Annotated in this window: 51 protein-coding genes and 1 pseudogene; 38 read left to right on the top strand and 14 right to left on the bottom strand. The window is 47.1% G+C overall.

What is annotated here, in order from left to right:
• Positions 1-712: 712 nt before the first annotated feature.
• Together ACFQZE_RS23385 and ACFQZE_RS23380 are read right to left on the bottom strand one after the other, a co-directional pair.
• On the bottom strand, positions 713-985 hold the full coding sequence (locus ACFQZE_RS23385) for an LptM family lipoprotein (RefSeq protein WP_379361674.1): 273 nt from the start codon (positions 983-985) through the stop codon (positions 713-715).
• Between the two features lie 323 nt (positions 986-1308).
• Entirely contained in the window at positions 1309-2343 is a 1035-nt protein-coding gene (locus ACFQZE_RS23380) for a M23 family metallopeptidase (RefSeq protein ID WP_379361672.1), read from the bottom strand.
• A 221-nt stretch (positions 2344-2564) separates the two neighbouring features.
• On the opposite strand from ACFQZE_RS23380, the gene ACFQZE_RS23375 reads away from it, so the two are divergent.
• The 5 genes and pseudogenes from ACFQZE_RS23375 to ACFQZE_RS23355 all read left to right on the top strand — a co-directional run bounded on the left by ACFQZE_RS23375 (position 2565) and on the right by ACFQZE_RS23355 (position 7172).
• Positions 2565-3290, top strand: a complete 726-nt coding sequence (locus tag ACFQZE_RS23375) for a response regulator transcription factor (RefSeq protein ID WP_379361670.1) — start codon at positions 2565-2567, stop codon at positions 3288-3290.
• Positions 3280-5031, top strand: a complete 1752-nt coding sequence (locus tag ACFQZE_RS23370) for a sensor histidine kinase (RefSeq protein ID WP_379361668.1) — start codon at positions 3280-3282, stop codon at positions 5029-5031. Before ACFQZE_RS23375 ends, ACFQZE_RS23370 begins: the two co-directional genes overlap by 11 nt.
• Positions 5032-5341: 310 nt before the next feature.
• Entirely contained in the window at positions 5342-6556 is a 1215-nt protein-coding gene (locus ACFQZE_RS23365; protein ID WP_379361666.1) for an MFS transporter, read from the top strand.
• A 139-nt stretch (positions 6557-6695) separates the two neighbouring features.
• Positions 6696-6878, top strand: a pseudogene (locus tag ACFQZE_RS23360) (YiaA/YiaB family inner membrane protein); the annotation flags it as partial.
• A gap of 57 nt (positions 6879-6935) precedes the next feature.
• Complete coding sequence (locus ACFQZE_RS23355; protein ID WP_379361723.1) at positions 6936-7172, top strand: YiaA/YiaB family inner membrane protein; 237 nt, start codon at positions 6936-6938, stop codon at positions 7170-7172.
• 50 nt (positions 7173-7222) lie between these two features.
• Here ACFQZE_RS23355 and ACFQZE_RS23350 read toward each other — a convergent pair whose 3' ends face one another.
• The gene (locus tag ACFQZE_RS23350; protein WP_379361664.1) at positions 7223-7516 is read right to left on the bottom strand and encodes a Dabb family protein; all 294 of its coding nucleotides are present in this window, start codon (positions 7514-7516) and stop codon (positions 7223-7225) included.
• Between the two features lie 157 nt (positions 7517-7673).
• Between ACFQZE_RS23350 and ACFQZE_RS23345 the strand changes: the two genes are divergently transcribed.
• The 8 genes from ACFQZE_RS23345 to ACFQZE_RS23310 all read left to right on the top strand — a co-directional run bounded on the left by ACFQZE_RS23345 (position 7674) and on the right by ACFQZE_RS23310 (position 13283).
• Complete coding sequence (locus tag ACFQZE_RS23345; protein WP_379361662.1) at positions 7674-8264, top strand: TetR/AcrR family transcriptional regulator; 591 nt, start codon at positions 7674-7676, stop codon at positions 8262-8264.
• Positions 8265-8401: 137 nt separating this feature from the next.
• Positions 8402-8752, top strand: a complete 351-nt coding sequence (locus tag ACFQZE_RS23340; protein ID WP_379361660.1) for a DMT family transporter — start codon at positions 8402-8404, stop codon at positions 8750-8752.
• Positions 8752-9066 carry a DMT family transporter gene (locus ACFQZE_RS23335; RefSeq protein ID WP_379361658.1) on the top strand — a complete coding sequence of 105 codons (315 nt, stop codon included), beginning with the start codon at positions 8752-8754 and terminating at the stop codon, positions 9064-9066. The genes ACFQZE_RS23340 and ACFQZE_RS23335 overlap by 1 nt, the downstream gene beginning before the upstream one ends.
• A 137-nt stretch (positions 9067-9203) precedes the next feature.
• On the top strand, positions 9204-10580 hold the full coding sequence (locus tag ACFQZE_RS23330) for an FAD-binding oxidoreductase (RefSeq protein WP_379361656.1): 1377 nt from the start codon (positions 9204-9206) through the stop codon (positions 10578-10580).
• Between the two features lie 150 nt (positions 10581-10730).
• On the top strand, positions 10731-11234 hold the full coding sequence (locus ACFQZE_RS23325; protein WP_379361654.1) for a DinB family protein: 504 nt from the start codon (positions 10731-10733) through the stop codon (positions 11232-11234).
• 343 nt (positions 11235-11577) lie between these two features.
• On the top strand, positions 11578-12063 hold the full coding sequence (locus ACFQZE_RS23320; protein ID WP_379361652.1) for a cysteine hydrolase family protein: 486 nt from the start codon (positions 11578-11580) through the stop codon (positions 12061-12063).
• Positions 12064-12162: 99 nt separating this feature from the next.
• The gene (locus ACFQZE_RS23315) at positions 12163-12582 is read left to right on the top strand and encodes an Rrf2 family transcriptional regulator (protein ID WP_379361650.1); all 420 of its coding nucleotides are present in this window, start codon (positions 12163-12165) and stop codon (positions 12580-12582) included.
• 116 nt (positions 12583-12698) lie between these two features.
• Positions 12699-13283, top strand: coding sequence for an NAD(P)H-dependent oxidoreductase (locus ACFQZE_RS23310; RefSeq protein WP_379361647.1), 585 nt, complete (start codon positions 12699-12701; stop codon positions 13281-13283).
• 92 nt (positions 13284-13375) lie between these two features.
• Here ACFQZE_RS23310 and ACFQZE_RS23305 read toward each other — a convergent pair whose 3' ends face one another.
• Positions 13376-13783, bottom strand: coding sequence for a hypothetical protein (locus tag ACFQZE_RS23305; protein ID WP_379361645.1), 408 nt, complete (start codon positions 13781-13783; stop codon positions 13376-13378).
• Between the two features lie 25 nt (positions 13784-13808).
• Positions 13809-14324 (bottom strand): hypothetical protein, encoded by a 516-nt coding sequence (locus ACFQZE_RS23300; protein ID WP_379361643.1) that lies wholly within the window; start codon positions 14322-14324, stop codon positions 13809-13811.
• A gap of 203 nt (positions 14325-14527) precedes the next feature.
• Between ACFQZE_RS23300 and ACFQZE_RS23295 the strand changes: the two genes are divergently transcribed.
• The 3 genes from ACFQZE_RS23295 (at position 14528) to ACFQZE_RS23285 (ending at position 17649) form a co-directional block, all read left to right on the top strand.
• Positions 14528-15217, top strand: a complete 690-nt coding sequence (locus tag ACFQZE_RS23295) for a response regulator (protein ID WP_379361641.1) — start codon at positions 14528-14530, stop codon at positions 15215-15217.
• Complete coding sequence (locus ACFQZE_RS23290; RefSeq protein WP_379361639.1) at positions 15214-16542, top strand: sensor histidine kinase; 1329 nt, start codon at positions 15214-15216, stop codon at positions 16540-16542. Before ACFQZE_RS23295 ends, ACFQZE_RS23290 begins: the two co-directional genes overlap by 4 nt.
• Positions 16543-17199: 657 nt before the next feature.
• Entirely contained in the window at positions 17200-17649 is a 450-nt protein-coding gene (locus ACFQZE_RS23285; protein WP_379361637.1) for a hypothetical protein, read from the top strand.
• A 153-nt stretch (positions 17650-17802) separates the two neighbouring features.
• On the opposite strand, the gene ACFQZE_RS23280 is transcribed toward ACFQZE_RS23285, so the two are convergent.
• Positions 17803-18558, bottom strand: a complete 756-nt coding sequence (locus ACFQZE_RS23280) for an SDR family NAD(P)-dependent oxidoreductase (RefSeq protein WP_379361635.1) — start codon at positions 18556-18558, stop codon at positions 17803-17805.
• A gap of 147 nt (positions 18559-18705) precedes the next feature.
• On the opposite strand from ACFQZE_RS23280, the gene ACFQZE_RS23275 reads away from it, so the two are divergent.
• From ACFQZE_RS23275 to ACFQZE_RS23245, 7 genes are all read left to right on the top strand, one after another.
• Positions 18706-19983: a helix-turn-helix domain-containing protein gene (locus tag ACFQZE_RS23275; protein WP_379361634.1), complete on the top strand. Its 1278-nt coding sequence runs from the start codon at positions 18706-18708 to the stop codon at positions 19981-19983.
• 66 nt (positions 19984-20049) lie between these two features.
• Positions 20050-20475 (top strand): MarR family winged helix-turn-helix transcriptional regulator, encoded by a 426-nt coding sequence (locus tag ACFQZE_RS23270; protein ID WP_379361633.1) that lies wholly within the window; start codon positions 20050-20052, stop codon positions 20473-20475.
• A gap of 159 nt (positions 20476-20634) precedes the next feature.
• Positions 20635-21411, top strand: a complete 777-nt coding sequence (locus tag ACFQZE_RS23265) for an SDR family NAD(P)-dependent oxidoreductase (protein WP_379361631.1) — start codon at positions 20635-20637, stop codon at positions 21409-21411.
• Positions 21412-21429: 18 nt separating this feature from the next.
• Positions 21430-21849: a hypothetical protein gene (locus ACFQZE_RS23260; RefSeq protein WP_379361629.1), complete on the top strand. Its 420-nt coding sequence runs from the start codon at positions 21430-21432 to the stop codon at positions 21847-21849.
• 202 nt (positions 21850-22051) lie between these two features.
• Positions 22052-23233, top strand: a complete 1182-nt coding sequence (locus ACFQZE_RS23255; RefSeq protein ID WP_379361627.1) for a serine hydrolase domain-containing protein — start codon at positions 22052-22054, stop codon at positions 23231-23233.
• A 64-nt stretch (positions 23234-23297) separates the two neighbouring features.
• Entirely contained in the window at positions 23298-23798 is a 501-nt protein-coding gene (locus ACFQZE_RS23250) for a LytTR family DNA-binding domain-containing protein (RefSeq protein WP_379361625.1), read from the top strand.
• Between the two features lie 11 nt (positions 23799-23809).
• Positions 23810-24235 carry a hypothetical protein gene (locus ACFQZE_RS23245; RefSeq protein ID WP_379361623.1) on the top strand — a complete coding sequence of 142 codons (426 nt, stop codon included), beginning with the start codon at positions 23810-23812 and terminating at the stop codon, positions 24233-24235.
• A gap of 80 nt (positions 24236-24315) precedes the next feature.
• On the opposite strand, the gene ACFQZE_RS23240 is transcribed toward ACFQZE_RS23245, so the two are convergent.
• On the bottom strand, positions 24316-24858 hold the full coding sequence (locus ACFQZE_RS23240) for a hypothetical protein (protein ID WP_379361621.1): 543 nt from the start codon (positions 24856-24858) through the stop codon (positions 24316-24318).
• A gap of 329 nt (positions 24859-25187) precedes the next feature.
• Here ACFQZE_RS23240 and ACFQZE_RS23235 point away from each other — a divergent pair, with 329 nt between their 5' ends.
• A complete protein-coding gene (locus ACFQZE_RS23235; RefSeq protein ID WP_379361619.1) occupies positions 25188-25739 on the top strand; it encodes a GNAT family N-acetyltransferase in 552 nt (183 codons plus the stop codon).
• A 159-nt stretch (positions 25740-25898) separates the two neighbouring features.
• On the opposite strand, the gene ACFQZE_RS23230 is transcribed toward ACFQZE_RS23235, so the two are convergent.
• Positions 25899-26297: a hypothetical protein gene (locus ACFQZE_RS23230; protein ID WP_379361617.1), complete on the bottom strand. Its 399-nt coding sequence runs from the start codon at positions 26295-26297 to the stop codon at positions 25899-25901.
• 241 nt (positions 26298-26538) lie between these two features.
• On the opposite strand from ACFQZE_RS23230, the gene ACFQZE_RS23225 reads away from it, so the two are divergent.
• Both ACFQZE_RS23225 and ACFQZE_RS23220 read left to right on the top strand, forming a co-directional pair.
• On the top strand, positions 26539-26865 hold the full coding sequence (locus ACFQZE_RS23225) for a hypothetical protein (protein ID WP_379361615.1): 327 nt from the start codon (positions 26539-26541) through the stop codon (positions 26863-26865).
• A 40-nt stretch (positions 26866-26905) separates the two neighbouring features.
• On the top strand, positions 26906-27343 hold the full coding sequence (locus tag ACFQZE_RS23220) for a GNAT family protein (protein WP_379361613.1): 438 nt from the start codon (positions 26906-26908) through the stop codon (positions 27341-27343).
• 37 nt (positions 27344-27380) lie between these two features.
• Here ACFQZE_RS23220 and ACFQZE_RS23215 read toward each other — a convergent pair whose 3' ends face one another.
• Both ACFQZE_RS23215 and ACFQZE_RS23210 read right to left on the bottom strand, forming a co-directional pair.
• On the bottom strand, positions 27381-28121 hold the full coding sequence (locus tag ACFQZE_RS23215) for a YggS family pyridoxal phosphate-dependent enzyme (RefSeq protein ID WP_379361611.1): 741 nt from the start codon (positions 28119-28121) through the stop codon (positions 27381-27383).
• A 46-nt stretch (positions 28122-28167) separates the two neighbouring features.
• Positions 28168-28890 (bottom strand): glutamine amidotransferase-related protein, encoded by a 723-nt coding sequence (locus tag ACFQZE_RS23210; RefSeq protein ID WP_379361609.1) that lies wholly within the window; start codon positions 28888-28890, stop codon positions 28168-28170.
• Between the two features lie 170 nt (positions 28891-29060).
• Here ACFQZE_RS23210 and ACFQZE_RS23205 point away from each other — a divergent pair, with 170 nt between their 5' ends.
• The 3 genes from ACFQZE_RS23205 (at position 29061) to ACFQZE_RS23195 (ending at position 31927) form a co-directional block, all read left to right on the top strand.
• Positions 29061-29969 (top strand): LysR family transcriptional regulator, encoded by a 909-nt coding sequence (locus ACFQZE_RS23205; protein ID WP_379361607.1) that lies wholly within the window; start codon positions 29061-29063, stop codon positions 29967-29969.
• A 120-nt stretch (positions 29970-30089) separates the two neighbouring features.
• Entirely contained in the window at positions 30090-31073 is a 984-nt protein-coding gene (locus tag ACFQZE_RS23200; RefSeq protein WP_379361605.1) for a VanZ family protein, read from the top strand.
• 119 nt (positions 31074-31192) lie between these two features.
• Positions 31193-31927, top strand: coding sequence for a class I SAM-dependent methyltransferase (locus tag ACFQZE_RS23195; protein WP_379361603.1), 735 nt, complete (start codon positions 31193-31195; stop codon positions 31925-31927).
• A gap of 51 nt (positions 31928-31978) precedes the next feature.
• Here the strand turns inward: ACFQZE_RS23195 and ACFQZE_RS23190 are convergent, their stop codons facing one another.
• Positions 31979-32536, bottom strand: a complete 558-nt coding sequence (locus ACFQZE_RS23190) for a DUF4269 domain-containing protein (RefSeq protein ID WP_379361601.1) — start codon at positions 32534-32536, stop codon at positions 31979-31981.
• Between the two features lie 206 nt (positions 32537-32742).
• Between ACFQZE_RS23190 and ACFQZE_RS23185 the strand changes: the two genes are divergently transcribed.
• The 3 genes from ACFQZE_RS23185 (at position 32743) to ACFQZE_RS23175 (ending at position 35548) form a co-directional block, all read left to right on the top strand.
• Positions 32743-33192, top strand: coding sequence for a helix-turn-helix domain-containing protein (locus ACFQZE_RS23185; RefSeq protein ID WP_379361599.1), 450 nt, complete (start codon positions 32743-32745; stop codon positions 33190-33192).
• A gap of 14 nt (positions 33193-33206) precedes the next feature.
• Positions 33207-33686, top strand: coding sequence for an SRPBCC family protein (locus ACFQZE_RS23180; RefSeq protein WP_379361597.1), 480 nt, complete (start codon positions 33207-33209; stop codon positions 33684-33686).
• Positions 33687-34042: 356 nt separating this feature from the next.
• Complete coding sequence (locus ACFQZE_RS23175; RefSeq protein ID WP_379361595.1) at positions 34043-35548, top strand: malate:quinone oxidoreductase; 1506 nt, start codon at positions 34043-34045, stop codon at positions 35546-35548.
• 112 nt (positions 35549-35660) lie between these two features.
• Here ACFQZE_RS23175 and ACFQZE_RS23170 read toward each other — a convergent pair whose 3' ends face one another.
• Positions 35661-36299, bottom strand: a complete 639-nt coding sequence (locus ACFQZE_RS23170; RefSeq protein WP_379361593.1) for a GNAT family N-acetyltransferase — start codon at positions 36297-36299, stop codon at positions 35661-35663.
• Positions 36296-36865 carry a hypothetical protein gene (locus tag ACFQZE_RS23165; RefSeq protein ID WP_379361591.1) on the bottom strand — a complete coding sequence of 190 codons (570 nt, stop codon included), beginning with the start codon at positions 36863-36865 and terminating at the stop codon, positions 36296-36298. The genes ACFQZE_RS23170 and ACFQZE_RS23165 overlap by 4 nt, the downstream gene beginning before the upstream one ends.
• A 156-nt stretch (positions 36866-37021) precedes the next feature.
• Between ACFQZE_RS23165 and ACFQZE_RS23160 the strand changes: the two genes are divergently transcribed.
• The 3 genes from ACFQZE_RS23160 (at position 37022) to ACFQZE_RS23150 (ending at position 40480) form a co-directional block, all read left to right on the top strand.
• Positions 37022-37633, top strand: a complete 612-nt coding sequence (locus tag ACFQZE_RS23160; protein ID WP_379361589.1) for a TetR/AcrR family transcriptional regulator — start codon at positions 37022-37024, stop codon at positions 37631-37633.
• A 119-nt stretch (positions 37634-37752) separates the two neighbouring features.
• The gene (locus ACFQZE_RS23155) at positions 37753-39180 is read left to right on the top strand and encodes an alanine/glycine:cation symporter family protein (protein ID WP_379361587.1); all 1428 of its coding nucleotides are present in this window, start codon (positions 37753-37755) and stop codon (positions 39178-39180) included.
• Positions 39181-39307: 127 nt separating this feature from the next.
• Positions 39308-40480: an SEC-C metal-binding domain-containing protein gene (locus ACFQZE_RS23150; RefSeq protein WP_379361721.1), complete on the top strand. Its 1173-nt coding sequence runs from the start codon at positions 39308-39310 to the stop codon at positions 40478-40480.
• Positions 40481-40622: 142 nt separating this feature from the next.
• Here ACFQZE_RS23150 and ACFQZE_RS23145 read toward each other — a convergent pair whose 3' ends face one another.
• On the bottom strand, positions 40623-49937 hold the full coding sequence (locus ACFQZE_RS23145; protein ID WP_379361585.1) for a DUF7507 domain-containing protein: 9315 nt from the start codon (positions 49935-49937) through the stop codon (positions 40623-40625).
• Between the two features lie 303 nt (positions 49938-50240).
• On the opposite strand from ACFQZE_RS23145, the gene ACFQZE_RS23140 reads away from it, so the two are divergent.
• The 3 genes from ACFQZE_RS23140 (at position 50241) to ACFQZE_RS23130 (ending at position 52036) form a co-directional block, all read left to right on the top strand.
• Positions 50241-50732 (top strand): DinB family protein, encoded by a 492-nt coding sequence (locus ACFQZE_RS23140; protein ID WP_379361583.1) that lies wholly within the window; start codon positions 50241-50243, stop codon positions 50730-50732.
• Between the two features lie 82 nt (positions 50733-50814).
• Entirely contained in the window at positions 50815-51195 is a 381-nt protein-coding gene (locus tag ACFQZE_RS23135; RefSeq protein WP_379361581.1) for a MerR family transcriptional regulator, read from the top strand.
• Positions 51196-51214: 19 nt separating this feature from the next.
• Complete coding sequence (locus ACFQZE_RS23130) at positions 51215-52036, top strand: NAD(P)H-binding protein (RefSeq protein ID WP_379361579.1); 822 nt, start codon at positions 51215-51217, stop codon at positions 52034-52036.
• Positions 52037-52199: the final 163 nt, after the last annotated feature.

The raw sequence follows: 52199 nt of genomic DNA, 5'->3' as shown, positions 1-52199 counted from the left end.
CTGTGGTTTTTGGCACAACTAAATGTCCGAATGGGAGCTCTGTGAGCGCACTAGTGGTTTTTGGCACAACTAAATGTTCGAATGGGAGCTCTGTGAGCGCGCTAGTGGTTTTTGGCACAACTAAATGTTCGAATGGGAGCTTTGTGAGCGCGCTAGTGGTTTTTAGCACAACTAAATGTTCGAATGGGAGCTCTGTGAGCGCACTAGTGGTTTCTGGCACAACTAAATGTTCGAATGGGAGCTCTGTGAGCGCACTAGTGGTTTCTGGCACAACTAAATGTTCGAATGGGAGCTCTGTGAGCGCGCTAGTGGTTTTTGGCGCAACTAAATTTTCAAATGGGAGCTCTGTGAGCGCTCTAGTGATTTTTGGCACAACTAAATGTCCGAAAGGGGTGCCCGCGAGAGTTCCAGTGGTTTTTAGCACAACTAAATGTCCGAAAGAGGTGTCCGCGAGAGCTCTAGTGGGTTTTGGCACAACTAAATGTCCAAGAGGGGGCTCCGCGAGTACTCCGGTGGTTTTTGGCTCAACTAAATGTCTGAAAGGATGCTCCAAAAGGGCAGAGACGGGTGAGACAGTCCCACATTTATTGCCAAAAAGCCTTCAAACCCACCGCGACAGCGGGTTTGAAGGCTTTTTTAAGTATAAGGGGTAGAAAAATTAAAAAATGACTTTTGGTGCAGCCCCTTGATGCTCTTGAATTTGAATGATAGATTACTCATTTAATAGATAATAATCTATTCCATCGCTGTCTTTACTATTGCTACTAGTAATACTCTTAGCTACTTTATCAAAGGTTAATGTGTTGTCGTTTGTTAAAATAATATATTTTGATTCTTTTGAAGCGTTAGGCATTGTACCCGTTAATTCTAATTTATATTTATATTCTTTTCCATCGGGGTCTGTATAGCTACTATTCTTACTGCTGCATGCTGCAAGTGTAACTAATAGTATTAATACTCCTAATGTCGTTATTATTTTTTTCATATGCAAGCTCTCCTTTTATATCGTTATTTTTATAGAGGATACTTTGGTTATAATCGGAAAGCATCTTTCATTAATAAATATACGCTGTTCTAATTAGATGAGTAAATTCTTCCAAAGTTGTGGTAAATAAAATTTAATATAGAAACCCTAAACGTCTAAAAACAACTAATTTTAAGAAAGCAGCCTAAAAACGACTTAAGAACGACTTAAGAACGACTTAAGAACGACCTAAAAACGACCTAAGACCGACCGGATGGCGGACCCGGTCAGTCCTTATTTTCAAAACGGATTACCCGACAGTATTCTCATAACACCGAATCGGATTAAGGCTTTGCATTTCCGATCATCTCACCGCGAATCGGCTTCGATCCGTCTTTAAAGCTAACTGGAATCGTCGTCAGTATCTTTCCATTATCCTCTGCCGGCATCATTTGAAAATGAAGATGGGCTTCGCTCGAATTTCCGGAGTTGCCGCATTCCCCGATAAGCTCGCCAACCTTAACGGTATCGCCCTTTTTTACTTTGACGGAACCGTTTTTCAAATGGGCCATCATGCTGTATTCCCCGTTGTCGTGTTTAATGAGCACCATATTGCCCATAGGCTGTTCTGCGTTCATTTTGCCAACAGGCTCATTGTCCGGAATTCCGTCTACGGCTTCAACGACTACCCCAGACGCTGGCGCCAGCATATCCTGACCAAACGCGAAGTAGCTCTCATTTTTAGTAGGATCGCCTTCATAGGAATAGCCATCTTTGACTTTCACCAAATCGTAGGCGTAACGAATATGTTTATATTCATAGTGGTAGTTGAGCAGAGTGTTATGCCCGCCCCAAAATACAAACCATTCATCTTTAAAAGGGAACTCTATGATTGTTTTGGAATAGGCATTATCAGTTTCGGGATGTAGGGTGTGATTTAAAAGTTGAATAACTTCAATAATCCCCTTTTTGTCTACCGTTGCTGTCAATCCTTTTTTACCGGAGGAGTCAGCCCACACAAACGATTCATACCCATTTAGAGAACCGGTTGTTGTAACGTTGAAGCTATCTATGTCCGATACAAAATCATCCCCCATCGCTTTAAAATCCTCTAGTGTAATTGCTCCCCTCAGGCCCTCCCCAAATTGTGTGTAGAGCTGTTCGTATTGCTTGTCGAGCAAAGCGGCGGCTATATTTTTAGCTTCCACTTTGGATTTGTTCTCCGTTCCAGATTCTTCCTTTTGCCCGTTTGTCACCGCATTTCCTCCTTTATTCGTTGTACTGTCATTACTGCAACCCGTTATAATGACTGTCATAAAAATCACAAGACTAAGTATTTTTTTCCAATCCATTTTTTTCTTTTCTTTTACTTTGTTCATTTGCTCCATCCTCTCGTTGTTTCTTTACTTAATTCCAGTATAAGGAGTGAATCTTACGCTTTCTATAAGGCGGAGTTACCGCTAAATAAATTATTTTGTTGAAATTCGCCCAAAAAGTAAGGTTCCGGTAAGATTCCATTGTCTATTCGGTTAGATTGTCGTGCTACAATAAATTCGCCAACTAGCTGAAGTGATAACAGAGTCATATTGGAGTGATGAGGATGAAAGATGCCAAAATACTAATAGTAGACGATGAACGTGCCATAGTTGAAATTATGGAAACAGTGCTGCGCAAGGAAGGCTTTACTGAAGTCTATACTGTTTATGACGGAGAAGCGGCGCTCGTGGCCTGCGGCAAAAAAAGATATGATCTCGTTCTGCTCGACGTGATGATGCCGGGCAGAAGCGGCCTCGAAATTTGCCCGTTCATTCGGCAGACGACCGATGCGCCGATTCTCTTCCTGACCGCAAAAATGTCGGATTTCGATAAGCTGTCGGGCTTTGCCGTCGGTGGCGACGACTATATTACGAAGCCGTTTAATCCGCTTGAGGTTGTTGCGAGAATACAGGCCCAACTGCGCAGATATTTGCAAGTAAAGCCGCAAGCTCGCCAGCAAGCCGAAATCTATGACTTTGGACGGTTTCAAGTGGATGCATCGCAAGGGACTTTAACCGTTGAGGGTCATATTTCCCATTGTCCGGCGCTTGTGTTTCAACTGCTGCTGTTTTTTTGTATGAACCCTAACCGGATTTTTAGCAAAAGTGAGCTGTTTGAGCGAGTATGGGGAGAAGAACTGTACAACGAGGATAATACCGTTATGGTTCATATTCATCGTGTGAGAGAAAGAATTGAGAGAGATCCTTCTAAGCCGGAGTATTTAGTGAATGTGAGAGGAATGGGCTATAAGCTGACCGTGCCGAAGGGAGAGCGATCGCGTGATACGTAGAAGGCTTGCCACTAGATTTGCTCTTCAATTGGCGGCGGCGGGGGTATTGCTCACAATGATCGCTATTGCCATTGCCATTTGGGCGCTCGGGAAGCTGACCGATATAGAAATTCAGCGCAATTTTGCTCCGCTTGGGTTATCCCGTATTTTGTCGGATTCAAAAGTGAACGAACAAGGCTTGATTGTAGATCCAACCTTGCTTAAGCGGCTTGAGGAGGATGGAGGATGGCTGCAAAGTCTGGACTCGGAGGGGAAGGTTCTCCAGTCCTTCAATGCTCCAGAAGGTTTGCCAACCCGGTATATACCCGGCCAATTGATTGATTTTTGGATTGGGGGCGAGCCGTACCCTTACAAGCTAGGGCTCTGGATGCAAGCAAAGGATGGACACCTGTTCACCTTGCTGTACGGGACAAAAGTAACAACCGAACAGTTGCTGCAGCTCGTCATGGAGGGGAGCGAAATGGAAGGTGATACTCTTATTTTGTCTCAGCATGCGAAGGAGAAATTAAAGGAGTCGAGTGGCTGGGTGCAAGTGCTGAATAAGGAGGCGATGGAAGTCGCGTCTTGGGGCAAGCCCGATGGGGCGTTAGCATCGTATACTCTTCAAGAGCTATCCATGAGAGCTATTCAAGTAGAAGGTTACGATGGGTTTAGTATGGAAACAAAATATGACGAAAGCTCGGGATTGACCTGGGTTGTCCAATATCCGCCTGTTCGGAATGGGACTGAGCCAGCTAGTAAGTCGTTTATCCATTCGGAAATACAGGTCATGGTTATTGCGATAATCGCATTTTTGCTATCGTCGTTGATTGTGTTTATTTTGATGGCCCTCTGGTATGCGTCACGATTCGGAACGCCGATCCTACTTATTTTGAACATGATTCAAAAGCTCGGAGAAGGAAAGTATACGAATTATGCCAGTGAGAGCGGCAAAAGCAATGACATCAAAAGCAAGGAAGGCCAGTGGAAACGGAAATACCTCGTTTTTGGAGACATTATGGAGTCGGTCCAAAACCTGTCTGTCACGCTGCAAGAAGGAAGAAAAACGATGGAGCAAACGCAGCGGAACCGGGAGGAATGGATTGCCGGCGTAACGCATGATATGAAGACGCCTATCGCCTCTATTCAAGGCTATGCTCATATGCTGGAGGCGGAGCATTATAGCTGGACAAGCGAAGAGGTTCGAAGCTATGCGTCTAAAATGATAGAGAAAACAAAATATATGGACACTCTAATCAATGACCTTGCCTTAACGTATAGACTTAGGAGCGGACAAATACCGGCCACACTCTCTCAGGAGGACATCTGCGCCTTATTAGCCGAATCTGTAGATCGTGCGGCGGCGCATCCCGCCTTTGAGGGAAGAGATATTCGCTGCAAGGTGCCGTCCAGCCCAGTGCTCGCTGCTGTCTATCCGCCTTGGTTCGACCGTATCTTGCAAAACATTCTCGCCAACGGGCTTATGCATAATCCTCCCGAAACGAAAATCGAGGTGGAGTTGATTCTCCTTGAAAGCAAAGGCTGGCGCATCGATTTCAGAGATGATGGCAGGGGAATGGATCAAGCGACGATGGAGAGGCTGTTTGAACGTTATTACCGAGGGACAAGTACGGAGAGCGCGATGGAGGGCAGCGGTCTGGGCATGGCCGTTACAAAAGAGCTCGTCCTTGCGATGGGAGGCCGCATCTCCATTGACACTGAAGTTGGGCGTGGAACGGTAATTAGTCTGATTTGGGATTAGAGGATAGAAATAAGAAGAGTGAGACTCCTGATCGGATAAGAGCAATCCGATTAGGAGTCTCTTGTTTTTTTGGCATCTGACCGATGTTTTCATAGGAAGTCCATATTGATAAGACATAGACGGCTCGATTTTCAGAACCGGCGAATACGGCTCGCCTACTCATCATAATCTTTTTTAAACTGATTGCTACTGTAAAGCTTCTCTTGCTGGATTTCATCAGGTAGAGTTAAGAGGGGCATTTGATGAACGACAGTCCCATCTTGAAAGCATTCATGCACACAAAACAGTCATAAAAAAGGAGCAGCGAGAAGTGGCTACATTATTTTTGTTGATCATCTATTTGTCTTTTATCAGCTTAGGTTTGCCTGATTCTTTGCTGGGAGCCGCTTGGCCGGTGATGCGGCCTGAACTTCAAGCGCCGTTCAGCGCGGCAGGAACATTGTCGATCATTATTGCCGCAGGCACCATTGTGTCGAGTTTGGCGAGCGGTACTGTTTTACGTCTGTTAGGGACGGGAAAAGTGACCCTTATAAGCTGTATCATGACAGCGGCGTCGCTTTTGGGTTTCTATTATGCACCGTCTTTCATCTGGCTTATGGTATTGGCGCTGCCGCTTGGACTTGGCGCAGGCACAGTTGATGCAGGGCTGAATCAATATGTGGCTATTCATTATAAAGCTCATCATATGAGCTGGCTGCACTGCTTTTGGGGAGTGGGCGCCACTTTGGGGCCTGTCATTATGTCCGGATTCATGAGTGGTCAAGGCTCTTGGCGGAGCGGTTATTTGGCCGTTGCGCTCATCCAGTTTGCGCTAGTTGTCATTCTGTTCGCAACATTGCCATTATGGAAGCGAATGGAGAAACGTCATAGCGAGGCATTGACAGAGCCAAGGCTCGAAGCCAAGCTTGAAGAAAAGCCGCTCCCGGAGCAAGGGCAGGGAGGCAAACTATTGTCCATGAAGGGCGTAAAGCTTACTTTGATGACCTTCCTCTTCTATTGCGGCGCGGAAGCGACTGTAGGCTTATGGGGGAGCAGCTTTTTGGTCAAAGTGGATGGATTGTCCGCTGCGACTGCCGCGCAATGGGTTTCTATTTATTATGGCGGCATTACGATTGGTCGGTTCATTACAGGGTTTGTGACACTTCGGTTCAGCAATGCTGTTCTTATTCGGACTGGGCTGCTCGTATCACTGGCTGGCGCTCTTCTTCTGCTCCTGCCGCTGCCCGCCCCCGGCTCGTTAATTGGTTTTATGCTAATCGGTCTTGGCCTTGCGCCGATCTATCCATGTATGCTGCAAGAGACGCCTGCGCGCTTTGGCAAGATGCAAACCGAAAGGCTGATGGGGTATCAGATGGCGGTCGCCTATACCGGAGCTACACTTCTGCCGCCGATGCTTGGCTGGATTGCTTCCGGCGCCAGCATGGCTGTTATGCCTTATTTTGTGACGGCGTATGTTGTGCTCATGCTTTTTGGCTCTGAAAAAGTTAACAGAATCATGAAACAGAAAGCGAAAACAATTGCATAAGCTTTGATTCCATTCATATCCTTTCTATGACGATAAAAAATTCCAAAAATCCAAATTTAGGGTAGAAATTTGTCGATCTTTCGCTGTATAGTGAAGAGGGCAACGACTATTTTATTTTAGATCGGGAGAGGAATGTCATATGAATCAAAGATACCGCAAAAGAAACACGGCTGCTTTTACGATGGCTTCTTATTTTGCATTGGCGGCAGGGCTTTTTCTCTTCTGTTTAGGCGTGTACAACGCGGATTGGGAATTGAATGTGAAAGGGTATTATTTGCTTTGCATGGTGTTGATTACGCTTAGCTGTATCGTGGTTCAGAAAGTCGTCCGGGACAATACGGAGGACAGAGACATACGCCTCGACAATCCCAAACATCGGATGCGGAACACGGGAGCTTTTACGGCGATGGCTATTGCGGGCTTGATTATCGGGTACGGGATGTTTGTTATTGGGCTCATTAACGCTCCGTTTGAATTGAATGTGAAGGGATATTACATAGCCGTCATTCTGTTAATTTCCTACAGCGCGATTGGCGTCCAGAAAGTAACGAGAGACAACGTGGAAGACAATGAGATTATTGCCGAGCAAGAATCGAGACGGAACGTGCAGGTGTAAAATGAAACAACGGCCCAAGTCCAGAAACTCATTGGACCGAGGCCGTTTTTTTAAACGTTAATATCGACACCGATGCTGTCCAGACGGCCAACTTCGCGAATGTAAGAGACGACAGCTTGATGATCCTCGTTCACCGTATAAGCGTCCAAAGCCGCTTGATTTTGGAATCTAACCATAAGTACGACTTGAAACTCTTTGCTTTTTTCGGCTATGTTAAGACCCGCCTGAATTTCGTCAATGCCAGGAACGGAGCTTTCTAATGCCTTGAAGCGGTTCACGACTTCTTGAAGTTGATCTTGAGTAGTCGTTTCAGCAAATTTTAAAAGTACGGTACGTTGAATCATAGTTTACCTCCGGCGATGAAATTTGCGATTCTTTTCCATCTTACCGCCAGTGGAAGCGGATGGCAATGAATAGGAGAGATTGATTGACTTTATTATGAAAATGAAATAAAATGAATGACAGTCAGTCATGATTCACGGGAGAAAGAGAGGAAACGGCATGGCAAACCTTTCTGATGGTAAATATAAAAAGATTTTAGAAGCCGCAATTGAGGTTATCCCCGAAAAAGGTCTCGAAAAAACGTCGGTCTCAGATATTGTAAAAAAAGCGGGCGTTGCGCAAGGAACGTTTTATTTATATTTCCCCTCCAAAAACGCTTTAATTCCGGCCATCGCCGATCATTTTCTCAACACGACCTTAGCGGCTACCAAAGAAAAAACGCAAGGGGAAAACAGCTTTTGGACGATCCTCACCATTATGATTAATGAAACGTTTATTCTGACCGATTCCAATAAGGATATTCTTGTCCTTTGTTATTCTGGTCTTGCCTTCGAACATTCGATGGAAAAATGGGAGGCCATCTATTCGCCTTATTATGAATGGCTTGAAGATGTGCTTACAAAAGCGGCTCAGAACCAAGAAATTATTAGCGACATTAATGTGAAATGGACCGCCAAGCTGCTAATCAACCTCATTGAAAACGCAGCAGAACGTTTTTATATTGGCCGTGAACAGGATGTAAATCTCGATATTTTTAAGGCGGAAGTTTTTCAATTTATAAAAAGATCGTTATTTACAGAAAAAAACTGACAGGGGGGACGCATATTTTTTTTGATGATTAATGACTGACAGTCATTCATAACTAAAGGGGCTGAATATTGCAACTTAAGCAGCAAAAAATAAGAAGACAATTTGACAACCACGAAATACAAAAGGAGTTAGGAATTATGAATAAAGGATGGACTTATGTTCTGTTAACCTGTTTGTTTGAACTGTTTTGGGTTTATGGATTTAGTGTGGCAGCGGCACCTTGGCACTGGGGCATTATATTAGTCATTATTATGACCGATTTTTATTTTCTGTCCAAAGCGTGTGAAACATTGCCTACGGGCACTGTCTATGCCATTTTTGCGGCGGCGGGTACGGTGGGTACAGCTTTGATGGACATTTTTATATTTGGCGGTGAGTTTAACGTTGCAAAAGGCATCTTTATGGGCCTTCTCGTGGTCGGCGTCATTACGCTCAAGATGGCAGACAACAAAAGCGATGCTGAACCAAGGAAAGGAGCTGCTTCATAATGGGTTGGTTATTTGTATTTTTGGCGGCGACATGCGAACTGTTTGGCGTTATTGGCCTAAAAAAGTTTAGTCAGCAAAAAACGTTTAAGAACACGGCACTTTTTTTCGGAGGATTCGGGGCCTCGTTTGCCTTTCTCTATTCCGCGCTCAACTATCTTCAGCTTAGTGTCGCTTATGCGGTATGGGTTGGGGTGGGCACGGCCGGTGCGGTTCTGGTCAATATGATTTTTTTCAACGAATCCAAAAGCATCGGGCGTATTCTCAGTCTTATCATTATTGTGATAGGTGTAACTGGACTGAAGGCTGTATCTTAACGGTATAAAATAATGCTGAAGCTTTCTGCTGTTAGGGGAGCTTCTTTTTATTTTCAAGGCGAATGCCGTTGCCGGGTCAAGTGTCCATACATAGGAATAAGCAGATGCTTACTCTAGTGACGGGATGGTGAAAGTCAGTGGCACCAAAGAAAGCGCAGAGCCGGAGAAAGAAGGGGACTAGGTTGACCGGGAGGATCGTCGTGCCGGGAGACAAGACATACAATAGAGCCAGAATGGAGTTCAACAGGCGGTTTTCCAAGTTTCCCCGGGCTATCGTTTTTTGCAGACGAACGCAGGATGTCATTAACGCCGTTAAATGGGCGCGCGAGCGGGGGGTGCGGTTTAGAGCGCGCAGCGGGCGGCACAGCTATGAGGGATTTTCGTCCGTGAATGGCGGAATTATTATTGATGTGAGTGAGATGAACCGGGTGAAAGTAGACCGCAAAAATAAGGTGGCCTATGTGCAGACGGGAAATCCGCTTGCCCGCGTGTATAAGAAGCTTTGGGATAAACGGGTGGCGCTTCCGGCCGGAACGGCTCCCGATGTCGGCGTAGCGGGGCTTGCTTTGGGAGGCGGAATTGGTCTTCTGTCACGCAAATATGGACTTACTTTAGATAACTTGAAAGCAGTCAAAACGGTTGTCGCTTCGGGACGATATGGGGCGAAGGCGATAACCGCGAGCAAAAAAACTAATTCCGACCTGCTCTGGGCGTCAAAAGGCGGTGGAGGAGGCAACTTTGGCATTGCGACAGAGTTTACTTTTCGGGTGCACCCTATTAAGTCGGTTTCGATCTACAGCATTACGTGGAAATGGCGCGATTTGGAGAAGGTCCTTCCTGCGTGGCAGCGATGGGCTCCTTCGGTTACGAATCGCCTCACCTCCACGATTGAGGTAGCTGCGAAGCAGGTCGGAACGATCGTCTCCACGGGACAATTGCTGGGCGGCGCAAAAGAACTGCGGCAACTCATCCGCCCGTTGCTTCAAACGGGGGTTCCGGTGAAGGTCATGGTGCGGACGGTGCCATTTATAAAAGCCACGCAATTTTTTGCCGCAACCGATTTGAACTTGGAGCCTAAGTTTAAAATTACAGGAGCTTACGGATACAAGCCTTTGCCTCGCGAAGGGGTGAAAGTCATCCGAGACTTTTTGTCCAAAGCTCCGAACAAGCACTCTTCCGTATGGAGCCAAAGCTTGGGGGGCGCAGGGAGCGCGGTGAGCCGGGTATCCGCGACGGCTACAGCTTATCCGCATCGAAAGGCAGAGACGATTTATGAGCTGTCGGCGCGTTGGCGTAACAACAAGGAGCAGCAGCGGAATATCGAATGGGTGAAGGGGTTCCGCAAAGCGCTGCGTCCTTTTGTATTTGGGGATTATGTGAATTTTCCCGATTTGCAAATCAAAAACTGGCCCAAGGCTTATTACGGAGTGAACTTCGCCCGATTGAAGCGGGTAAAAAAGAAATATGACCCTCATAATGTGTTCCGGTTCGCTCAGAGCATTCCGGTGAAATAGTGAGGATTAGGCTGCTCGATAAGAGCGGCTTTTTTATTTGTTAAGCTGAACGTATTCTTGCCATTCTTGCTGTCTAATTTCTTCGAAATCGGTTGTGGTAAAATAAGGATGGAGAGATGGACGATTAATTATGGAGAGGGTTGATATTGTTTGGTGAATGTATTGAAGCAGCAATATGAATACATTAGAATAACCAGGCAAAGCTTGTTTTCTTTATTGGAAAATATTCCGTTGGATAAGCTGCACACGGCTCTGCCGGATTTCGGGTCTGGAAGCATTGTAAAAACCCATATTCATGTTGCAGATTGCTACAGGTTCTGGCTGGGTTCGTATGCTTTCAATCAGAAGCGGGCTGACTTCTCGTTCGCTACGGTAAACGAGATTGAACATGCGGATGTGAATTGGATTCGCGACAGGTTTCAACTGGCTGATGAGGCGGCATACCGGTTTTTGGAAGATTTCGACTCACGTTGGTTCGAACCTGTGTCCAATCATGTAAAATGGCAGGAGGAGCCGTGGAGCACCACTCCGCTTTGGCTATTCACCCATACGGTGACACATGAATTTCATCATAAAGGACAGATCGTATCGATGGCTAGGCAACTGGGTTACCCTCCGCCATTGGCTACAGGAAATTTAACCTTTAACATTTAGTAATAAGTGAGAGAAATTATCGGAGTATACTTTTTAGAGTAAAGCCTAAATAAAAACCGCTTCTTTGAAGAACATATGAGGATGTCACGGTAGGAAAAAGGTATGACGAAAGGGGATACGACGCGAGCTCAGACTGCGACTGTGCTTATCCCAACTTTGCAAGCACTTGGTTTGATGAAGTAGGCTTCTTTAACGGATCGATAGATTAAGTTGATGGGAAATACACATGGGTCATATCTTAGGAATGGCCCTATTTGAATTGCAAATAGGTTTCACATTTAATCAATTGTTGACTAATGTTACAATAGTAAAATATGCCGATTAGGCGGAATGGGGAGAAAAGATGAAAATTGCTTTTTTGATCATTGATTTGCAATCCGTATATGTAACAAATAAAGTGTCTCAAACTGAGATTGATCAAGCTTGCGAAGTCATTAACTATGTTTCGGATTTGCTCCGCTCTAAGGAGCATCTCGTCATTCATGTTCAAGATGTGGATGGCAGAGACGGAACGAACAGAGAGCAGTATGAGTTTATTTCAGAGGTGAATATAAGCGGGAAAGACTTGACCGTGGAGAAGGTGCATAGCAACGCATTTTGGCAAACCGATTTGGAACAAATATTACGCGGCGAAGCTGTAGATTTGGTCGTCCTATCGGGCTTTGCCGCAGAACATTGCGTACTGTTTACTTACAACGGGGCGAGAGAGCGCGGCTTCCAAACCGTTATTTTGCAGCGGGGCGTCCTTGCGGAGAATGCGGACTCATTGATCTCGATGAGTAGGGATAGAAATTTAATTTCCTATCCGGTCATAAAAGGCTTGGTATAATGCATTTGACAGACTTTTTTAATGAAAAGAAATGAAGCATTGACTTCGTTGAATGTAACTGTTATAGTTACATTCAACGAATAGGAGGAGGAAAGTCCAATGATCAGCAGCCGCTTCTCCGTTGCCATTCATATTTTGGCTCTGGTTGATGTGAACGACGGCAATGTAACCTCAGAATTTATAGCGGGCAGTGTCAATACGAATGCGGCCGTCATACGCCGAATTATGGGGATGCTGAGCAAAGCTAATCTGATTTCCTCCAGACCGGGAGTCGTAGGTATTAAGCTGCTTAAGCCGCTTCACGACATTACCTTCCTTGATGTTTATAACGCAGTCGAGCCGCCAGAGAAAAAAGAGTTGTTTGCCGTTCACCAGGAAACAAATATAAAATGTCTGGTAGGCAGAAACATTCAGTCGGCATTGGAAGTGCCGCTGCTGAAAGCGCAGAGCTACATGGAAGAGGTATTGGCCACGACAACCGTTCAGCAAATTGTAGAAGATATTAAGAGTAAAAATTAAATTTTTTTCGTATTAAATGTAATGTTATTAGTTACATTACATTATTCTAAAGAATACCGTTTGCCATTTGGCAAATGATATCTAAATAAACTATTCCATTTAGGAGGCTATTCCCTATGAACCATCTTATTGTTTATGCTCATCCGCATGAAGGAAGCTTTAATCAAGCTATTTTGGACACCACTGTTCGTGCGTTACAGTCCAATGGGCATCAAGTTGATGTACGCGATCTTTACAAACTGAAGTTTAACCCGATTTTGTCAGCTGAAGATACCGCATCTATGAGAGCTGGAAACATCCCTGCCGATATTAAAGCGGAACAGGATTTTGTTTCCCAGGCTGACTTTATTACGTTCATTTATCCCATTTGGTGGGCAGGACTTCCGGCTATTATTAAAGGGTATGCAGACCGTGTCTTTTCCTATGGTTTTGCTTATCAATTCAACGATCAAGGCGAGTTGGAGCAATTGCTTGCGGGTAAAAAAGGAGCCATCATCAATACCTTCGGGACGCCGGAACACATTTATGAAGCAACCGGGATGAACCGCTCGATCAAACAAACTTCTCAAGCTGGTATTTTCGAATTTTGCGGAATTGAGACCGTGAAGTTATTCCACTTTGGCGGAGTGACAACAGTAGCGACCGACGAAACTCGCAAAGAGATGCTGGTACAAGTGGAAGAGGCGTTTAAATCGTTTTAAGTAAATACAATAGGGTGCAAAGAAGCCTTCGGCATTATCGAACTTGCCGAAGGCTTCTTTTTCGTATTTTTTCCGGGTACACCAAGTTAATCTTATCGGCGTAGTAAATTAGCTAGCCCCCCAGCAATAAAACCCCATAACGCATTCACAACAAGAACGCTAACGATAGCAAACGGATTTTTTAAAGGACCTTGCAGCTCGCCCGTTAAAATAGGAGACAAAGTGCCGCTTAGTATAGTAGCAAACACGGCATAGCTGATGCCAGCGCCAACGAGAACGATTACCGGATATGCGGTTTTTTTCATTAGCACGATGACAATCCAAGCAACCGTAATTAGGGCAGTGATCAAAATGCTGCCGAGCTGTTGGCCGATGAGGTCCATGAGTCCAGTTATTTTTAAAATAGGCCGTAAAAGCGCCAGCGCGCCTAGTCCGCATATGAGCAGCAGGTTTTGTTTTAAAATAGCTGACAGCTTCATCTGGTTAGTGTTTTTAGTCATAGTTCATTCCACTCTTTTCATAATGTTAGGGGGTTCGTTTTTTCACGATTTTCCCAAATGGCTTAAGGTAAGTAATAAACACCATAAAGAAAAGGCAAAACACATTGAAGCTAGACGTTACGACGATCGACAGCCATTTCTGTTGAAAGCTCTCGTTTTCCAAAGCGAAATAACCTGCATGGTGAATAAAGTCCGCAAGCGAAGCTGTCCATTTGTTTAAAAAGAAAATTCCGATGAGAATTGTCGCCACGGTAAGAACCAATTTAATCGCCACCCAATAATGTTTGAACAGCCCCCATTGTGTCCAGACCGACAGCAGTACACCGGTTAACAAAGTAACTAATGCCGGGTATTTCAGCAAACTCTCGTCGATGATTTCCATGCTGAAAATGGTATAAGTAAGCTGCTCATTATGGGTGCCAAATTGCAAATGAAGAGCCAATATCAACATTCCTAAAGTTCCGCCGATCCAGGCTGAGGCGGCAATAACGTGGATGGCGACCAGCAGGCTCTTTTTTTTCTGGCTTAAGCGATAGGCCATATCCATAGTTCCTCCCTTACATAGCTGTCGAAATCGAAATCCATACAGCAGCGCTGCTAGAGTATCGTATTCGCTAACGCCACTGTATCAAACAAATGTTGTGATCTTGTGACGAGGGTATGCGGTTGTTGTGATCTTTCCTCGGATAGCAAGAGATTCGGTTATAATACGGGGAGAAGCATAGGGATAAGGAGGCTGGGCGTGTGGTGGAAACCATTTTGCTTGTGGACGACGAGGAAAAAGTGCTCGAATTTATGAGTTCATTTTTGATAAAAGAAGGGTTTGAAATCGTAACGGCCCGATCAGGCACAGAAGCGCTGATCAAGGCGGAAGAGGCGAAACCTTCGTTAGTTGTGCTGGACTGGATGATGCCTGGCATGAACGGGCTTGATGTATGCCGCGAATTGCGGGGCAAAAGCCGGATCGGCATTATTATGGTAACGGCCAAATCGGATGAAACGGACAAGATTATCGGCCTAGAAGTAGGGGCAGACGATTATTTGGTCAAACCGTTTTCGCTTCGGGAGCTGCTCGCTCGCATTCGTTCGGTGTTGCGGAGAGTTAGAGGAGCTTCCGTCGATGAAGAAGAACAACTGCTTAGAGGCGACCTCACGATATCCAGCTCGCAATACCGCGTATGGAAGCGGGGAGTGGAAATTGGCATGACGCCAACCGAATTCAAGCTATTGCTCACCCTCGCTGTTAAGCCTGGTATTGTATACAGTCGTCTTCAGCTGTTGAAAGCTGCACTGGACGACGATTTGATCAATGTGGAACGAACGGTGGATGCGCATATTAGTCGACTGCGGAAAAAAATCGAAGACGATATGTTAAATCCGATCTACATCCAGACGGTGTACGGATTTGGATATCGGTTTGGCGGCAAGCTATGAAATTTCATCTTAAGCTTTTTATAACGATGGCTTTGACGATTGTAACGATTGGCATCGTTTTTATCGCGCTTACCCGTGTAGTCGTCACCAAAGCGATTGAGTCGGTTATTCATGAGACAAGAGGCAAAGAAATGGAGATGCTTGATGAGAAGCTCTCGAACTACTATGTACAAAATAGTGGCTCGTGGAAAAGGATAGAAGAGGTTGATCTGCTGGTAGGCATCGCTCAGGACGAGCCTGCAGTTCTAATTAAGAACAGCGTTGAAGAAGTCATCACTATTCAAGGGGATGTTTTTGAAAAAATGATTACCCGCCTCGGGGTCAAGCAGGAGGTAGTCATTCAAGGTCAGCGGGCGGGGTGGATCTACTATTACGACCCGGAGGTTGCCTTTTCCAATAAACTGATGCTCGGTATTCCAATAGCCGTTACTTTTGTTTTAACGGGGAGCGGTCTGCTGCTTACCCTCATTTCTTTATTTATTGCTTACTTGCTGTCGCGTTGGCTGGCCTCGCCGCTAAAGGCTTTGCTGCCGCTTATTGAGCGGATAGGTGCGGGGGAGCTGGGGGCTCAGGCGCAAGTTCATGTTAAGGATGAATATGGAAAAATAGCCGATGCGCTCAACGGAATGTCATCCAAGCTGGAACATGCGGAGAAACAGCGACGGAATTTGACAGCGGATATCGCTCATGAGCTCCGGACACCGCTTACGATTATCGGCGGCAAGCTGGATGAGCTGCAGCATCATGGTCAGCCCGTTCCGCCGGAAACGTTGCTGCCGCTGCAGGATGAGCTTATTCGGCTAAATCGGCTCGTTGAAGATGTGGGCACTTTATCGCTGGCGGAAGCAGGCAAGTTAACTTTGCAAAAGTCTGAAACGGATATGGCGGAGCTTGCGCGCCGGATACTGCTCGTCGTAGAGCCTCTAGCGGAAGAGAAGGAGATTGCGCTTCAACTGGAGGTTTCGACCGAAAGGACATCGTTACCTGCAGACTCCAATCGAATCAAACAGGTTCTAATTAATTTGCTAACGAATGCCATTCGCTATACGCCGCATCGAGGCATGATAACAGTCCGGTTAAGAGAGGAAAGGAAACAATGGCTGACTATTGAGGTTGAAGATACGGGAATTGGCATTGCGCTCGAACATCTGCCCTATTTATTTGATCGGTTTTACCGAACCGATGAAGCCCGTACAAGAGAAAGCGGAGGTACAGGCTTAGGGCTGGCGATTGCGAAACAATTTGTTGTGGCTCATCTAGGAACGATTGAAGCGGAAAGCGAGCTGAATCAAGGAACACGTTTTATTGTTCGGCTGCCATATTGAATAAAAGACTCAGGTGAAGATGCTGGGAGGTTTACCGAATCGATGTTAAAGCTGCTATCGGGAGTACGAGCTTAATTGCCGTTCTCTAGAGAAGCAGCTTTTTTTGGCTTATTAGAGCGATTATGGAATCAGCATGCTTTCATTAAGAAGGTACTATAATTTTTGGTACTTATGTGATGCAACATTTTAAGATATGTTCTATTTATGACAAAGGCGGCGCAGACTTCAAATGCTTTTTGAACTTCTTAAGGAAGCCCCGTTGTTTCTTTTCTTCTACTCGCGTTCGCATATAACTCATAAGCAGGCGATATCGCTGCTCGTCATTGTGGCTGAGTTTATGGATTTCGTTAAGAACATTCCGATGCATCGTGTTCCCATTCCCCTCATAGCAAATGTCATTTGCTTACATTGTATCCGACAGAACTTGACAAATTCTGAACAAAATTATTTAAATTTGAAAAATGAGCAAACGGCAAGCGGCCGCAGATAATAGAAGGCATGGCACCAATCAAATTCATGCAGGATGCTGCGGAGTAAGCGAATAGCTTGGAGCAGAGTGGAGGAGGTGGTGTGGACTAATCATCAAACTAAGAAGGGTGGCTTGAACTCATGCACTGACGCTTTACCGACGCGGAACAAAAGGTTATCCCAATCTAAATGAAAAAGGTGATTGAAATGAGGAAAGCTGCGAAAAAAATGGTTTTTGTTTTGATGGCAACGATCGTATTTCTATTCTCTTTCGGTGGAGCCGCTTCAGCCTATAGTGGCTATGTGCAACAAGAAATAGATTTAGGTTATGTGGATGCCGGTTCCGCTGGCTTTGATATATCGGTATCAGGATATGTTACATTTCCTTCTGTATCTGGAGGGCAGTCTACTATTACAGCTAAGCTGCTCTATTTGCTCCCGAACGGTACATGGCTTACTCTTCAAGGGAAACAATACACAAAGGATGCTAATGGCACGCCTCAATATTTTCATTTTTATGACTTGCGAGAAACTGGATATCAGCCGACAGCCAAGCGAGGCACTTATAAATTAGTCATTTTGACGGGCACCTCCTCTGCAACTATCAGCAACTTGAATTACAATATTACGGCCTATTAGGTTTAAAATCTAGAATAAATGAAAGGGATCCATAATGGATCCCTTATGTCCAGTCTATATGCTGACACCTGACACCTCCAACAAAATCCCTTTTATTACGATCAGGGAGATATTGTTGGAGGTGTTTTATTCGTTTAACTTTGGAATATAGGCTTAAAGAGTCAATCCGCCGTCCACAAGCACCATGGAGCCTGTCATGTAGCTGGCGCGGTCGGAAGCGAGGAAAGCGACAACTTCCGCAAGCTCTTCCGGCTGTGCGTAACGGCCCATACGCATGTTCGGAATTTCTTCCGGCACGTAGCCGCCCGACATAAAGGATTCTTCTACGCTTTTGGTTAGCGCTGTTGCGACTCCGCCCGGACAAATACCGTTGACGCGAATGCCTTTTTTCACATATTCCATAGCCGCGCCTTTTGTTAAGCCGACTACCGCGTGCTTGCTGGCAGAATAAGCAGTTGCGCTATGCTCGCTTTTCACTCCGGCAGTAGAGGCAGTATTAATAATAACGCCGCTTTCTTGTTCTTCCATCACTTTTAATACATATTTCATCCCGAGAAACACGCCACGTACGTTGACGCCCATCATCCGGTCGAATTCATCTTCGCCTACATCTGCGAGCTTGGCAAACTTTTGGACAATACCAGCATTGTTGAAAAAGATATCGATTCGGCCATAAGCATCTTTCGCCGTTTTTACATAACGCTGAACATCTTCGCTGTTGGATACATCCGCCTGTACAAAAATAGCTTCGCCGCCCTGCTCCTCAATAAGCCGGACAGTCTCTTTGCCGGTGTCCTCATTGAAATCAACGACGACAATTTTAGCGCCTTGGCTTGCCATCTTTAAGCTGCTTGCACGGCCAATACCGCTTCCTCCGCCGGTTACAACTGCGATTTTATCGTTCAACATATGGGTTAGCCCCTTTCAAAAGTGTGGTGGGAACTTCAGCTACATTCTCAGTTTAATACGCTTACCATTTCATAAATTGTATTTACCCACGATTTGTAGTATTTTTTTATCAACCTTTTATCCCCGATAATACTTGCGGAGGTTGTTATGAATAAACTTTCTGAACTGACCGAATTTGGACGCTTATTGCATGATGCGCTTGGCCTGCCAATTTTTATTATAAATCCGGGTCGGACGATCGAATCGGAATTTGCGGACCGCTCGCTTCGGATGAATCCGTATTTTTCCGCGATTCGCGATCAGCTCGCAGGTTATTCTTATGCGATCTATACGGGGGATCAGCCGGTCCATTTCACCCGTTCGAGGCTGCATTATTTTTTTGTGAATGTCATCGACGACGGCCGTTTTGAAGGGACGCTTGCAGCAGGCCCGTTCGTGAGCGAGAGGCCGCAGGACGAAGGATGGAAGGAGACGGTGGACAAGCTTCATGCGGGCAATCGGCTGCAGTTTCTGGACCTATATGAAAAGGTGGCTTTGGTGTCTTCCGAGCGAGCGGTTGCGATTAGCCGAATGGTTTATTATGCGATTAGCCGCCGGACGGTCGATTTGGAGGCGGAGCTTTTGGCGGAAGAAGCGCCCATGCCGGAGACGGCACAGGAGAAGCAGCAATCGGAGACGGAGTTGTCCCGTGGGCGCCGGAGCGGGATGCTGCACGCTAATTTGTCTATGGAGCGGGTTATGCTGCATTATGTTCGTTCAGGCGAAAAAGAGCGAATACGCTCTTTCGTTATGGAATCCATCATCGGAGAGGATGAGCTGGGCATACTCGCCAAGCGGAGCCGCCTGCGCAGCGAAAAAAACCTGATGATTACGGGAATTGCTCTTGTGTGCCGTGCAGCGATAGAAGGGGGCATGCACGAGGAGGATGCGTTTACGCTCAACGACTTTTATATTCAGCAATTGGAAGAAAAGGATTCTTTGCAAGGGATCAATTCGGTCATAACGGAAGCGATGTTTGATTTCGTCGACCGGGTAGCCGACATTCGTCGCGGCCATTATTCGCCCGCCGTTCAGGATTGCTTGCATGAAATTGCGAACGGCCTGTACGGTGAAATTACGCTCGATCAGTTGGCGAAACGGGTTAATTTCAGCCCCAATTATTTATCAAGCCTGTTTAAAAAAGAAGTCGGTCTCACGATTTCCGAATATATTCAGCAAAAACGGATAGAAGAAGCGAAAAAGCTGCTCACGATGACGGGTTATCCCATTACCGACATTGCCGCCTGGCTTAGCTTTCACGACCAAAGTTATTTTAACAAAGTGTTTAAGAAGTGGACGGGGATGACGCCGAAGGCCTATCGGCAGTCGGAATGGCGTCCGGGGCGGAAGGATACGGAGATTAGCGGACAGCAGTCTGTTGACTAAATGGTAATAAATGCATATAATTAGCATGCTAGTAAAATTATGAATACGATGAACGGAGCACGCAGGATGTCACAATCGGTCCTATATCTTAAACGAACCTATATCATTATGAGAAAAGAGCTCGATGTCAGGCTGAACCGGTTCAATTTGACAACTTCGCAATTCGAGGTAATGGGTTATTTATATAAGTCCGACGGGATGGAGCAACAGAAGCTTCAGCACAATAGCGGTGTGACGTCCGCGACGTTAACTGGCATTTTGGATAAGCTTGAAGTGAGAACCTATATCTCAAGAATACCGAGCGAGTCCGATGGCAGAGCGAACAGGGTCGTGCTGACGGCGGAAGGACGCGATATTTTTGTCCAGCTGATCGATCTTATTCATGATTTTGAAAATGAAATGCTTCGCGGATTTTCTCAGCCGGAACGGGATTTGCTGGGGCAATGGCTGCAGCGAGTAGCTAAAAATCTCGGCGATACGGAATATTATTGAGTCCGTCAAGGACTGAATATGGAGTTGTTTAAAAGCACTTGATCTATCATTAATTACTAGGATGCTAATTTTTTTTGAAAGGAGGATGATATGGAGTTAGTAAGGATTTAGGGTTGTAGATTGCCATTTAGCTAGCATCCTAATTAAAGGAGTGAGGTTATGAGAATTTTAGTGACAGGCGGAACGAGCGGAATTGGATATGGGATAGCGCGGCTCGCTGCGGAACGAGGCTGGGAAGTCATATTGGTCGGACGTGACGTATTGCGGGGGGCTCGAATTGCAGAGGAGCTGGGAGGGCAATTTATTCAAGCTGATTTGTCTGTCATGTCGGAAGTGCGCAGGATCGCAGAAGGCGTAGCTCAGCCGATAGATGCTCTTGCGATGTGTGCCGGAGGAGTTTCGTTGAGCTCATCCGTTCGCTTCACTGGCGAAGGACACGAAACGGTATTTGCCACAAATTATTTAAGCAAGTTCCTCCTATCCCAATTGCTGTTGCAACAAAACAAAATCGCTCCCGGAGGCTGCATCGTAATGGTTGGAGGCAACGGCAATTATAAAAAAGCACCTACTGCATGGACTCAGCCGCAAGCAGGGCTGAAAGCCGCTTTTCAGGCTGCACTGGCCGTCGATCTTTATGCAAGCGAGTTGGCTGTCCGCAATCCCGATATTCGTGTGCATACCTGTTATCCGGGAGTAGTGCGGACAAATCTTTTGCGCAATGCGCCGCTCCCCTTTCGGATCGTAACTTGGCTGATGGGCAGCTCTGTGTCCAAAGGAAGTATGCATGTCATGCGGCTATTTTTGGAAAAGCGTACGGAAGTGCACTGGAACAAAAATTTGCCAATGCAGTTCAACCCGCCGCTGCTTGGAGGGCAAGAGCGGGAAAAACTGTTGGCTTACAGCCAGCAGATGGCTTCGCTTAAACATGAATTGTAACAGAGGGGAGAGGAAGAGATGCGATATCGGGCAGGTTGGCTGCAAGAGAAATTGTTACTTGCTTTAACTCATTTTGAACCGGTTGTAACTGCCGAAGATTTTAGCAATATAGCCACGGATACAAAAACAGCTTTGCGGGAGGTGACGGGACCCTTTCATCTCCTCATCGACAATCGGATCATTAAGGAGACCAGCATCGCCTCTCTAGATACGATGCTTGAGTCTTTGCCTTTGCTCCGGCATCCGCAGTTGCGCTGGATTATTGTTGTGCTGCCTGCGGCCATTAAAGAAAATGCGGCGGGCATGGACATTCAGCGACAGGGATTAATCCGATTAAAGCATGTGGACCGTTTGTCCGCGGCATTTTCTTTTCTTGCCAGTGAGGACAGCCGCTTGAAAGGGAAGCTCGATTATGCTGCTTTCTTCGAGAATAGTTAACGATAATGATAAAAAGGCGGTGCAGAGATCGTTACTCTGGCACCGTCTTTTTATGCCTACTAAAGAGAACGTACCAAAAGATAAAGCTTCAAAAAGCCATCTTAACGTCGAATTTTGGCCGCTTAACCCAAAAGCGTTTCAAAATGTGATGTCTCCGATTAGATTAATGGATGAAAAGAACATAAGACGAGAGGTGGCTCATATGAAAGCGGCAATTGGAATCTCGGTTGGTGTATTTATTTTAGTTGTAATCGGAGTCGGTTTATTGGCGTATCTAAATAGGCCGATAACCAAAGAGGCAGTAAATAAAAAAATTGAAAAACGCTTAACAAAAATCTTAGAGAAAAACGATTCGTTATCTAGCGTATTATTAACGATTCATTCTGGGGAGTCAGGTTATTTCGCACAATTTGCGGCAGGCACCAAAAATCATCTATCGAATCAGCCAGCTAAGGTCGACAGCCAATATCATTCCGCCAGCGTCGGTAAAACGATGTGTGCGGCACTGGTTGGGATGTTAGTGGACGAAGGCAAAATCGGTTATGACGATAAAATTAATACGTGGCTTGAGGACGATATTTTAAAAGGATTATTTGTGCTAGGCGGTAAAGATTACAGCGACGGGGTCACCGTACAACAATTGCTAAACCATACGTCAGGGGTGGGCGACTATTTTGAAGGCCCGGTTAAAAACGGGCAGACGATGCTGGAGCTGATTACATCCAATCCTGATCTTTCATTTACTCCACAATCGTTACTTGCGTTTACTAGAGAAAATCAGGAGGCTGTTGGACGGCCGGGGCAACAATTTTATTATTCGGATACGGGATATATTTTGTTAGGGCTTATTTTGGAGGCGATAGAGGGCAAGCGTTATTCGGACATCCTTGAAGAGAAGCTGTTTGAGCCGCTTGGCATGCAAGACAGCTATCTGATGTTTTATAACGATAGCCAGGCTGATATATTGGGGGTCTATGTAAACGGCGTCGACTTCAGCGACAAAAAAGCGTTGTCGGTTGACTGGGCGGGCGGCGGTGTGGTGACCACTATGAACGATATTCTGACGTTTATGAGAGCTTTAGAAGCTGGGAAGATATTGTCGGATGAAGCTTATAAACAAATGACCGACTTTACGCAGCGCTATGATAAAGGCATTTATTACGGAATGGGCATGATGTATTTTGATTTTAGCGAAATTTCCTTCCTATTGGGCTCGATGACAGATGTTTATGGCGCAACGGGAGCTACAGGGACATACGCACTATATGATAAAAAGAAGGACACCTTTTATATCGCCAATTTTGGGTCGCTTGGCTTTGCGGAAGAAGGGATAAAACAATTAGTTCAAATCAAAATGATTTATGATAGGATGAAAGTGGAATAAATATTTTCTGTCATGAGGAGACATGATGGTTCAATTATTGTGTTCAATAAAAGTTTATGAAAAATTGAAACAAGAATTATCCAAATACCAAATTGAAATTAATCAAGACAGCGATTTGGCGCTGGTGGAAAAAGGGTACGACCTTCCAGGGGATAAGCTTTGTATCGTATTCGATGCCATCGATTACATGGATGTGGTCAAGCTGTTGGTCTCCGGCGTTCGGGAAGACATGCATTTCGTGAATACTCTTACAGGCTTAAACAATAATAAATTTGTGGTCATCGAACCGAAGGATATTTTATATATAGAAGCCGGTTCTGATGGCATGATGGCTTATACCCGGTCAAATCGGTATAGCGTCAAAGAAACGTTGCAATATTATGAGAACATATGGAGCGCAAAAGGATTTATTAGAATCAATAAATCACAGCTCGTGAACTTGCTGCACGTCAAAGAGATCATTCCTTGGTTCAACTCCAGGTATGTGCTCAGAATGGACAACAGCGTCGAACTTGAAGTTTCCAAAATGTTCTCAAAAAAGCTTAGAAACACTCTTAAAATATAGGAGATCCATTTATGGAGAAAATTAATTTAGAAAGTGTTGTAAAGTCCTTTTTTCTAGGTCTCCTTATCGGTGTTGTTTTACAGGTTTATGATGAAGCAGATGTACAGTTATCGTACAAAGTATTATCGGTATTAGCTAGCGGAAGCATAGGCTTTATTATTGGTTTGGTTACAGAATGGCTGACATCTAAACTTCCCGTTAGCCTAGCGAAAGTGCGAACTTATTTTTTTATTAACAACTTAATTGCATTAATGGTTGCTGCATTCATTATGGCACTTCTCATCATGATTTCTGGAAGCGATATGGAAACAGAAGGGGGATTTACATCCCTATTTTTAATCGTCCTTGGGATGATCTGCTTAGCCAATCTATTTGATTATATGATGTATAGGCGCGCTCAACATAAACTGGAGTCATTTAAGTCATCGATTAAATAAAAGTTGAACAGTATGAAAGAAGGTGTCCCGCAGCTATTAATAGCTTGCGGGACACCTTTTTTTCGGAGAGGGCTGCTCCATTACTTCTTCTTTTTGGCAGTGGAAAACTGAATGATCGTGCCGCTGATTTCATTTTTTAACACAGTTCTGAACACAAAAGCGGCGACATTGTTGTAGTTGCTGTAATAGTCGGATATATCGTCGTTGAAAAATTGCACGACTTCCGCTTTGAAAATAGGATAAACGAACACGTTGTCAAAAATATCTCTAGCTTTTGTGGTCTTGTACAGTCGGTTTGTTTTAAAAGCGATCTGGTAAAGCTTTACGATTTCAAACGGTGTAAGGACGCCAATAAAAGGTAGAACCAATTGACCTTTGTACAGTACGCGCACTTCGATGTTAAAGTTTCCGATCGACAAGCTGTTAACGAGCAGCGTAGCGAGCGCCTGGGCTTTTTTCAATCCTTTGACATGCAGAGTAATGATCGTCGGGCCGTTAGGCTCCTGAAAATAAGGACCTACCTTAACTTGATGATCGTCACCAACGGAATACTTCACTTCGTTGTAATACTGCACATCGGGAGGAGAAAGTCCGACACCGCCTCCTAGAACATTTTCGCTCATAGCTCTTCACCTCCCGTCTCTGGTATAGCGCTTTGGAAGAAAGCATGTCCATCTGCACTACTATAGCTTATGAAGTTGCTAGGAAAGAGGAAGAGCTTGTACCTACTTTTGCAAAAAAAGGCTCTAAAGGCGGCATCGCTTTAAGGCTCGTTCGCTGGCACCGCAACTAGCGTATTAAATGGCTATAGTTAATTAATCGATTGACGCCGTATACAATTTCCAATACATTTAGCCTATCTGATTTTAAGGGGCGACTGAATCGAAAGAGAACCTTCGGATAAGACAATGACAAAGAGAACGATTAAAACTAACTTAGAGGTGACATTGTTATGACAACAACAGGCAATCTTTTTTACGGTTCTTCGATTAAGCTCACAGCGCCCCGAGCGGAAGATGTTAAAGCAATGGCGAGATGGGGAGAGGATTCCGACTATTTGCGCAATGTGGACACGGATATCGCACTGCCTCCGTCGGAGAAGCAATTGGAATCCGAAGGAGCTCCAAATGCAAATGAAGTCTATTTCAGACTGAGAAAAATAAGCGATGACGAACTAATCGGATTTATTTGCATTCATAGCATTGAATGGAACAATGGGGGAGGAAGGCTCGCTATCGGGATCGGGGAGGCCGGCAATCGGAATAAGGGATACGGTACAGAAGCGTTAAACCTTATTCTTCGTTACGCTTTTCACGAACTGAACTTGCACCGGGTTGGACTCGACGTGATTGAATATAATGCCAAAGGAATTCGCGCCTACGAAAAGGCGGGCTTTCAGGTTGAAGGCCGAATAAGAGAATCGGTTTGGCGGGACGGAAAACGGGTGGACCGTATCGTAATGGGGATTTTGCGATCGGAATGGGAAGACAAGCTTAACGGTTGATGATCACGAAGACAGCTATAGACCAAAAAACAGGAATGGCGATGCAGAGTTTCCTCTACATCGCCATTCCTTTGCTTTTTTTAATCATGCGGGCGATTTCATTAAGCAAGCAAACCTACTTTTGAGACAGCCCCTCACTTTATTTAAAAAGTTTCATTTTTAATAATTTACATTGGTAGTGCCGCTCCAAGATCCATAGTCCGGACTCGAAATATAATGTGACCCAGTTGCATAAGTAGCGTTCGCGTGAGGAGCGGATGCAGTCACATAAGTATTATTGGAGTCGCTGTTGTAAGCATCGACGTAGCCGGAGGTGCCTCCAGGCTGATTGTAATAGATGCGAAGGGTAACCTCATGATAAGCGTATTGGTAGTACTGATTGCCTGTAGAAGCGCTGGCGGTATCGTAGTGATTGCCGTTAGTGGCAGTGATGGAGCCAAAAACTCTTAATTGCCCGCTCGGGCCGCCGCTGGTAAATCCGGTAATGACGGTGTTGGCTAGCGCGCTTGAGGCAAACAGTGAGGATAAAACAAGAAGAGACAATAGTTTCTTTTTCATAATTTCATCCTTTCCCATAAGGTGATATGAGCTTGTCCCTATCTTACTTTGAAAATGAAATATTTGGAAGTTTCTATAGAACGATTTTTATGGCCTGCCCAATCGAAAATTCGGAATATATGTCGAGGAAGATCGAGCGTTTCCTTCACCAATTGTTCAAAGTATCTGGCTCTAGCGGGGCATGACTATTCTTTTATTTCCATTTAAAATAAAGGATAGGATGAGGAAAGGACGATTGCTTATGACTAAACGAACAAAATGGTGGTTGAGCGGCGGGATCATTATTTTCATTATCCTTGTCGTATCGGTACCATTGCCCACTCAGCCGCCGGGAGATACAAGAATGATTCTTGACCATACTCTGCTGGTATACGCGGCCCCGCCTTGTTTTAATGAAGCAGACTTGACTAACAATTTGGCAGAAACGACATGGGATCTTGCGAAGCAAAAAGGTTACGAACCGGAATCCGCTTGTACCGCTGAGAAAATGAAGCCAGTTTCACGCACACTGTGGAACATAGGGATGAATTGGCTCGGCTTGTCGGCGTCCCCTTGGGCGTGGCAATAACCGCGACGCTTAAGGATGCTCATGGAGGAGACTAACCGTTATGGAGGAGAAGGAGAGAGGGATTCATTTTCGAAGACTGACGTTAGACGACATGAATCTTATGTACAAATGGCTTACGACCGATGCAGAGGTGAAAGGATCGTGGGGCTATGCGCATCAAGGAACCTTTGAGGAAACGGTCAGCGAGTTTGTGGGATGCGTCAACGGAGACGATCCGACGGAGCCCTATTTGATCTTAAATGGCGATACCCCGATCGGTTACATTCAAACGTTCAGATGGAGCGACTATCCGGGCTATGAGCAATATGTAGATTTGAACGGTGAAGGATATTCCCGGCGAACCCGGGCCAGTCTGTTTCCTGAGGATCGACAGGGAAGAGGCTCTGCGCAAGCGAGAGGAAGCGTGACTTTGTTAGCCAACTCGAAGTTAACTTGCGGTTCTACATTGAATAAAAAAGGGCTGCTCTATCGGTCGTAAAATACGGCGACGAGAGGGCCCTATTGGCTTCTGATTTCTACTCCACAATCTTTTTTTCATTCCAATAGTATTCATCCGGCAAATAGCGAGGGCCAAAGATGTTTGTCCCCACTCGTATGAGGGTGGCACCTTCTTCAATAGCGATTTGAAAATCGCCGGACATTCCCATGGAGAGAATGTCGATCTGCACGTTTGGAATGGAGGACTCCCGTAGTTGCTCCTGAATTTGGCGCAGCAAGCGGAAACAGTTTCTGGTTTCCTCGTTCGACGCATTCAGTTTGCCGATGGTCATTAAGCCCTTTATGCGGAGTGTTTCAAATTGCGATAACTGCTCTACGAGCGTCAGCGCCTGTTCCGGCGGGATGCCGAACTTGCTTTCCTCGTAAGAGGTGTTCACTTGTACCAAAATATCCATTGTTCTGTTTTCTTTCATTAGCTGATCATGCAGCGCCTGTCCAAGCTTTAAACGATCTACCGAATGGATCATCGTCACATGTTTAACGACGTCTTTTACTTTATTCGTTTGCAGATGGCCGATAAAATGCCAATCGACTCCGCCGTGCTGCTGCATAAGCGGAAATTTGTCCCGCAATTCCTGGGCCTTGTTTTCGCCAAATAAAGTTTCGCCTGCTTGAATGGCCATTTCCAGCTTTTCTAGCGGGACTGTTTTTGTCGCCAGCAGTAAGGTTACGTCTTCGCTTTTGCGTCCCGCCGCCGCGCATGCCAGCTTCATTTGCTGTCTGACTGCTTCCAAATTGGTTTGTACTTGATTTTTCATACGTAACTCCTCTCCGCAAAACCCCGATCACGACTAGCTTATCTCTTTATTTATGGTTCAGATATTGGTTTACAAGCTTGTCTAAAAATAAAAACAAATGATTGTTCATCGTTTGATAATTTTGATCTTTGAGCTGAGCCGAAGTTTGCACAAACCTGCGGTCTCTATGCTGTTCCAATTCCGCCGCTGACGCTGCAAGGAGAAGCTGGACAGACTGGGGAGTAAACTCCAGATGGCACTGAAACCCGTACACCAGACTGCCGTATTCTACGATTTGTCGCGGACAGGCTTCATTATGAGCAATGATTTTGCTGTCCTTTGTTAGTCCAGGCATGTCATGGTGCCAATGGCCCGTACTGATCGTTTCGCCAAAGTGTGCGAATAAGGGATGCTCACTGCCCGCTTGGGTAAAAGAAATAGGGAAGCAGCCCAATTCGATTTCCGGGCTATGCTCCTGACGGGCACCCAAAGCGGCCCCGATGAGCTGCGCTCCGAGGCAAACGCCTACGACGGCTTTTCCTGCTCTTATACAGGAGCGTATCAATTCCATTTCTGCCGCCGCGTCAAAATGGGCGCATTCCTCTCTTGTTGTATCTGGACTTTGCGGGCCGCCCATCACAATCAAAAGGTCAATTTCACTTTGGGACAAGGGGAGCTTCTCTCCGGTATAAACTCTTGAATAGCCGGTACGATAACCTCGCTCTTCAGCCCACAACTGAAAGGCGCCAGGGGCTTCAAACTGTTCGTGGATGACAAAGTGAACGTTCATTTTCTCACGTCCTCATCTTTATTTCTCCCTATAATAGCGATCGCGTCGCAGCAGTTCAATTTCATATTTTGACTGATCATGATAGGTTTTTCCTATGGATAGGTTGAAATGATAAGTCAGGACTATTATGATGCTAAAAAGGAGAAGGGGATATAGGGAGAGGATTTGCTATGGAACTGAAGCAGTTGCAATATTTTATGGCGGTATGCGAGGATCTTCACTTTACGCGGGCGGCAGAGAAACTAGGCATTGCCCAGCCGTCGCTTAGCCAGCAAATCCGGTTGCTGGAGCATGAAGTCGGAACGCCTCTGTTCCACCGAATCGGGAAAAAAATTGTGATGACGGAAGCCGGAACTCTGCTGCGAAATCATGGATATAACGTCTTTCATGAGCTGAAACAGGCGCGTACGGCTATAAATGATTTGCAGGGACTGAAAAGAGGGGCGCTAAAAATCGGCGCATTATTAACGGTCGTGAATTATTTGCTTCCGCAGGCGGTCATTGATTTTCATCGCAGCTATCCCGGTATCGAGCTGTCTGTGCTTGGTCTTAGAACCGGAGATATTTATGACGGGTTATTGCGTAACGAGCTCGATTTAGGCATTGTCATGCTTCCAATAGAGCATAACGATCTGGACGCTGTTCCGCTGTACAACGGCAAGATGGCTTTGGCGGCTCCAGCCGACCATCCCATCACCAGCCACCCTCATGTCACATTGGAAATTTTGCGGCGGATGCCGTCCGTGTTGTTGCCGGGCAACTATTCTATGCGTCAATTAATCGATGAGAAATGCCAGACATATGGATTTACGCCTCGCCCGGTTATGGAAATGACAACGATGGAATCGATCGTGAATATGGTCGGAAAAGGAATCGGCGTTACCATTTTGCCGGAAGCTTATTTAGACTACATCGACAACAAAGCCATACGCAAAGTTCCTATTCGAGAACCTGAGATGACGATTCAAATCGGCATCGTTTACCGTAAAAACAAACATCTATGCGCGGCCAGCCATCTATTTATGGAAAGATTGATCGATACGACTAAAGATATTTATCCTTTTAATAAGGAAAAGTAAGAAAACGTTAAAGGTTATTTAAAGCTTCATCCTTTCAAAATTTTTATAATGAACAAGCGCACCAAAAGCAGCGGTCAATAAAGCGGCCTTCAGGCCCAGATCGACTGGCGCTAAGAAAGGATGAAGACAATGTTTCACGGTCGATTGCGAAAAGTGGCGATAGCAGCGCTGTTTGTATATACCTTATTCATTTTATTTTTTTTGTACGTGGGGTTTGGCAGAACGAACATCAGAGTTTACTCTTTTAGATACAATTTAACTCCTGACGGGATTAATCTTTATCTTCCAATGGGTGGAGACTTATATAGCTGGTTGTTTAACATAGGCAATTATGCGGCGTTTATTCCTTTTGGCATCATGCTTCCGCTGTTGTACCGCATTCGATTTTTCCGCTTTGCCTTGTTGTTTGTTCTCTCGATTACGATTTTGGAAACGATTCAAATGGTTACTCGATTGGGCTCTTTTGATATAAACGATATTATTTTGAATACACTTGGAGCTTTGACAGGGTATTTCGCCCAGCGTCTCGTTTCGCGAGATCGGGATCGGTTAAAAGGTTTTGTTAAAATAACGGTGATGGCAAGTGTGATGGCTTCGGCTTTTGTGTTGGCTGTCGGGGGAAGCAATCATTATTTAACTCAAACAAACGGTGAAACGGTGTCGATTCACACGTTGACATCCGCAAACGGACATGACGTTTGGGAGGGCGCCCCATCGCCTTTTGCATGGGAGCAGCAAACATTGGAGCCTCAAATCAATCGTTTTGACCGAAGGGATATAAGCTTAAACGAATTTATTTACCCATTGGACGGACAATACGTGGAACTAATGGGTAATACGTTAAGATTGGACCAATCGGCTGGCCAACCAAGCGGTGAACCGATTATCATCACTTTTAGCGAGGCGGATAAGATTATTTATCAATTAAGTTTAGAAAGTGGAAACCAAATGATGGAATCCTTTAACGTGCCTTTACTGGGGGTCAAGGAACTGACGATCAAAGTCGAAAATGATCAAGCGGGCTCTTCATCCCATCTGGCCCTTTGGGATGTTGTTCTTACGGAAGCTAATTCGGTTCAAAAAATAGCGGGCCGATTCAATTGAATATAGGCTGGTTCGAAATTGGCTTGCGCGTAGCGGCTATTGCCGATAGCGGAAGCCATTTTTATAATAAAAGAAGCGGCTGTTTAAATGCATGATGTATCCAAGGAGGCGGAGAGCAAATGAAAGAAAATAAATATGACGATTCAGCATTTTTCAATAAATACAGTCAGATGCCCAGATCCGTTGGCGGACTGGATGCGGCAGGGGAATGGACTACTTTTCGTGCACTGCTGCCCGACTTAAGCGGCAAAAAAGTGCTCGATTTGGGCTGCGGCTTTGGCTGGCACTGCCGTTACGCGCGGGAGCACGGGGCGAAGTCGGTCGTAGGAGTCGACCTGTCGGCCAATATGTTGGAGCGGGCAAGAGAGGCTACCAATGACCCTCATATTCAATACCGTCAAATGGCGATTGAGGATATCGACTTCGAAGAAGGAAAGTTTGACGTTGTAATTAGCTCGCTCGCCCTTCATTATGTAGAGGATTTCGAAGCCATCTGCCGCAAAATAGCCCGTTTCCTCGCGCCCGGCGGAGCGTTCGTGTTGTCGGTTGAGCATCCGATCTTCACAGCGCTCCCTGCTCAGGACTGGCATTACAGCCCGCAAGGCGAGAAGCAGCATTGGCCCCTTGATCAATATCACAACGAAGGGGCGCGGGAAGCTATCTTTTTAGGTGATCGGGTTGTTAAGTATCACCGCTCCGTATCCACTCATCTTAACGCGTTGATCGAAGCCGGCTTCAGCCTTGTGAAGCTATCGGAGCTTCAGCCAACCGAAGAGATGTTAAGCAGTAATCCAGCCTGGGAGGAAGAAGTACGCCGCCCGATGTTTTTGCTAATTTCCGCAGTGAAACGATAGCTTACAAAACAAAGCTCTGCGGGGGACTAAACTAGAGCGATTCGTTTCGCTTTACAGTCTTAGCTTCTTCGCAAGCTCAGCATCCGAAAGCTCTCCAAGCGTTAGCAATTCAGCGTAGGGATCACCGCTCAAATGAAAAAACATCCCAAAAGCAGGCTCGGTTTTGTAACCGAGCTTTTTTAATTTGCGAATGTCCTCGCGCGCTTGGGGGCCAGCTAAAGCCAAAAGACGCGATTCGATCAGCATGTGCAAATAGCCGTTTTGTTTCTCTACAGGGCGGCTTTGCCCAAACAGTTCAATCTCGAAACCCTCGTAATAAAACTGACAAACGGTGACAGGCCCTTGCCGAATCTGATCATTTTGGATACGAAATCCGCTATGTTTGCCGTACAGATTATTAAGCTCCTCAGCGAAACGAGAAAAATCATGCACCTCGCAAAGGATGTCCAGATCGCTTTCTGCTATATCTATATCGATTGGGATTGTGCCGACGAGCAGAGGACAATAATGGGCTAAATCAGCAAACAGATTCAGTTTGGTTAAACAACGGAATGCTTGGCGCTGCCGATCGTTCCCCTTGTCCAAATAGCCGATATCTTTCCAATTCATTTATACAACTCTCCTCAGTTTAGAATGTGAATCATTAGGGCTATCCTCATTGATCTATGGACAACATTATAAGAGAAACGTAGTGGAAAAGCTTGCGAAGCCTTATGCAACCTGAGGTTGCGGGCCCCGGCAACTAATCATATCTTTACTTTTGGCTGAAGCGCCAACCATAATCAGATACAGATAGCGGGGAGTGTGAGAAGGAAATGGTCTTTGGCGAGAAACTCAAAAATGAGCGTAAAAATAAAGGCTGGTCTCAAGAAGAGCTGGCTGAGAAGCTTTTTGTCAGCAGACAGTCGATATCCAAATGGGAGAACGGGCAAAATTATCCCAGCATTGAAACCATTATAAAGGTTAGCGATCTTTTTGGCATGACCATTGATGAATTGCTAAGGAGCGACGAGGAGTTGAAAAGTAAAGTGATTAACGACAGCAGACAGCTTGCTTATCCTAGGCTGAAGTCATTATTCGATATTTTATTTTTGCTTGGATCGATTTTGCTTGTCATCAAGCTTGGCGTTATGGCTTTGGATAAACTTACGGCATTAGAGCTTTCTTTGCCCGGCGGGTCATGGTTTTGGAACTTTTCCCCCTTATTTTTAATGATTGGCGCAGGGATCGGCTCTGGTATGGTGAAAGATAAATATAAAGAATAAGAAGGAGGAAAAAGATGCTGGCCGTTATAACGGAAACTGAAACAGGGTATGCTGCTCGTTTTGAACGTCATTTCCACCATTCTGTGGAGAAGGTGTGGGCTGTGCTAACGGACAATGCGAAGCTGAAGCAATGGTTCCCGGAATTGCATATCGACGAGCTTCGTAAAGGCGGAGTTATCAAATTCGATATGGGGGGAGGAACGTTTGAAGAGCTTGCCATCGTCGAAGTGAGCAATTATTCCATTTTGGAGTACACTTGGGGAGAAGATCGTGTTCGGTTCGAGCTTTACCCGGAATTGAACGGATGCCTTCTTTTCCTTCATGAAACCATTCATCGTATGACAGATCATACACCACGAGACCTTGCGGGCTGGCATGTCTGCTTGAACGTCATCGAAGCTTTGCTCAATGAGAGAACATTGGAGAAGCACGAACGCGAGTGGGATAAATGGTACAAGGAGTACGCGAAGCTTACAGAAAAATGGAAATCCTAAACACAAAAAATCCGCTGCTGGTCAGCGGATTTTTTGTTGCCATAACGAATGTTTCCATTTCTGTTGTAACTCAGCTTAGAGATAGGCAAATTTGTACAAAAAAAGGAGTCGAAAATGTTAAAATTTTGTGACGGATTCCGACCCATCGGCCTTCCCTGAAATTTACCGTCTATTAAATCAACTTCAACTATCATATAATAGTAAAGAGCTTCATCAGAACCGAATAGCGATACACGATAATCAGGTTATTATTGATCCGGGAAAGGTGCGAGACGACATTGCACCCTGGCATGCTTTGTAGCCTGAGCAAGAGTCCCCATCTTTTCTTCAAATATTAGCGTGTAAGGACGGTAAAAATGAGTAACGGACAAACCAAAACAGACGTTATCTTAATTGGTGCTGGCATTATGAGCGCAACTTTGGGAGCGCTTCTTAAAGAATTAGCGCCGGACTGGAACATTAAAGTGTTTGAAAGACGCGCAGTTGCAGGTGAAGAAAGCTCGAACGAATGGAACAATGCAGGTACGGGCCATGCCTCCCTGTGTGAGCTTAACTACACCAGTGAAAAGCCGGATGGAACAGTAGACATTAGCAAAGCTATAAAAGTGAATGAAGAGTATCAGGTGTCCAGACAGTTTTGGTCTTATTTAGTCGACAGCGGCCTAATCAAAGATCCTCGCGATTTTATTGCGGCGGTACCTCATATGAGTATCGTGCACGGGGAGAAGGATGCAGCCTACCTGAAAAGACGGCACGAAGCGATGTCCAGCAATCCGCTGTTTGACGGGATGGAGTTTTCCGACAACCCTGACAAGCTGAAAGAATGGATTCCGCTTATGATGAAAGACCGGGATAAGAGCAAAGCGATCGCGGCAACTCGAATTGAATCCGGGACGGATGTCAACTTTGGCGCTTTAACGCGGTTATTGTTTGATCATCTAAAGGGACAAGGTGTCGACATTCAATTTAAACGCAATATTGACGATATCAAGCGTACCAGTGACGGCAGATGGGAACTCAAAGTTCGCAATGTCGATAACGGCGGTCTTGAGCGCCATACAGCCCAGTTTGTATTTATCGGCGGCGGGGGCGGCAGCCTTCACCTGCTGCAAAAATCGGGCATTAAAGAAGGAAAAGGAATTGGCGGTTTCCCGATAAGCGGACTGTTTATGGTGTGCAAAAATCCGGAAATCGTTTCGCAGCATCGTGCAAAAGTGTACGGCAAAGCTGCGGTAGGCGCTCCGCCGATGTCTGTTCCGCATCTTGACACGAGAGTCATCGACAACAAAGAGTCGTTACTATTTGGGCCATTTGCTGGCTTTACGCCTAAGTTTTTGAAATTCGGCTCCATGTTCGATCTCATAACTTCGGTTAAGCCTCATAACCTAGTGACGATGATGGCAGCCGGTGTAAAAAACATGTCTTTGACGGCGTATTTGATCAAGGAAGTTATGCAGTCGAAAGAGCAGCGCATGGAAGCACTTAGAGAGTTTGTGCCAAATGCCAAAAGCGAAGATTGGGATTTGCTAGTCGCCGGACAGCGCGTGCAAATTATTAAAGATACGGAATCAGGCAAAGGGACTTTGCAGTTCGGAACGGAGGTCATTAGTGCGGCTGACGGTTCGATCGCTGCATTGCTGGGAGCTTCTCCGGGCGCTTCGACTGCCGTGTCCGTCATGCTTGAAGTTTTGGCAAAATGTTTCCCGCAGCAATTAAAAGCTTGGGAGCCAAAAATTAAAGAAATGATTCCTTCGTACGGCGTTAAGCTGCTGCAAAATCCGGAGCTGGTTCGCAACATTCATGCCACCACGGCAAAATCGCTTGGATTAAATGCGGAGCTTCAGCCTCATCCCGTGAAATAACCGATATCTTCATTGCTGACTCAAAAAAATAAACCGGCCTAAGTTCCGCCACCGCGGAATTTAGGCCGTTTTTATGTTCAGCTTATACCCGTCAAAATACTTCAAAAGCGGTTTATTTTCTTTTTTGGAGAGCCATACAATAAATCGGCAGCCCGTTCAGCCGTGTTTCATGGTTTAATTCGAACCCAAATTTTTTATACAGAGCTATATTCGTTTTATTTTCGGTATCAAGCGCCACGCCATTCGTATGCGGATCGGCATACACATTGGCGAGCAGGTGATTCAGTAGGGCGCCGCCAATTCCTTTGCCCCGAGCATCCTCGCTAACTCCGATCATAATGAGATAATGATGCGGCCATGAGGGCGCTGTCGATCTGGATAACTTCATATAGGAGTTAAGAAAGCGTATGGAGCTTGAGCGAATTTGGAAAAGGAGAGGAAGGAGTCTGCCGACGAGCCTTGCCGTCCCTTTTACTTTTTGCCGCCCGCTCGCATTTGGCTTCTCCACGATATAAGCCCCTAACAAGGTCTGACATTCAATTAATCCCCAAACCTCTTCATGCAGAAAAAAGCTTTTATCGAACATAAATGAAAAAAAGCATTCCATTTCTTTCAGTGCGGCTTGGCTATGCGCGGGATCCCCGAATAAATGCAGAAATAAGGGGTCGCGCGAGAAAGCGGAGCTCATAAGCGCAATGAAACGAGACTTATCCTTCTTGGAAAGCATCGTAACCCGCAGCGAGCCGTTCATCGCTTTATCTCAACCTTCGATTGGCCATGGCGATAATGATCTACGGCGAAGCTAAACATGACTTTAAGCATGAACAATAGAAAGATAATGAGCATATACGGAGATATTTCAGGGAGCATGGGAATAGCACCGAGTCCCGCAGCCAAGAGGAGGCCTGCTATAAAGGGCTGCTGCTGTTTCCAGATGAGGGAATTGACGATAAAGGCGGCCCCAATCGTATATGCCCACACGACTATTGAATAGGAAAGATGGGTTCCAAGTAGGAGCGCGATGCCGATAATATGAACATGAATGGATATAAATACGATGCGATTTGTGCGGCGAGCCGCGTAAAAGTTGCTGGTCGAGGCCGTAAAGTTTGCAACGCAGCCGGAGAAAATATCGAAAATAAGCAAAAGAGCCAGCGTACTGCGCCATACAGGCAACTCATCGATCATTTCAGGGTACCTCCCATACAAAGCTCCCGTTAACATGGCTCCAAAAAGCAAGATAGCTCCGATAGCTCCAAGGGATTGCCTTTCCCCAAAAATGTCATGAAAAAAAGAAGGAATTCCAATTTGCTTCATGTTTTAACACTCCCGTCAATTGAATAGTTTTATACTATATGAATCAATTCACTCTAAAATTATTATAATTCCAGCTCCTTCTAATTTCAAGGTTTTATACTGCTTGAGTTGAAATACTCTAAAACTTTAGCTAAACTATAGAGGGGGGTATGGGAGATGGACGGCTTTGAACGGCGAAAGCAGAAAAAAATGGAGAACATTTATGGCGTATCTCTTGAATTATTTTTTAAATTCGGTTTTCAAAAAGTCAGTGTGAATGAGATCGCGCATAAGGCGAAGGTATCCCCGGCAACCATTTACAATTATTTCGGTACGAAAGAGCAGCTGTATTCGGAAACGCTCGTTTATTGGATGGACAAGCAGCTTGTGCAATACGAGAGTATTTTGGATTCGGAGCTGTCGTTCTCCGAAAAGACGAAGCAAATTATGCTGCTGGAAGCCAGCAATGTGAAAGTGCTGTCGGAGGAATTGCCGAAGGCTCTATCCTCGGAATTGGACGGGCTGATCGAAACGATGGAGAGCTACAGCGAGCGGAAGATTGAAGCCTTTTTTGCAAAATATGTGGCCCTTGGAAAGCGGGAAGGATTTATACGGGAGGATCAATCGGAAGAAATGGCGATGCGTTACTTCTCCATGTTCAAAAATGAGCTGGTTAGGCATTGGGGAGCATCGGTATCGAGGAATGGACGCTCAATCGGAAATATAGATGAATGGTTGGAAATGTTCTTTTATGGGCTGACTGGAGGGGCACCGCGTAGTCCAAGATGATGCCGAACTGTAATTTTGTTACTTTTGACAATAAAGGGGGTTATGTTTGAAAATACTAAAGGTGGTAAGACGACATCCCTGTATCGACAGATGGGCAAGAAGGGTGGTTTTTAAGTCGCATGCAAGAAACGGCATTAGAGCTAATTAGTTTCGTTAACGATTTTTTATGGACCAAAATTTTGATCGGGCTGTTAATCGCCTGCGGCCTTTATTTTACAATCGGCTCCAAGTTTGTCCAGTTCGGCATGTTTAAAGAAATGTTTGCCGTGCTGAAAGGATCGGGCCAGAAATCGAAAGACGGCATCTCGTCCTTCCAGGCGTTCAGCATCAGTATGGCGGCAAGGGTCGGGACGGGCAATATTACGGGAATTGCGATTGCGATCGCGCTTGGCGGACCGGGGGCTATTTTTTGGATGTGGCTCATTGCCGTCATTGGCTCCGCTTCCAGTTTTATTGAAAATACGCTGGCCCAGGTGTATAAAATTAAAGATGAAAATGGCGGGTTTAGAGGCGGGCCGGCTTATTATATGGAAAAGGGACTTAAGAAACGTTGGATGGGTGCCGTCTTTGCGGTGCTGATTACATTGTCCTTTGGTCTAGTTTTCAACTCGGTTCAGTCGAATACGATTACCGTTGCATTTGAAAGCTCATTTGGCACCAATAGGTTCATCCTTGGGCTTATTATGACGATAGTGTTTGCAGGCATTATTTTTGGCGGGGTCAAACGGATTGCGAAAGCTTCCGAATATATCGTCGTTGTCCTAGCCGTCGCTTATATCGGAGTTGCTCTTTTTATATCGTTGATCAACATAACGGAATTGCCGGGTGTCATCGCATTGATTGTCAAAAGCGCATTCGGTTTCGAGCAGGCGGCGGGCGGAGCGTTTGGCGCGATGATTTTGCAGGGCGTAAGGCGCGGCTTGTTTTCCAACGAAGCGGGTATGGGCAGTTCGCCCAATGCGGCGGCCAGCGCCGAGACGAGCCATCCCGTCAAGCAAGGACTCATGCAGGCGCTTGGCGTATTAATCGATACGCTGATTGTATGCTCCAGCACCGCCTTTATTATTTTGTTGTCGGATGCTTACAAAGGAACTGGGCTGGGCGGCATCGAGTTGACGCAAGCGGCGCTTAGCGAGCATATCGGATTATGGGGATCGGGCTTTTTGGCGCTTATGATATTTCTGTTTGCGTTCAGTACCTTGATTGGCAATTATTATTACGGGGAAACGAATATCGAGTTTTTGAAATCGGGCAAGACGGTGCTGACGGGATACCGGATTAGTGTGCTATTGATGGTTCTGTTCGGCTCCGTTGCCAAAGTTCAGCTCGTCTGGAGCATAGCGGATATTTTTATGGGCCTTATGGTCATCGTCAACTTGATTGCGATTTTGCTCCTTTCCAAAGTAGCCTTTGCGGCGCTTGCCGATTACAAAAGGCAGAAGCGGGCGGGCAAGGACCCTGTATTTTATAGGGACAGCATTAAAGGGTTGGAAGGTGTAGAGTGTTGGGAGCGGGAGCCTGCCGGGGAAAAGGCGGGCAACATTTGAGCCTGCGAGAGCAGGGGCAAACATGAATATAAACGAAAAGCGGTCAGATGCCGTTTTTTATGCTGGATAATGTGCAGAAATCGGTTGAAAAGAGATAGGAACAAAGGGAGATGGAGTACAGTTGACTATGCAAGCGGGACATCAAGATTTAACAGAACAAATGGATTTGAAACATGCCATTAAAAATGAGGTTTGTACAAAGCTTGAGGATATTTTGAGTTTGCTTAATAAAACAGAGCTGTCTGAGCTTGCTTCTACCTATTCGTTACGCGGACGCTCCAAAATGAACAAGGCGCAGCTTGCTTCGGCGCTTGCTGAAATCATCATCGAGCCGCAGCAGTTGGAAAGCGGCTCTGAATTGCTGAGCGACGAGGAACGGAAGACGTTGCTTCGCTTTAGCGAAAACATCGATCAGGCAGCATTGGAGGCTTTCCCTTTCGCAAGCTTCTCCTATGCTAGATCGCGCGGCTGGTTGTTCTGCTTTAACGATAAGGGTAAACCTTATTTCGTCATGTCGGATGAGGTTCGCGGAGCCTTCCGCGAAATGAGCGGAGAGCAAACAAGCAACAAAAGTCCGGGCCAAAGCCTCGTGTTGGATTATGTAGTGGCATGCGTAAATTTATATGGGGTTATTCCAACTAAAGAGCTCTATGCCATTTTAAACAAGCAAAATCCCGGTGTCTTGAGCGAAACGGAGTTTATTGAAATCGTAGAGCATTTGCCTCAGCTCGATTGGCACATTAAGCTCCAGTACAATCGATTTTACGATGAAACATTGGAAAGTTTGGATGAAATCGAAGCATTGGAAAATAAAGCGAAGGGCAAGCCTTATTACGCTCCGCCTAAAGCGGAATTGATGCAGTATAAAGATTCCTGGTATACGGATTCCACTTCGCAATTAGTGGCGCTGAAAACCTATATTCTCAACCATCTGAGCTCCGACGCTAACTTGGCTAGAATGCTAATTGAAGACATTCAAATGATTAGCAGTATGGAAGGATCGCTACAACACATTTTGCAAGCTTTTGAAAACAGAAATATCGAATTTAGGTACAAAGAGCAAGTAGAGGCGATTGTGCCGCTTATTATTGATGTCGTTAATCATACGAGAGTTTGGTCCAATAAGGGTCACACTCCGCTGGAATTAAAAGAAATGAATCCGGAAGCGCAGGATGCCAAGCAGGCTCCATACCGTCTGAGAGTGAACCAGCAGATCACCTCGGTAAAAGTGGGAAGAAACGAGCCTTGCATTTGCGGCAGCGGGAAGAAATACAAAAAATGCTGTGGCGCAGCCGTTTAAAAAGCGAGTCGCTACAAAACAATAATATAAGTGCAAAAAAGACAACGTCATTGTTGAATGAGTTGTCTTTTTTGCTTTTATTGCCCTTCTTTATTGAGTTATCCTCGCCATTTCGTTCTACGAGTGATCTGCCCTGTTCCTGTTAGTCCTCTTCGATCTTCAAAGTGTCCTCCAATTTATTAAGCAGAAGCATCTCCAACTGGTTCAACGTTTTTAGTGTTTGTTTGACGCTTGAGTTGATGGAGAGAAGATCATCAATGGAGCTTGGCGTCTGAATGCCTGGCAGCGTTCCTAAGGCGTATTGAATCTTCTCGGCTTCGGAGTTGATAATGTGGGCGATTCCGAGCTCCTCGACGGCAATGGAGGAAAGCAGCAAGTTGACGGCGTCTTCGGTTGTAATCGTAATGACGACGTTAATGGCCGTATTGATTGTCGAGCTGTTGTTGGCTGGATTTGGATCAAAGGTCGTTGAGGATGCCGTTGCCGTATTTCTGATGTTGCGCTGATCTGTCAGCACGACCGTTCCCCGAATCAGTACGGTAAAGGATGTGCCGCTTGCCAGAGTCCCAAGGTTAAGGCTGCCCGGCCATGGCGCGAAGGTCGCTCCACCGTCGGTCGAATACTCTACATTCGCGAGCAAGCTTGATACAGCATCCGTTAACGCCACATTGTCCGCATCGTCAGGCCCCGCGTTGGCAACAACTATGGTGTACGTTAACGTATCGCCGACGTTTACAAGCGTTGCGCTTGCCGTTTTGACAACCGATACATCCGCCGTAGGAACAACGGGAGTGACGATGGTCGACGTATTGTTCGTTGGGTTCGGGTCGGGGGTCGACGAGTTGGCTATCGCCGTATTCGAAATTGTGCCTGAAGCGGAAAGGTTGACCGTTCCTCTGATGAGCACTTCAATTGTAACGCCGCTTGCCAAAGAGGGGATTGAAATAGACCCAGGCCACGGATGGTATATCACTCCTCCGTCAATGGAAACTTGCACGTTTGAAAGTTGTGCGGGAACGGCGTCGACGACCGTAATATTTTGCGCATCGGAAGGCCCCGCATTGGTAACGGAAAGCGTATAGGTTAGCGTTTGGCCCGGCGTAACCGGGTTCGGATCGGCCAGCTTGATGATGGATACGTCGGCCGATGGACTGACAGGAACCGTTGTGGTCGATGTGTTGTTTGTAATGTCGGGATCAGGCGTTGTCGATGTCACCGTTGCTGTATTGGTGACGGATGCTGTGACGGAGGAGGCTACGCTTCCTGTAAGGAGGACGGTTTCCGAGCTGCCGCTCGCCAGCGTTCCTAGACTTATAGCTCCCGGCCATGGGTTAAACGTGACGCCGCCATCGGTTGAGTACTGGACGTTTTGAAGCGGCACAGCGTCTGACAGAGTAACGTTTTCGGCATCGGAAGGCCCAGCATTCGATACGACCAGCGAATACGTGAGTTCTGTGCCCGGAGTAATCGGACTCGGGCTTGCCGTCTTCACGACGGAAAGATCGGCGAGAGGATTAACTGGCGTAACGATGGTTGACGTATTGTTGGTTGGATCGGGATCCGGTGTTGTGGAATGGGCTGTGGCCGTGTTCGATAAGTCTCCGGTGAAGGAATCGCTGATCGTACCTTCGATGAGCAAGGTGATGCTGGCTCCGCTCGCAACAGTTCCAAGATTGACCGACCCGGGCCACGGATTAAACGTATTTCCGCCGTCCGTTGAATATTGCGGATCGGGAATCGCGCTAGACACGGCGTCTACGACGACTACATTTTGCGCGTCAGACGGTCCTGCATTGGAAACGACAATCGTATACGTGAGCAGTTGGCCCGGATTAGCCGGATCGGGGCTTGCCGTCTTCACAATCGAAATATCTGCCGAAGCGTCTACGTCCGTATCAGCCGTTGACGTATTGTTTGTTGGATCAGGGTCCGGCGTTATCGAAGCGACCGTTGCTGTATTCGATATTGAACCTGTCGCCGAAGAAAGCACGGTGCCGCGAATAAGCAGGGTGAAGGAGTCGCCGCTTGCCAGATTTCCAATGTTGATGAAGCCGGGCCACGGATTAAAGGTTACGCCTCCGTCTGTAGAGAACAACACATTAGTCAGCTCGCTTGGAGCAATATCGGTAATGATGACATTTTCCGCTGTAGACGGGCCGGCATTAAACGCCACAATGGTGTACGTTAAGTCGTCGCCTGCAAACACCGGATTGGGTGCGCCTATTTTGATAACCTGCAAATCCGCTAGCGCATTAACTCCCGTATGGTCGGTCGATGTGTTATTGGTCGGATCAGGGTCTGGCGTAGTGGAGTCCACGACAGCGGTATTGGTTATCGTTCCGGTAGCGGACGGAATAACGGTTCCTTGAATCAGAATGGTTTCGGACGCCCCGGTTACTAACGTCCCAAGACCAATCGACCCCGGCCATGGATTAAAGGTTACTCCTCCATCCGTCGAATATTCGACCCCAGTAAGCTCGCCCGGCACCGCATCCGTCAATGTGACATTTAAAGCGTTGTTGGGTCCTGCGTTGGACACGACAATGGTGTAGGTGAGCAGATCCCCAGGCTGAACCGGATTCGGGCTGCCCGTTTTGTCGACGGACAGGTCGGCCGACGTATTAATCGGCGTAATTTCGGTAGACGTATTGTTTGTCGGATCGGGGTCCGGCGTAGTGGAGGATACAACCGCCGTGTTCGTAATCGTACCCGTTGCGAGCGGATTTACTGTACCTCTGATCAAAATCGTCTCCGTGCCGCCGCTTGGCAAAGTGCCGATACTTAGCGATCCCGTCCATGGATTAAACGTCACTCCGCCATCCACCGAATATTCGGTCCCGAGCAGAGCAGCCGGGATGGCATCGGTCAACGTGACATTTTGCGCATCGGACGGTCCTGCATTGGCAATGTCAATCGTATACGTCAGCAGGTTTCCAGCGAGCACGGGGCTAGGGCTACCCGTTTTCACTACGGAAACGTCGGCAGACGTAATAACGGGCGTAGTGGACGTAGACGTGTTGTTGGTCGGGTCTGGATCGGGCGTAGTCGAAGAGACGACCGCTGTATTGACAATGTTGCCGGTTGCCGACGAACTTACCGTGCCACGAATAAGAATCGTTTCTGAGCTTCCATTTGCGAGCGTGCCAAGACTGATCGATCCCGGCCAAGGGTTGAAAGTGGAGCCGCCATCCGTCGAATACTCTACGTTCAGCAGCGAAGCCGGAACAGCATCGGCCAGCGTTACGTTAGCGGCATCGGAAGGACCCGCATTAGACACGATCAGCGTATAAGTGAGCAGATCGCCGGAGAGAACCGGACTTGGGCTATCCAGCTTCACAACCGAAATATCCGCCGATGCGCTGACAGGAGTGACCGTTGTGGATGTGTTGTTCGTTGGATCAGGGTCCGTTGTCGTTGAGCTTACGACCGCCGTATTGACGATAGAATCAGTTGCCGACTGACTTACCACGCCTCTGATTAAAACAGTAGTCGATGCGCCGTTCGCTAAAGTGCCGAGGCTGACCGCGCCTGGCCATGGGCTGAAGGTGATACCTCCATCGGTGGAGTATTCCGCGTTGTCCAGCTCGCTAGGAACAGCGTCGGTCAACGTGACTTGATCCGCATCGTTTGGTCCCGCATTGGATACGACGATGGTGTAAGTGAGCGTTCCTCCCGGAGCAACAGGGACGGGGCTGGCCGTTTTGACAACCGAGATATCTGCCAGCGGATTAATAGGAGTGACAATTGTGGACGTATTGTTGGTTGGATTTGGGTCTGGCGTTGTGGAAGCGACTGTTGCCGTATTAGAAATGGCTCCAGCAGCCGACAAGCTGACCGTCCCTTGCAGCAGAATCGTCACCGAATCTCCGCTTGCGAGAGTACCGAGACCAATCGAGCCGGGCCACGGATTGAAAGAAACGCCGCCATCGAGAGAGTATACAACTCCGGTAACCGCAGCCGGAACCGCATCGGTGACGACTACGTTGTCGGCGGCGGAAGGGCCGTCATTCGCGACGAGAAGCGTGTAAGTCAGCGTCTCTCCCGGCGTAACGGGGACAGGGTCCGCCGTTTTCACAATCGAGACATCCGCCGACGGATTGATTGGCGTAACGGCGGTCGAAGTGTTGTTAGTCGGATCAGGGTCAGGAGTTGTGGAGGATACGATTGCTGTATTTGTGATGTCTCCGGTTGCAGATGCGGCTACGGTTCCGCGAATAATAATGGTTTCGGTCGTGCCGTCAGCGAGAGTTCCAAGGCTAAGCGAGCCCGGCCAAGGGTTAAACGTAATGCCGCCGTCGACCGAATACTGGGGGTTTAAAACCGAAGCGGGTACTGCATCGGTTAACGTTACATTTTGCGCGGCGGAAGGACCCTCATTGGCGACAACGATGGTATACGTCAGTGTATCGCCTGGTATGACCGTGCTTGGTAATGCCGTTTTCACTACTGAAACATCCGCCGATTCGCTAACCGGGACGACGACCGTCGACGTATTGTTTGTCGGGTCAGGATCAGGCGTAGTGGAGGATACCGTTGCCGTGTTGGTAATGCTTCCTACGGCGGAAGGACTGACCGTTCCTCTAATCAAAATCGTTTCCGACGCTCCGCTAAGAAGCGTTCCGAGGCTAAGCGAGCCCGGCCATGGATTAAACGTGACTCCGCCGTCGACCGAATACTCAGGGCTCAGAATTGTACCCGGCACCGCGTCGGCGAGAAGTACATTTTGAGCGTCTGACGGTCCGGCGTTTGCGATTACGATTGTAAAAGTAAGCGGGTTGCCCGGCGTGACAGGGCTAGGGCTTGCCGTTTTGACAACCGACACGTCGGCCGATGTTACCACAGGCGTTACGATAGTCGACGTATTGTTGGTCGGATCGGGATCCAGTGTCGTCGAGCTGACGACTGCCGTATTCGTAATCGAGCCTGTTGCGGAGGAGTCGACAATGCCGCGGATCAAAATCGTTTCGGCATTGCCGCTTGCCAGCGAGCCTAAGTTGACGGAGCCCGGCCACGGTTGAAACGTAACTCCTCCGTCTAGCGAAAATTGGACATCCGAGATGACTCCCGGCACGGCATCGGTCAACGTGACATTTTCCGCATCGGACGGTCCGGCATTGGAGACGACCAAGGAGTACGTAATTAAGGAGCCTGCCGTTACCGGATTCGGAATCGACGTTTTGACGATGGATACATCCGCCGAAGGAGCGACCGGCGTTACAATTGTCGATGTGTTGTTAGTTGGATCCGGGTCCGGTGTAGCCGAATTGACCGTAGCGGAATTCGTAATGGAATCCGTGACTGAAGAGCTTACCGTTCCCCGCAGCAAAATGGTCGCCGAATCTCCGCTCGGTAAAGTACCAATATTGACGGAGCCAGGCCATGGATTAAACGTGACTCCTCCATCCGTAGAATACTCCACATCGACAAGCTCGCTAGGCGCTGCGTCAATGACCTCGACATCAACAGCATCGGAAGGCCCCGCATTGGCGACGAGGAGTGAATATTCCAGCACTTGACCGGGAACGGCGGGATCGGGACTTGCCGTTTTCACAATTGAAACATCTGCTGAAGTATCGACTTCCGTATCGACGGTCGACGTATTGTTGGAGAGGTCGGGATCGGGTGTCGTGGAAGAAGCGGTTGCGGTATTTGTAATGGTCGTAGTGACCGAAGAGTTTACTGTTCCTCTTATCAAAATAGTGCTGGAATCGCCATCCGCCAAAGTGCCAATGTTGATGGAACCCGGCCATGGATTAAAGGTCGCTCCGCCATCCGTCGAAAACTCCACATCGCTAAGCTCGCTCGGAACGGCATCGGCAATTGTCACATTTTCGGCTTCGGACGGTCCCGCATTGGTCGTGACAATGGTATACGTCAGCTGCTCGCCCGCAATAACGGGGTCGGGGCTGTCGACTTTAATAATGAATACATCGGCCGAAGCATTAATGCCCGTCGTCTCCGTCGAAGTATTGTTCGTGGGATCGGGGTCCGGCGTAGTTGAGGAAACGACTGCTGTATTCGTAATGAGTCCTGTAGCCGCCGGATTTACCGTTCCTCGAAGGAGGATCGTCTCCGTTGCGCCGTTGTTTAAGGTGCCTAAACTAAGCGAGCCCGGCCATGGATTAAAGGTGAAGCCGCCATCGGTAGAATATTCGACGCCCGTGAGGACGGCGGGAACCGCGTCGGTCAGCAGCACATTTTGAGCCGTATTCGGCCCGGCATTGGAGACAACGATAGAGTAGGTGAGCACGCCGCCCGACAGCACAGGATCGGGGCTGCCAATTTTGACGACCGCTAGATCGGCCGAAGTATTGACTGGCGTAATTTCGGTCGACGTGTTGTTCGTCGGGTCCGGGTCCGGCGTAGTCGAATTTACGGTAGCTGTATTCGTTATCGTTCCGGTAAACAGCGGATCGACGGTGCCTCGAAGGAGGATGGTCTCCGCTGCTCCGTTTACAAGCGTCCCGAGACTGATCGCACCCGGCCACGGATTGAATGTGACTCCGCCGTCCAAAGAATATTCGGGACCGATGATGGAGCCTGGCACAACATCCGTTAGCGTAACGTTCAATGCATCTGAAGGTCCGGCATTGGCGGCTACAATCGTATAGGTCAGGGTGCCCCCTGCCGGAACGGGACTTGGGCTGCCCGTCTTCTCTACGGAAATATCCGCTGATTCAATGACGGGGGTAGTGGTCGTCGACGTATTGTTGGTTGGATCCGGGTCCGGCGTCGTCGAGCTTACAATGGCTGTATTCACGATTGCGCCGACAGCGGAGGAAACGACGGTTCCAGTAATGAGGACGGTAACGGATGAGCCCGCAGGAAGCGTGCCGAGACCAAGGGACCCCGTCCATGGATTAAAGGTTGCACCTCCATCGGTCGAAAATTCCACTCCGGCAAGCGCCCCGGGCACCGCATCCGTAAGCGTCGCATTTTGCGCGTCGGACGGCCCTGCATTAGACACTACAATCGTATACGTCAACAGGTCTCCGGCAAGCACCGAATTGGGACTGTCCAGCTTTACAACCGACAGGTCGGCCGATTCGAGAACGGGCGTTATAATCGTTGAGGTGTTGTTGGTCGGGTCCGGGTCTGGGGTCGTCGATGTGGCGATAGCCGTATTTGTAATGGAATCCGAAGAGGAAGGGCTTAACGTTCCTCTGATCAAAATCGTCTCCGAAGCGCCGATTGCGAGAGAGCCTATGAGGAACGTTCCCGGCCATGGAGCGAAGGTTACTCCTCCGTCCGTCGAAAACTCCGGGTTCGTGAGCTCGCTTGGCACGGCATCGATAAGGGTGACGTCATCGGCAACATCCGGTCCGGCATTGGCAACGACAATCGTGTACGTAAGCGGTTCTCCCGCTGTCGCTGGCGACGGGCTTGCCGTTTTGACGACGGACACATCCGCCGATTGATTGATTGGGGCGATGGACGTCGACGTATTGTTGGACAAATCGGGATCTTCCGTTGGACTGCTCACTGTTGCCGTATTAATGGTAGTGCCTGTTGCGGAGGTGCTTACGGTCGCCTTGATGAGAACCGTAATGGAGCCGCCAGCAGGCAATGTTCCAAGCGCTAGACTCCCCGTCCAAGGATGGAAGGTTGCTCCGCCGTCAATACTGTACACCGGACCTACAATTTCAGGAGGAATGGGATCTGTCAGCGTTACGCTGTTAGCGGTATCCGGCCCGTTGTTGGTGACCACAATCGTATATTGAATAGGATTTCCAGCCGTAAGCGGAATCGGGCTGGTCGTCTTGACGACCATTAAGTCCGCGATTTGATTGACATTCAAAATATAGTCTTCCACTTCACCGTCGGAAGCGGGGCCGAGGCTTCTCGTATCCTCAGCGGTAGGCGTGGCGGCATTCCCATTGACCAGGACGTCGGTAGTCAGCCGCAGTCTGACAAAGGTTTGACTAGGAGAGAGTACGACTCCTGACGGCACCGTGAAGCTAAGCGGGATCGACTGGGTTCCGGGCAGCGACGGGACGACTTGAGCGGGCGCGGCTTCGTTGCCTTGGAAAATTCCGTTTCGGTTGAAGTCGATCCAGCCGTACAAATTCGCAGGCGTCCCCGTATTGTTCGTCACCGTAACGTGGAGGACATAGCCTGTCGCGCTGACAGAGAGTGTGCTGAGCGGCACCGTCAATCCATCGTCCTGAATGCCTTTTGAAATATCGTCGCCGGTGGCGGTTGGATTTTGATAGGCGTCGTTTTCCGATGTCACTTGAGTTCCAAGGAAAAGCGCATTCTGAATTTCATGCCGTGGGCCGTTATTGGCCAGCAAAGTGGAGTAGTTGTTAGGACCGTTCCCGGCGGACGTATCCGGCGCATCGCCAAAATCGATATTGATTGTAGCGAGCAAGCACATGGTAGCATCGTTGAACGAGGTCGTTACGGTGGTGGAGAGAGGAACGGCGGTAGCGGTATTTCCGGAAATGGTATATTTAAAAATCGTGCCGGTTGGATTGGAAATGGCATAGATGTTGCCCGTTGAGTCCTGAGCAATCGCGCCAAAAGGCCCCGTATTATGCGGGGTAGTTGTTAAACTTGTGATGTTGCCCGTCGTGGGAGAAATACGTTGGACGAAGCCTGTTGGATTGATTCCATATAAAAAGCTGGTTGAAGGATTGTATACCCAATCGCTTACGTTCAAAGTTGTGCTGAGGCCGACGCCAAAATTGCTCGTTTGCTCCGTGTAGCCCGTGGCGGGATTGACCAGCTTCATGAAGGTGGAGGAGTTAGGCCGCAGGTCGATGACATAAAAGCGGTTAGCCGTATTGACGGAAATGTACAAAAAGCCGTTCAGGTCAAATGCCCCTACGTTGTAGCCGTCTACCGGCAACCCCGGAGGAGAGGGCGAAAGCGTAATTAAATTTCCGCTGTTGTCGACTCGAACGACGTTATTGGTCGTTTGATCATAGGCGTAAATATAGTTGTCGAGCACATTGTAGCCAATGGCGTTCACATTGTCGGGCGGATTGAGCAAGCCTTGCACGGCTGCGTTGCCCGTCACAACGTTGATGTTGTACCAAGTCGTAGGGGTGCCTGCAAATTGAATTAAGCTCGTACTGCAACTGAGAGGGTTATTAATCGTATCATGGCTGAAGTTATTGTTTGCAATGGTGACATTGTTGTTGATTTGAGTAGTGGTCACGCTTACCGTCAGTTTGCGGGGGCCATTAGAAAACGTAAAGCCAGTAGGCTGCGTAAAGGTGGTTGGCGGGCAAGTCGATCCTGGGTTTGCCACGGGCTCGTAAACCGTATAGGTGCCCGCCACTGTAACGGTAAAACTGTAATTGCCGTTCGCATCGGTTTGCACAGGGATGCAGGTGCCCGCGGAACTGCTGCTGAGCACAACAAAAACACCTGGAATACCGGGTTCTCCAGGGTTAAAAACGCCATTATGATTTAAGTCATTAAAGACTATGCCTGTTATTGTAGCCGGCAACTTTAATCCTCACCTTTCTCCCTTATCTTTTTCTATAGCCACAAGTTGTACACTATCTATTTTCCTCTCTGCCTTTTCATGAAATGAATGTGATATAGTATGCATTCCTAACTAAAAGGATCATATTAATCGGTCATAGGCCATAATTTCCGCATATGCGGAAAAGAGATGGGGAGGACGAGTTTTTTGAAAAAAGTGATTCCATCCTAAATTACTGACAGGCTGTTGTCAGTGATAGTCGTCTATACTTTGAAATACAGATGAGAGATCGCGGCATCATCAAAATATGAGGAGGAATTACCTATGTATCTTTCTATTGAAGCCTTTATTGAGGATTATCGGACGGAATCTATGTTCACCGAGAAGCTGCTGAGATTGCTCACAAACGAGTCTTTATCTCAAGGAATAGCGGAGGGCTGCCGAGAACTAGGGGCGCTCGCTTGGCATCTCATTCCGCCGATGGGCCTGCTCGGTCCAACCGGACTTCACTTTCAAGTGCCGCCAGAGCCTAACGAAGCTGCACTTACGGCCAGTGCGATTGCCGATGCATACAGCGCAACAGCCGCTGCTTTAATGGATGCTGTCACGGCTCAGTGGACGGACGAAACCCTTCACGAAGAGGTTGATATATATGGATACACATGGAAAAATGGTTATACGCTGGCTCTTTTTGTGAAGCACGAAATTCACCATCGCGGACAATTGACGGTGTTGATGCGTCAAGCGGGGCTGCCGTTGATTGGCATATACGGGCCGACCAAAGAAGAGTGGCTTGCCATGAGCGCCAACGGTTGAATTATTTTTCCATTTATCCTTGACCTTGACACCAGTGTCATGCTTTATAATGACAATAACAAGCAGGAAAGGAGGAGCTTACTTGAAGATCGGTCAATTGGCAAAGTTGACGGGAGTAAGCGCCAGAGCTGTACGCCACTATGACAAGAAGGGGTTATTGCCGGCTACCCGAAGCGATAACAACTATCGGGAATTCGATGAGTCGGTTGTGGAAACCATTCATACGATTCAGCTGTATCTTCAGCTTGGTTTAACGACGGATCAAATTAAAGATTTATTGTATTGTCCTTATATTAAACAGCAGGAAAGTCTTCGTACGGAAGAGTATTGCGAAGAGTTGTATGAGCTATACAAAGCCAGGAAGCAAGAGATCAGCAGGCAAAGGCATGTTCTGGAAGAGGCTTGGGTTCGCTTAGGGAAACAAATTCAGACGATGGAAGAAAATAGAGATAAGTGGGTATAGGGCGGAGGAGGAGAGAAACATGACGATTTTAGTAGCGGGAGCAACAGGCAACGTTGGACGTCATATTGTGCAGCAGCTCGTTGAAGCTGGGCAGTCTGTACGAGCGTTATCGCGCAGACCCGACAAAGCTCATTTCCCGGAAGGCGTAGAAGTGGTGCAAGGCGATCTTTCATCGCCGGAGACGCTGGAGAAGGCGCTTAATGGAGTGAAGGGCCTGCATTTAATTACATTCAACGGCGAGGGGTTTGCCCCATTGCAAACGGGACCGGAAATTGTAAGGCTGGCGGAACAAGCCGGGGTGAAGCGGGTTACCGTTTTGTGGAACGGAGAAGACGGACCGGTAGAGCAGGCTGTTCAGGAGAGCGGACTAGAGTGGACCATTTTGCAGCCAGTTGAATATATGAGCAATTCATTGGAATGGGTCGAGTCGATTCGGACGGAGGGCATTGTGCGGGAGCCGTTTGATACTCTCTCCACTGTCATCCATGAAGCTGATATTGCCAGCGTTGCTGTAACGGCGCTGCTCGAAGACGGTCATGCCGGCAAGTCTTATACGATGACAGGTCCCGCAGCGTTGTCAGTAGCCGAAAGAGTAAGGATAATGAGTGAAACGCTTGAACGGAACATTCAATATGTAAAAGTAGATTTAGATCAAGCTCGTGAGCGGATGCGAGCTAGAGGAGCGACGGAGGAAGTGATTGAATTTGTAGTCGGATGGCATGAGAATCCGCCTGAGTCCGCCTATACCGTCTTCCCGACTGTGGAACAAGTGACGGGCAAACCGGCTCGTACTTATGAGCAGTGGGTTGCTGAGCGAGCTCAGGATTTCACCCTTTTATAGCGGAGCCATTTTTCAGCAAATAAGGTAAGTCGTTTTTATAAATGAAAAAAGCCTGGCATCAAGAGGGGGAACTGACCCCCGTTAATGAGACAGGGATCAAAACACCTAATTCTATTCTAGATAGCCAGTTGCCGATATTCAATCGGCGACTGGTTATTTAGTT

The organism is Paenibacillus sp. GCM10027627, assembly GCF_042675505.1.
In the GTDB taxonomy this organism is placed as follows: Bacteria; Bacillota; Bacilli; order Paenibacillales; family Paenibacillaceae; genus Pristimantibacillus.
This window is presented reverse-complemented; position numbering and strand designations above follow the sequence as displayed.

Excerpts from the sequence above, each read along its gene's own strand:
- ACFQZE_RS23385 (WP_379361674.1), bottom strand. The coding sequence starts at position 985 with ATGAAAAAAATAATAACGACATTAGGAGTATTAATACTATTAGTTACA.
- ACFQZE_RS23380 (WP_379361672.1), bottom strand. The coding sequence starts at position 2,343 with ATGAACAAAGTAAAAGAAAAGAAAAAAATGGATTGGAAAAAAATACTT.
- ACFQZE_RS23375 (WP_379361670.1), top strand. The coding sequence starts at position 2,565 with ATGAAAGATGCCAAAATACTAATAGTAGACGATGAACGTGCCATAGTT.
- ACFQZE_RS23355 (WP_379361723.1), top strand. The coding sequence starts at position 6,936 with ATGCGGAACACGGGAGCTTTTACGGCGATGGCTATTGCGGGCTTGATT.
- ACFQZE_RS23350 (WP_379361664.1), bottom strand. The coding sequence starts at position 7,516 with ATGATTCAACGTACCGTACTTTTAAAATTTGCTGAAACGACTACTCAA.
- ACFQZE_RS23345 (WP_379361662.1), top strand. The coding sequence starts at position 7,674 with ATGGCAAACCTTTCTGATGGTAAATATAAAAAGATTTTAGAAGCCGCA.
- ACFQZE_RS23340 (WP_379361660.1), top strand. The coding sequence starts at position 8,402 with ATGAATAAAGGATGGACTTATGTTCTGTTAACCTGTTTGTTTGAACTG.
- ACFQZE_RS23335 (WP_379361658.1), top strand. The coding sequence starts at position 8,752 with ATGGGTTGGTTATTTGTATTTTTGGCGGCGACATGCGAACTGTTTGGC.
- ACFQZE_RS23320 (WP_379361652.1), top strand. The coding sequence starts at position 11,578 with ATGAAAATTGCTTTTTTGATCATTGATTTGCAATCCGTATATGTAACA.
- ACFQZE_RS23315 (WP_379361650.1), top strand. The coding sequence starts at position 12,163 with ATGATCAGCAGCCGCTTCTCCGTTGCCATTCATATTTTGGCTCTGGTT.
- ACFQZE_RS23310 (WP_379361647.1), top strand. The coding sequence starts at position 12,699 with ATGAACCATCTTATTGTTTATGCTCATCCGCATGAAGGAAGCTTTAAT.
- ACFQZE_RS23305 (WP_379361645.1), bottom strand. The coding sequence starts at position 13,783 with ATGACTAAAAACACTAACCAGATGAAGCTGTCAGCTATTTTAAAACAA.
- ACFQZE_RS23300 (WP_379361643.1), bottom strand. The coding sequence starts at position 14,324 with ATGGCCTATCGCTTAAGCCAGAAAAAAAAGAGCCTGCTGGTCGCCATC.
- ACFQZE_RS23290 (WP_379361639.1), top strand. The coding sequence starts at position 15,214 with ATGAAATTTCATCTTAAGCTTTTTATAACGATGGCTTTGACGATTGTA.
- ACFQZE_RS23285 (WP_379361637.1), top strand. The coding sequence starts at position 17,200 with ATGAAAAAGGTGATTGAAATGAGGAAAGCTGCGAAAAAAATGGTTTTT.
- ACFQZE_RS23280 (WP_379361635.1), bottom strand. The coding sequence starts at position 18,558 with ATGTTGAACGATAAAATCGCAGTTGTAACCGGCGGAGGAAGCGGTATT.
- ACFQZE_RS23275 (WP_379361634.1), top strand. The coding sequence starts at position 18,706 with ATGAATAAACTTTCTGAACTGACCGAATTTGGACGCTTATTGCATGAT.
- ACFQZE_RS23270 (WP_379361633.1), top strand. The coding sequence starts at position 20,050 with ATGTCACAATCGGTCCTATATCTTAAACGAACCTATATCATTATGAGA.
- ACFQZE_RS23265 (WP_379361631.1), top strand. The coding sequence starts at position 20,635 with ATGAGAATTTTAGTGACAGGCGGAACGAGCGGAATTGGATATGGGATA.
- ACFQZE_RS23260 (WP_379361629.1), top strand. The coding sequence starts at position 21,430 with ATGCGATATCGGGCAGGTTGGCTGCAAGAGAAATTGTTACTTGCTTTA.
- ACFQZE_RS23255 (WP_379361627.1), top strand. The coding sequence starts at position 22,052 with ATGAAAGCGGCAATTGGAATCTCGGTTGGTGTATTTATTTTAGTTGTA.
- ACFQZE_RS23245 (WP_379361623.1), top strand. The coding sequence starts at position 23,810 with ATGGAGAAAATTAATTTAGAAAGTGTTGTAAAGTCCTTTTTTCTAGGT.
- ACFQZE_RS23240 (WP_379361621.1), bottom strand. The coding sequence starts at position 24,858 with ATGAGCGAAAATGTTCTAGGAGGCGGTGTCGGACTTTCTCCTCCCGAT.
- ACFQZE_RS23235 (WP_379361619.1), top strand. The coding sequence starts at position 25,188 with ATGACAACAACAGGCAATCTTTTTTACGGTTCTTCGATTAAGCTCACA.
- ACFQZE_RS23230 (WP_379361617.1), bottom strand. The coding sequence starts at position 26,297 with ATGAAAAAGAAACTATTGTCTCTTCTTGTTTTATCCTCACTGTTTGCC.
- ACFQZE_RS23225 (WP_379361615.1), top strand. The coding sequence starts at position 26,539 with ATGACTAAACGAACAAAATGGTGGTTGAGCGGCGGGATCATTATTTTC.
- ACFQZE_RS23220 (WP_379361613.1), top strand. The coding sequence starts at position 26,906 with ATGGAGGAGAAGGAGAGAGGGATTCATTTTCGAAGACTGACGTTAGAC.
- ACFQZE_RS23215 (WP_379361611.1), bottom strand. The coding sequence starts at position 28,121 with ATGAAAAATCAAGTACAAACCAATTTGGAAGCAGTCAGACAGCAAATG.
- ACFQZE_RS23210 (WP_379361609.1), bottom strand. The coding sequence starts at position 28,890 with ATGAACGTTCACTTTGTCATCCACGAACAGTTTGAAGCCCCTGGCGCC.
- ACFQZE_RS23205 (WP_379361607.1), top strand. The coding sequence starts at position 29,061 with ATGGAACTGAAGCAGTTGCAATATTTTATGGCGGTATGCGAGGATCTT.
- ACFQZE_RS23200 (WP_379361605.1), top strand. The coding sequence starts at position 30,090 with ATGAAGACAATGTTTCACGGTCGATTGCGAAAAGTGGCGATAGCAGCG.
- ACFQZE_RS23195 (WP_379361603.1), top strand. The coding sequence starts at position 31,193 with ATGAAAGAAAATAAATATGACGATTCAGCATTTTTCAATAAATACAGT.
- ACFQZE_RS23190 (WP_379361601.1), bottom strand. The coding sequence starts at position 32,536 with ATGAATTGGAAAGATATCGGCTATTTGGACAAGGGGAACGATCGGCAG.
- ACFQZE_RS23185 (WP_379361599.1), top strand. The coding sequence starts at position 32,743 with ATGGTCTTTGGCGAGAAACTCAAAAATGAGCGTAAAAATAAAGGCTGG.
- ACFQZE_RS23180 (WP_379361597.1), top strand. The coding sequence starts at position 33,207 with ATGCTGGCCGTTATAACGGAAACTGAAACAGGGTATGCTGCTCGTTTT.
- ACFQZE_RS23175 (WP_379361595.1), top strand. The coding sequence starts at position 34,043 with ATGAGTAACGGACAAACCAAAACAGACGTTATCTTAATTGGTGCTGGC.
- ACFQZE_RS23170 (WP_379361593.1), bottom strand. The coding sequence starts at position 36,299 with ATGAACGGCTCGCTGCGGGTTACGATGCTTTCCAAGAAGGATAAGTCT.
- ACFQZE_RS23165 (WP_379361591.1), bottom strand. The coding sequence starts at position 36,865 with ATGAAGCAAATTGGAATTCCTTCTTTTTTTCATGACATTTTTGGGGAA.
- ACFQZE_RS23160 (WP_379361589.1), top strand. The coding sequence starts at position 37,022 with ATGGACGGCTTTGAACGGCGAAAGCAGAAAAAAATGGAGAACATTTAT.
- ACFQZE_RS23155 (WP_379361587.1), top strand. The coding sequence starts at position 37,753 with ATGCAAGAAACGGCATTAGAGCTAATTAGTTTCGTTAACGATTTTTTA.
- ACFQZE_RS23150 (WP_379361721.1), top strand. The coding sequence starts at position 39,308 with ATGCAAGCGGGACATCAAGATTTAACAGAACAAATGGATTTGAAACAT.
- ACFQZE_RS23140 (WP_379361583.1), top strand. The coding sequence starts at position 50,241 with ATGTATCTTTCTATTGAAGCCTTTATTGAGGATTATCGGACGGAATCT.
- ACFQZE_RS23130 (WP_379361579.1), top strand. The coding sequence starts at position 51,215 with ATGACGATTTTAGTAGCGGGAGCAACAGGCAACGTTGGACGTCATATT.